The following is a 57,671-nucleotide window of genomic DNA, read 5'->3' as shown; positions in this document are numbered from 1 at the left end:
TTTTACGGGATTATCTATCCTAGGTATTTTTGTCGGGAGTTCCTTATCCAAAAAGATCAACGAAAAAATGCTCAAAAAGGGTTTTGGATGGTTTGTGCTTATAATGGGGATTTACATTATTGCGAAGGAACTCATGTCTATGGGATAATTTAATTCAGTATATAATTTTGAATTTTAAGTGATTTTAATGTAATGTTCTGATCAAGAGTTCTTTTCAAGAATTATTTCCTAAGCTTGAAATCCAGTTGAACAGATGATGTCGTAAATGAGACATATCAACTATTCAACCAATGAAAAAAGCAAACATTTTACCCTCACTAGTTGCCAGCATGATCTTTTCTCTGGCATTTATCTCTTGCGATGACAAGGATGATGACATGGTTCCAGCAGTAGAAATGCCAGGAACTGCCCCTGAAGTTAGCTTTACTGCATTAACCTCGGATAACAAAATTTTAATGTTCGAAGCTCGCAGTCTTTCGACGCCAACGAGTTCGATCGATATCTCCGGTTTAGCCTCGGGAGAAATGATCGTTTCAATTGATTACAGACCCGCAACAGGACAGCTTTATGCACTAAGTTCTATGAGTCGTTTGTATCATATCAATGAAAATTCCGGTGCAGCTACTGCCTTAGGTACTGGTTCATTTACTCCTGCATTTCAAGGTGCTAATCCATCATTAGATTTTAACCCGACCGTAGATAGAGTGCGTTTGGTTACAGAATCTGGTCAGAACCTTAGATTACACCCTGAATTGGGGACTGTAGTAGCAACTGATGGATCAATTAATGGTGGTATGAACCCAAGAATCGGTGCTGTAGCGTATTCCAATAGTTTTTCTGGAACTACCATGACTACTCTTTTCGATATTGACTTTGAGCAGGATAAACTCTACAAGCAGGTTCCTCCGAATGATGGCGGTTTAGAAGAAGTAGGCTCTTTAGGAGTGGACTTTGAAGGGATTGGCGATATGGATTTGAATCCTGATAATTCTGTGGCTTTGGCAGTAAATAGAAAAGATGATGAATCAAGATTATATACTATTGACCTTTCCACAGGAAAAGCGATGTGGGTAGGTACTTTTACGCAGCCCGTGGTAAGTATTGCTTTCAAAACCAATCCAATTGCTTATGCTACGGATGCAGCAAACAAACTTTATAGGTTTGATCCTACTAATCCAAGTCCAATCGCAGTCGATATGATGGGATTGAAAACTGGAGAAATGATCGTAGGCCTTGATTTCCGTCCAGTTAATGGGCAATTGCTTGCTGTCTCAAACATGAGCCAATTGTATAGTGTTAACCCTTCAAGTGGAGCAGTTACTGCAATTGGAAGTCCTTTGATGCCAGCCGCAATGGGTTCATTCATAGGTTTTGATTTTAACCCAACTGTAGATAGAATCCGACTGATCACAGAGACAGGCCAAAATCTTAGGTTACACCCTGATTTGGGAACAGTAGTAGCAGTGGATGGAAGTCTTAACCCCGGCACTCCTATGGCTAGTGGGGCTGCATATACTAAAAGCTTTGCAGGAACTACTACTACAGCGCTATTCGTTGTTGATGCACAAAATGATATGCTTTATCAGGTATCTCCTCCAAATGATGGGGTGCTAGTAGCAATTGGGCCACTTGGTATTGATTTGGTCGATGATAATGGATTCGATATTGGAGGGACTTCTGATATGGCTTATGGAGTCTTTACCGTAGGATCTGCTTCTGGAGTGTATTCAGTAAACCTGATGTCAGGTGCGGCTTCAAAAGTATCTGATCTTAATTTTACGCCTACTTCAATGGCATTAGGGTTAGGTTTCTAATCTTAAAAAATCAAAAAATTATAGGGCCAGAGGTATTCTGGCCCTTTTTTGGTTTAATAGGTTAACTCCTATACACCATAATATACCACACTAACCAAATAGCTAAGGGAAGGTAATAGCTAATTAAAACTACAATACTGCACTCTCCAAAAGGCCGTCTACTAATCATGTGAAAACCGTAAAGCCAAACGATTCCGTATATGATTTCGAAGATATTGAGCGTAGCTAAAGCATAGTGGTATTGCCCGGCTACATTCTCTGGGCCAATCAATGAAAGCATAGAAAGCGCACGGAATTCATCAATTTCCATGTAGGTGACACCCGTTTGCGGAGAAATATAAACCAGGAGCCTGATCAATTCTGGGAAGATAAATACCAGCTCAGCAATCAGGGCAAACTGCCACAACTCCTTGTAAGGCACTTTGTATCCAATAAGAAAGGCTCCCAACCAAAATAGAAAGGAGATAACGGTGAATTTCCAAAGTAACGCAAATGGAGTCCAGAGGTAATTTAACGCATTGAAAATATGAAAAATCATGAAATCACCTCTAGCTTCGAGATTATCATAATCCGGGATGGCTTCAAGGATCAATGTGTTCGTAAGATACCTGATAAGCAAAAACAAGAATACCAGTACTAAAAAATAAATTCGTTTATCGAAATCAATTAGTTCCTTCAGACGTTGTGCTTCTGGAGTTAGTGTTTTAGCCATTATTGAGAGGAATATTGATCAAATCTAAAATTTTGTTTGGGAATACCTCTAATTTTGAAATCTAAAAAGTGAGAAATATATGTTAGCACGAATCGCAATGATTCTATGTGTTTGGTCCGCTGGACTTGGAATAGCTCAAGCTCAAGAGTCAGAATCTGACTCGATGATCTTTGCTCCATCAAGATACTTACTACTGGATAGAGGACTTCAATTCAGAATTACGAAGTCTATTAACAGCATGTACAATTTTGATTTCCCTACTGCTGAGCGGGACTTTGCTGTGCTAGCCTTGCAATATCCGAATCACCCTTTGCCAGAATTTCTAGTGGCGCTAGGCTATTGGTGGAGGATAGAAGTAGATGTTTCGAATAAAAAATACGATGAGACTTTCGTTAAATACTTGGATAGAGCCATCGCCAAAGCTGAGGTGATGTATGAAGCTGACGAAACAAATAAGGAAGCTGCTTTCTTTTTGGCGGCAGGATATGGATTTCAGTCACGCTTATATTCTGAGCGAAAAAGCTGGACGAAAGCAGCATGGGCTGGCCGAAATGCCTTGAAATACATGGATTTGAGTAGGGGGGAAGAGGAGTTTAACCCGGAATTACTCTTGGGTGATGCGTTATTCAATTATTTCTCTGAATGGATTCCTGAAAATTATCCTCTTTTGAAGCCAGTTATGGCACTTTTCCCGAAAGGTAACAAAGAGCTAGGCTTGCAGCAGTTGGAACAAGTAGCCAACAATGCATTTTATACTCGGGTGGAAGCGCAGTACTTTCTATTCAGGCTTTATGCATCCGAGGAGAAGGAGCCATTTAAGGCATTGCAGATTTCAGAATACTTGCACGGGAAGTTTCCAAATAATCCATATTTCCATAGGTCCTATGCGCGACATTTGTATACGGTAGGCCGATGGACAGAGTCTGTGGTGCAATCGAAGGAAATTCTAGATCGTATTGATTCCAAAATGCCCGGCTATGAATCAAACAGTGGACGCTATGCAGCATTCTACCTGGCGCAATTCAATGATCGTGTAGGAAATCGCGCTGAAGCCAAGAAATATTACTTAAAAACACTCTCCTTTGGCGAAGAATCGGAATCCCAGGAAAGCGGCTATTATTTACATGCACTCTTACAACTAGGTAAGATAGCCACCGAGGAAAAAAATAAGCCTCTCGCTAAGGAGTATTTCAAGAAAGTAAAGAAGTACGCAAAGCGAAAACACCCTGCTCACCAAGAAGCCCGAGAATTTATAAAAAAGAATAAACTTTAACTGGTTAAGCGACGTTTTAACAGGAAGTTAACAGGAGATAATTTGAATTTTTTAGAGGAGGCAAAGGATTTTGAAAGGATTGTTTGCGTTTTGACTTCTAAATATTAATAAAATTTCGATTTTACTCTCTAAAATTCTGATGAATGGTTTAAAACAATCATCAATTATATTAACTTTGCACCATATAAAATTTTGTAAATGCAAGAGATCATGGATCATAGCTTAAGAATAAAATTCGACAAAATCGATAGAAAGATTCTGGAAATCCTTCAGGCAAATGCCAAAATCACAAACGCTCAGTTGTCCAAAGATATAGGTCTTTCTCCTGCTCCTACCTTGGAGCGAGTGAAGAAACTAGAGCAGTCAGGTATAATTAAGAGTTATCATGCCAAACTGGATCCAGAGAAGATCGGCTTGGGTGTGAGTACTTTTGTTTTGGTGAGCTTGATTGGTCACAATAAGGGTAATATTGAAGCATTTATGCGTGAAATCAATATAATTCAGGAAGTGATTGAATGTCATCACATCACTGGTACTGGTGATTTTATCTTGAAGATTATCGCAAAAGATATCACGTCATACCAGAACTTGATGCTTGAAAAAGTGTCTGAAATCAAAGAAGTAGATTCCATGCAATCCATGGTTATTCTATCTACTTTTAAGGATTCTAAAGTAATGCCTATCCCGGCCTAATCAGCCTTAATAAATTTTAAAGGGTGGCATATGTCACCCTTTTTTTTTTTGAACACATGGAACAGAATCCCTGGAAAACCAAGAAGATTAATCCGATTTATGAAAATCCCTGGATTAAAGTAGAGCATCACGATATCATAAATCCTGCTGGCAACGAAGGAGTTTATGGTAAAGTGCACTTCAAAAACCGAGCGATGGGTATCATTCCTATTGATGAGGATCTGAATACTTGGTTGATTGGTCAATATCGCTATCCCCTCGATGAATATGCTTGGGAGATTCCTATGGGTGGTGGGCCATTGGATGAGGATAAATTAGAAAGCGCCAAACGTGAACTCAAAGAAGAGACAGGATTGACCGCCGCAAAATGGACGGAAATAATGAAAATTCACACGTCAAATTCAGTTACAGACGAAGTGGGTTTTGTGTATTTAGCCGAAGGACTTACGCAAGGGGAAACTGAATTTGAAGAGACGGAAGTGCTTAAAATCAGGAAATTACCATTCACAGAAGTGCTGGAAATGGTGATGAATGGAGCGATCACTGATGGGATCAGTATTGCCGGAGTTCTAAAGGCTGCAAGAATTCTAAACTTATAACATGACGATTAAAGATCATTTTAGCACCACATTTACATTAGCATTCCCTGTAGTCCTGAGCCAACTCGGCCAGGTATTGGTCGGGGTGGCCGATAGTATGATGGTGGGAAGAATGGGAGCAGTGCCATTGGCCGCCGCTTCATTGGGGAATAGTATTTTCTTCGTAATCCTCATGTTTGGCATGGGGATTTCTATGGGAATCACCCCGTTGGTGTCTGTGGCTGAAGGCAAAGGGAAGTTCAAAAGAATTGGCCATTTGTTCCAGCATGGATTGTGGATCAATATCTCTACGGCAGTGCTTCTTACAATAGTGGTGATTGGCTTGTCTCAGGGCTTACATTTTTTGGACCAGCCAGAAGAGGTGGTGAGGCTTACGATTCCTTACCTCTATATTATTACTGCCTCGCTGTTACCTTTCATGATTTTTCAGTCATTCAAGCAGCTAGCAGAGGGGATTTCGCAGACTAAGCAGGCGATGTACGTGACGATATTTTGTAACCTAGTCAACGTTTTTCTAAACTGGGTATTGATCTATGGTAACCTTGGCGCTCCAGAAATGGGATTGAATGGTGCAGGGTTAGCTACGCTGATTTCCCGAATCTTAATGCCGATTATGATGGGACTCTATGTGATGCGTTCCAAAAGATATAGCATTTTTAATCTACAACTGGGAATAGGGAAGTTGAGATTCTTACTATTGAATAGGATTTTAAAAATAGGAGTGCCCACTGGCTTTCAATACATATTCGAAGTAAGTGCATTCAGTGCAGCTGCCATCATGATGGGATGGATAGGTGTCAATGCACTTGCAGCACATCAGATTGCTATAAATCTCGCATCAGTGAGTTACATGATGGTGTCTGGGCTGAGTACAGCAGGTATGATCCGTGTGAGTAATCAGATTGGTCGTAATAATTTTAGAGGAATGCGGGAAGCAGGTATGGTGGTTTTTGGGATGGTCTTGGTATTCATGACGATTACCGGATTGATCTTTATCCTGATGAGATTCTATCTTCCGACCCTTTACATCGATAGTGAGGAGGTTGTCGCTTTATCGGCATCATTACTGATCATTGCGGGATTATTCCAACTTTCTGACGGAGTGCAAGTAGCAGGTTTAGGCGTACTCAGAGGGCTTGAAGATGTGAGATTCCCAACATTGATCACCTTAGTGGCTTATTGGGTTATTGGACTTCCATTAGGTTATTTTTTGGCGTTTGAACTAGGCTTCGCCGAAAAAGGGATCTGGTATGGCTTGTTGATAGGTCTTTCTGTGACTGCTGTGGTACTATTTTACCGTTTTCATAAACTAAGTAATCGCATGATTGCCGTAAATAAACCGGCTGTCATAGCCTAAGAGTTTTAGAACAGTGTGGATCTTCCTAATTATACATTTTGTTTTATCTTCAGGATTAATCCAATCTGATATGACCAAAAAGCTCCTCTTTGTCTTTTCTCTACTATTTATTTCTAATTGTGCTTTCTCTCAAAACCTTGCCGTCCTGACCCAGCGCGATCAAGCTGAGGTAATAGATAGCTGGTTAGAATACCGAATTGAGAATCTTCTCCCGGAATTAATGACTGAGACTGGAATAGATATGTGGGTGGTGATTTCTAGAGAATATAATGAAGATCCAGTGATCCGAACTATGCTGCCTGCTACTTGGCATGCGGCGAGGAGAAGAACTATTTTAGTGATGTATCAGCCTTCGGCCAATGCTCCAGTGGAAACTTATGCTGTAGCTAGATACGATGTAGGGAAATCATTTAAAAGAGCTTGGGATCCCGAGACACAGCCTGACCAGTGGAAAGCGTTGATGGATTTGATTTCCTCAAAGAGCCCAAAGAAAATTGGCTTGAATTACGCCAAAGATTATGGGCATGCAGACGGGTTGACTACAAATGAGCATCAGGTGTTTTTGGAATATTTGCCTCAAAACCTCCAGGCAAATGTTGTTTCTGCCCAGACGCTGGCAGTTCGCTGGTTGGAAACTAGAACTGAGCCTGAAATGGCCACTTACAAACATATTCAGGAAATCGCTCATTCCATTGTGAGTGAAGGATTGTCCGAGGCTGTAATCACTCCGGGTGTGACGACCACCGAAGATGTGGTGTGGTGGTATAGGGAAAAAATTAAAGAGATGAAGCTGGATACTTGGTTTCATCCATCTGTGGATATTCAGCGTGCGGATCCAGCAAACAATGAGCAAAATAGAAATTTTGCGACCAAGTCTCCTGAGTCAGTGATTTTACCAGGGGATTTACTGCATGTGGATTTTGGAATTACTTATCTCAGATTAAATACTGATACTCAGGAAATGGCTTATGTGCTGAAAGCTGGCGAGACTGAGGTTCCGGCATATCTTAGCAAAGCTTTTGCCCAGGGAAATAGAGTTCAGGATATTTTGACATCCAATTATGTGGCTGGTAAAACTGGGAATGAAATTCTTCGTGCTTCCCGAAAAGTATTGGATGCAGAAGGGATTCGAGGAAGCATCTATACCCACCCATTAGGTTTTTATGGGCACTCTGCTGGCCCAACTATAGGCATGTGGGATAATCAAGGTGACACTCCTGGTGCAGGTGACTTTCCGCTTCATGCAAATACCGGCTATGCTATTGAATTGAATGCCGTGGTCTTTGTGTCGGAATGGAATAAAGACGTGCGGATTATGCTGGAGGAAGGTGCTTTATTTGATGGGGAAAAAGTGACGTATTACAACGGAAGGCAGAAGGAGATTTTTGCGATTCCAAGAGCAAATAAGCATTTGGGGAATTAAGGATGCTATAATTAATCACCTCAGAAGAATCTTGTGATACATGTTGTCTTTCCCTCGACTATACTCGGGGAGCGGATTATTTAAAGCTGTATTGAAAAGGGAAAATGCGGCACAGCTGCATTCCTTCCCTTTTTCGATTTTATATCCTAATTCTTGGAAACCGAGGGTAGTTGAGGCTTAATGTATTTAACACTTTTTCAGAAATCACCTTAAGCAGGTTTAACTAGTCTTTTTTCTCTTTTAATAAAAAGAAGAAAAAGGAAAGCTAGCCCTGCAATTCCTGCACTGCTAAGAAAAACCAATTGGAAGTTGTCTGCGCTATTTGCAAAGAGAAAGCCTGATACCAAAGCGCCAATGCCAATCCCTGCCTCAAGAGCAATATACATAGTCGCTAAGGCTCTTCCCCGGAATTGATCCAATGATAAATCTACCACCCATGCAGCTGTTGTTGGGCTATACATGCCCACAGCACATCCAAAAAGCACCCCTGAACCCAATAAGGCAAACTTACTTTGTGCAAGAGCTATCATAATCATAGCACATACCAATGTCGCACTCGCCGCTCGCATGACTGGTACTCTTCCGTATCGGTCTGAGGTTTTTCCTGCCAATAACCTGATTCCCAATGAAGATAGGGTGAATACCCCAAAGAAAAGACCTTTGTTCTCTATACCTAGGTGAGTTGAGAAATCTGGGATAATTGTAAGTACTACACCAAATGAAAAGGCGCAGAGAAATAGAATTCCTGAAGGTACAAGCACTCTTTTTTCTATGATTTCATCTTTTTTCAACTGAAACAATTTCCAAGAAATCCGCTCCTTATTTGGCAGTGTTTCTTTGAGTTTGAGTAGAATCAAAATGGAAAATATAGCTGTAAATGCAGAAACATAGAAGACTGTTTCTAAAGGGAATATGGTAGCCAGCCATCCGCCGATTGCTGGTCCAGCTGCCATTCCCATAGATCCGAAAAGGGAAAACAGACCCATTGCTTCACCACGTTTTTGGTAAGGGACGATGTCTGCCACATAAGCAGAAGCACCAGTGGGAGTAAAGCCGGTAGAGAATCCATGTGCAAATCGCAGAAATAAAAATCCTCCTACAAAGCTGAGTAGGGGATAAAGCATTCCAACCACAAAGCAAACACTTGCACCGATCATCATTACTGGGATTCTTCCGATTTTATCCGCAAGCTTTCCACTGAAAGGTCTGGAAAGACCAGCTGAAAGCGTAAATAATGCAATGATAAATCCTTTGTAGTCTTCACCTCCAAGCGATGTCAAATACGCTGGCAGCTCAGGGATTATCATATTGAAGGATGAGAAAAACAAGAACGAGCTCAGGCAGAGTAGGGAGAAGTCTAGGGTAAAAAATGAAGAGCTTGTTTTCATAAAATCTATAATAGAAAAAAGGCCAGGATTAACGCCTGGCCTAAATATTACTCCTTACTCGCCTGCTCCTCGCTTTGCGCCAGCAGAAAGGCTTTCATAAACTCATTCAATCCACCATCCAGTACGTGTTGGGTGTCGGAGGTTTCGTGTCCAGTTCGGTTGTCCTTCACCAACTTGTATGGATGAAGCACGTAGTTTCGGATCTGCGAACCAAAATCCACCCGCATTTTGGAAGATTCGATCTTTGCGATTTCCGCATTTCTCTTTTCCAATTCCAATTGATACAGTCGGGATTTCAGCATTTGCATCGCTTTCTCCCGGTTGGCAAGTTGGGAACGCTCGATCTGACACACCACCACTATTCCAGTAGGCTTATGGGTCAGCTGCACTTTGGTCTCCACCTTGTTTACATTTTGACCACCAGCACCACCAGAGCGGGAGGTGTGAAGCTCAATGTCTGCCGGATTGATATCGATCTCTATGGTGTCATCCACTTCTGGATAGGCATAGACTGAGGCAAAAGAAGTGTGTCTTCGTCCTCCTGAGTCAAATGGGGAGATTCGAACGAGTCGGTGTACGCCCGTCTCAGACTTTAGAAATCCAAATGCCAGCGGGCCTTCGAACTCAAGCGTACAGGATTTGATTCCAGCTACTTCACCTTGTTGTACATCTACCTCACGGACTTTGTAGCCGTTTTTCTCACCCCACATGATATACATCCGCATGAGGATAGAGGCCCAGTCATTGCTTTCTGTTCCTCCGGCTCCCGGATTGATCTCGAGAACAGCGTTCAGCTGATCTTCCTGAGAAGAGAGCATTTTCTTGAGTTCCAGCTCTTGTACTTCAGCCTCAGCTTTGACGTACTCAGCCTTGATTTCCTCTTCAGAAACCTCCTCTGCGCTGTAGAACTCGTACAATACGTCGAGATCTTCGATGGTTTTATTAAGATGTTCGAATGAGCCTGTCCAAGCTTTTCGAGCTTGGATCTGTTTCATTGATTTTTCTGCCTCTTCTGGATTGTTCCAAAAATCAGGCTGGGCCGATACGGCCTCCAGGTCTTCTATTTCTGCTTTCTTACGATCGTAGTCAAAGATACCTCCTCAAAGCCGATGTGCGGGCTTTCAAGTCTTTCAGTTGTTCTGAAGTCATCTGTCTAGGTTAAAATTTAGGTGGCAAAAGTCCGAAAAAATATCTGTTTATGCCAGTAATCCGCAATTATTCCATGCGCATTAGGATGAGTTGGATCTTATTTCTTCCGGTATTCTTAAAAGTTTTGTAGCGCAAGGGGAGCATAGCAAGTCCCGTTCCAATCAAAATCCCTGAAGCAAGTCCAACACCACTACTGATGGAGAATTCGTTCTCGTGATAAATACTGTTGATGGATTCTGCGCCAAGTAAGATCACACCAGCACTCATAGTTAATACTGTAAGAGCTCTTAAAGTCCCATTTCTTCTGTCTTTGTCCCGAATGTCTATTTCGGTGATAGATTCTGGGGAAAGGATATTCTCACTCAAATAGATGAAATTCTGATCAATATTTTGGATAACATCGGTGACGAAGTAATCAATCTTGGTGCTCTTATAGGTAATGGTCTCACCTGGGTAGAAACGAATTTGCGATTTCTGTTTTGCTCCTCTTTTGAGAAGGATAAAATCTGTTCCTTGGGCAAAAGTGGAAAGGGATGCTGTGAAAATCAGTAAAAGGGTGAGCAGGTATTTCATCTGTTGATAAGTTGATTTATTAAGGTCAGATAGCCTGACCCTATTTTTCTTCGGGAGAATCTCGTAAGAGTATAATCATCCCAATGTGTGACTTTCTTCGTCATGCTCGATTTCATATGTTTAAAATTGACTTTTAGCAGCCCTATGGAATCTTGTTTACTTGACTCTTGGACATTCATATGACTTATTACTCTGCTGGAGTTCATTAGGCTAAATAAAAACAAATTTGAAAGTTTTCTTTCGTTCATATGTTAAATATTCGCGGGAAGTCAAAATTTCTTTGAATTTGAGGCAGGGAGAGGCTCAGTAAACGTGGTCCGCCTAAGTTCACCAACCGCGATTAGGTAAGTAACGTGAGTGGGGGATTTAAGCTTTTTGTAGCATCTACTTTCTAAAAATCACTACGGATCGTGCCTTGGCACTCTAGGCAGTTCCTGAGAATTCCCGGCATTGCACTCTGGGCTATTACAGGTCTTGCATTTGGCAAGATTCCTTTGGTTTGAGGTTTGTCAAGATTCATTTGATAAATCTTTGCTACCTGTACCCAAAAGTACGATCTGTTCTTTTTGTTAAATCGAACCAAATTCATCTGAAAAAATCTAAACCTATGTGGTATAGGAACGTTAGATTTACCCTATGTAGGTTAACTCCTCCATAGCAAACTTCCCTCTACATTGCTTATATCTCAACAACATATCCTCGAACCCACTTTTTTGGCAGCCTCAGCTGCTAAACCGGATAGTTGTGTATTCTGCCAAAACAACAAAGCCTTTATTTCTTAGCCCTCAGTATTTTCAAGTATTACGTAAGTAGGGCAATTTTTTCAGAGCTAATTACCTATTCTTACCCGGCATTTTTTTGTTCGGGATCACCATTTTACTTCAATAAATCATGAAGCCTATACTCACCAAATCAGATTATAATACCATAAAGGAGTTAATACTAAATACTCCTTCTCACCTGATCACCAAGGAAATATCCTTGCTTGCCAAAGAAATAGAACTAGCCAAGAAAGTACCCGATGCTAAAATTGATCCTCAGGTAATTCGGATTAATTCTCACTTTGAAGTGCAAGACACCGCTTCGGGGAAACTTTTGAATTTCCAGTTGACTTTGCCCAAGTTTGGCAACCTTGCGGAAAAGAAACTTTCCGTGCTTTCACCGTTGGGTGTTGCACTTATTGGTTTTCAGGAAGGGATGGAGATCGAATGGAATTTGCCTGGAGGATTGAAAAAGTTTAAGATTCTGAGCGTAAATTCACAAGTTCTTTCAGAATAAGAGAAGGCTGCCTAGATCAATTAGGCAGCCTTTTTTATTGGTTTTTTAGATCGAAATGATCCAATCATGGGTATCTGCAACGCTACCGTATTTGATGCCATCAAGTTCTGCTAAGACTCTATGTGAAAATGCATCTGCGGGTTTTGCTGGAAGCATGTAATCTACACCATTTACATTGATTCTTTCCACATGAGCGATGGTAGCTGCGGTTCCAGTTCCGAAAGCTTCATCAAGCGTACCATTCTTTAATGCAGTCTCTAATTCGCCAACCGTCAGGAACCTTTCTTCCAAAGGTTCATTCCAGTCTTTGGCCAGTTGGATCACTGAGTCTCTAGTGATTCCTTTCAAGATTGTTCCCGTATTGGTCGGAGCAGTGATCAGTTTACCATTGATCTTGAACATGATGTTCATCGTACCGCTTTCTTCGATTTTGCTGTGAGATTTTCCATCAGTCCAAAGCAGTTGGTCGTAACCTGCTTTCTGTGCCTGACGCGCTGGATAAAGAGAAGCAGCATAGTTTCCTGCAGTTTTGGCAGCACCCGTTCCACCTTCTGTAGCTCTGGTGAAGGTAGTTTCTACTTTCACACTTACTGGCTTGTTATAGTAATTTCCTACAGGACAAGTTAGGATAATGAATTTGTAAGTGTCCGAAGGTCTTACACCGATGTAATCATCCATCGCAAACATGTAAGGTCTCACGTATAGTGATGCTCCTTTTGCCGTAGGCACCCATTCTCTGTCTAAATCAATCAGCTGGCTAAGGCCTTCCATGAAAATCTCCTCAGGTAGCTCTGGCATGCACATACGCTCTGCAGACTCATTCAGTCTTCTCCAGTTTGCGTCAGCCCGAAAGACTAGGATTTTACCATCTGCATTTCGGTAAGCTTTCATTCCTTCAAAAATCGACTGTCCATAATGCAAGGTTGCATTGGCAGGATTGATGGATAGAGGACCATAAGGCTCAATTCTAAGATCAGTCCACTCACCATCTTTGTAATCTGCTACAAACATGTGATCGCTGAGAGTGCGTCCAAAAACTAAATTGGAGAAATCTGTTTCCGCTAACTTAGATTTTTGAATTTTAGTTATCGGTAGGGCAAGTTGTGTCTTCATTGGTTTTGCCTTTAGTCTGGCTATGCCAGGCGTTAATTATTTATTTCTGGGATTCCAGATTACTTCATTTACATTCAGCTCCTGAGCCATTTTTCTGCATAATACAAAAAGATAGTCTGAAAGTCTGTTAAGGTATTGGATGACTAATTCGGAAACTTCTTCCATTGCTGCAAGCTCAGTGACAATTCTTTCACATCTTCTGCATACTGTCCGAGCTACATGCCCAAAAGAAATAGAAGGATGACCGCCAGGGAGGATAAATGCGGTAAGAGGAGCAAGGGGCTTTTCCATTTCATCGATTTGCTTTTCCAGCATCTCAATATCAACAGCTAGTAAATCCGGCTTTTTCACATTTTGCTTGGCTGGATCTGTGGCCAAATCTGCTCCAATGGTGAAAAGCCTATCCTGAATTTCTTTGAGAACATCAGCTCTCATCCAATTGACTTCCTGATCACGGAGCATCCCAATGTAGGAATTAAGCTCGTCAATGGTCCCATATGCATCAATTCTAATGTCAAATTTAGGGACGCGAGTTCCTCCTAACAATGAAGTGGTTCCTTGATCTCCTGTTTTGGTGTAAATTTTCATCTCCTTGCCCCTGATTCTCTAAGGACAAAAATAAGAATCTATTTGAAATTATAAGGTGTGATTAGGCGTGCATTGCAATTCCACGGGTAGGATTCGGATTTATTGTGTCCGTTTCTACTAATCCATCCCGCAATCTAATGATTCGGTGTGCGTAGTGAGCGATGTCATCTTCGTGTGTTACCATGATAATCGTGTTGCCTTTGGAGTGCAACTCGTGAAAAAGTTCCATGATATCGTAAGATGTTTTTGAATCCAAGTTACCTGTAGGCTCATCGGCAAGGATAATACTAGGTGAGTTTACCAATGCACGGGCGATGGCAACCCGTTGTCTTTGACCACCAGAAAGCTCATTTGGGCGGTGCTTAGTTCTCTCCCCAAGTCCAACATTTGTCAATGCTTGGAAGGCAATTTCTTCGCGGTCAGATTTGCTCATGCCTGCATATACGAGCGGAAGTGCTACGTTTTCTAGGCAGCTCGCTCTAGGCAACAGGTTAAAAGTCTGGAACACGAACCCGATTTCCTTATTTCTTATTTCCGCCAATTCATTTTCCGTCATGTCAGATACGTCCTTACCGTTCAGTATGTAAGTTCCTGAAGTAGGAGTGTCTAGACAGCCGATGATATTCATCAAGGTAGATTTACCAGAACCAGAAGGTCCCATGAAGGCAACATATTCCCCTTTGTCTACTGAAATAGAAACAGACTTAAGCGCCTGAATAATTTCAGAGCCCATTCTGTATGTTTTATTGATTACGTCAGTTTCTATTATTTTCGTCATGGCTGGAGGTTTTGCTAAAGTTACTGTTTTGGGAATTGAAATATATTTCCACTTACACAAAAAACGTTAATAGGAATCAATAGTTCAAGTTTTGGAGGCGTTGAAGTTCCTCTTCACCAACCCATTGTTTTAAGAACTCCAATGATTCATCTGCGTAATTGTCAAGACCGCTTTCCCTTGCAGCCTTGATTTTTTTAATCCATAGCATTGGGTCGCGGTTGAATTCTGTGGCTCCGTTAAGAATTTCATATTGGCTAAGTTCGTCATGATTTGCTTCTACTGCGCTAATTATCAGTGGACTAAGGTAAGGGTTTGCTGTGAGCTCATTGCTTGCGTTGATCCAAGAGATATAGGAATTTACTGATTCGCTATTCTTCAAATCGGGATTGCTTACAAAGGCTTTTAAATCTTCCTTCGGGCCTATTTTATCGGAAATAAATTTTTCCAATTCTTTCAAATTCTCAACGGTAAGCCCATGTGCCTTGTAGGCTATCAAGCGAATTGCTATGTCCGTTTTCAACTCACTTTCAGGAAGTGCCCGCCATTGAGACAGTAGCATTATGGATGTTGATTGGTGAAATTGCCCGATAATCGTCAAGTATTCTTGAATCCCTGAATCTGAAGTCTCTAAGTAGGAAGGAAGGTTTACCTGATACAATTCTCGTATTTCTACTGCTTTTTCAGGCATACCTGCCAAGCCAAATATGCTCCAATGATGCGTATCAAATCCCTGAAACCCTTTTTCTTCAGCAGCGATAAATTCGTTTGCTGCTTTTTGAAAATCTAAGTTTTGAGCTAAAATATTTCCAGAAAGTTGCAGGTAATATCCCGCGTCATTTGGGTTGCGGAATGCCAAACCATTCAGGTTTTTCACAGCTTCAGTGACTCTTCCTGCCGCTAAACTCCGAATCACGCCGGTTTCTTGAAGTGACATTAAATTCTCTAACATTTCAGGCTTTTGCCCCAAGCTATCCAGCAATTCCAAATCTTCACCTGGATTAGACCTATTTAGTTGGGAGAAGAGATTTCTCCAGCCCGCATTTATCAGCATCGGAGAATCTTCCTGCTCTAGGCTTTTCTCCAAAGATTGTAACAGATCTTCAGTGGGCACATTGGCCAGCGCATTTGAGGCGGCGAGTTCATTGATCTGTGAAATTAAATCCAGCTGTGAATTTGGATTGGCTTCTGGCTGTCCAAGTTTAGTCTTTAAAGCGCTTAGGTTGGAATTCAAAACGGGATCAGATTCTCCCGCACTGTGCATCAATTCCAGTGCTTGTAAAGATTTGTTGACTTTAGTGTAGAGTAGACTTAAGTTATTGAGTAAATGTGGGTTATTTGGAAATAAAGTAAGCCCACGTTCCAAGTAATAGATGGCTTCAAAAACCTTGTTTTCCTGGTGCAATCGATCACTCAAAAGCAAAATATTGTCCACCTGAGGAGCTTCGGCAAAACTTTCTTCCAAATGCTGCTTGGCTAGCGAAGGTTGTTTTAAGTCTATCAGCAGTTGTGCTGTCGCAAACTTAGCCTTAGGATTTTTGCGATAGCGCATCCAAGCATTTTCATACAAGATGCTCGCCTCCAGTTTCTTGTCGATTTGGTAATAATAGTCTGCAAGAATATTACTGGTCATCGCACTGGCCTGCACCCCGACTATCCCACCAGTATAAGTGGTCAGTACTAGAATTACAATTAATCCACCTATTCTAATATGGTAGTAAACAAGTGAGTATGGTTTGTAAAGGATTTTTTCAATTGCCTTACCAGAGTTCATGACAGACATAAAGTTTGCCATGAGGTAAATGAAAAAGAAGAACGAAAATCCAAGCTGGGAGTAAATAAGAAGGTGTTTGAAAAGCTCTTCGGCAGGTTGATTTCCTGATAGTTTGAGCTTCCAAACTAACCAAAGTGATAGACCCAAGCCAATTAAATGTAGTGCTTTAATGACTTTGGGATAGGATACTAATTGATCACTTTGATCTACTTTTTCCCCGATAGATATCCAGCCAAAGAGGCCGAGAGGCAGGAGTAAGAATAGAGGAGAGAAGGTGGGGAATGGTAAGGTCAACTCTCCTTGAAGTTCTAGTAGCAAACAGAAAAGTGTGCCTATATAAAGTAAGGCAATGATACTGATCTGGACTGTGATGTTCAGATTGAGGTTTTTATTTACTCTAGCCAGCAAAATGTAAATACCAGAAAGGATCCCGTGTCCATTCCAGATCACCCATGCCAATGCAAGGCAAAAACCTATAGTCAGAGAGTGCTCAGCAATATGAATCTCAGGGCTCGTGATTGGACTCAAATAGCTAAGCAGTGCCAAAGCGATTGAAGTTGCACTAAAGAAAACCAGCCATTTGATCGAAAAATGTACTTTTTGACCCCAAAGATGAAAGTATATAAAAGGTGCCAAGGTCGCACTCAGCAAGATGATCAAAGGATAATTGGAGCTTTGGCCGCCAATGTTCAGACTGTTGAAATCGCTGAATGTGAGCAAAACTATCCAAAGTATGCCTCCAACGATAAAATAAGCCTTTTTGAACTCTGTGAGTAAGGTCAAAACAGTGGCCGCTCCAAGCCAAACAATCCCTGCATAAATTAAGGATTCTGTCACATGGAACGCTGGTGCCAAGGTCTTGAATTCTTGGAAAACCAAGTAATTATCAACCTGAATTGGAAAGGAAATCGGTCCAATTTGAACCCAATCAAAGGGGATAGGAATGGAGTCCAAAAATGAAGCAGCCTGAATATTGAGATAAGGCTGCGGATCGAATATGAGGTAATACAGTGCAAAAAGCCCTCCTGAAATTATAAATAGGAGGGCTAAGATTTTATAAATTGTTGAGGTGTTCAATGTGGTTGTCAAGTATGTTACTCCATTACTTTCGGTACTCGGAAGTAGTCAGCATCTCTTTTTGGTGCGTTTTTCAGGCCAGCTTCATGATCCAGCTGATGACCAATTTTATCTTCACGCATATCATTCACTTCAGAAGACATCGTGGTCAGCGGCTCTACATTTTCCGTATCAATTTCATTCAATTGTTCTACCCAATCGAGGATTTGACTCATGTCCTGAGACATTTTTTCAGCACTTCCTTCATCAAATTCCAATCGAGCAAGGTGAGCGATTTTCTTAATTGAGTTGGTATCGATCTTCATGATTTTGAGTTATCAAAGTTGAGTTGACTTTGAATCACATAAAAGCATTTTTCTTTCAACGCTTTTTCAGATTCAAAAGTATCAGGAAATAATGGCTCGTGAAGGACCATTTTTGCAGGGCTCCAGTGCACCAACAATTTCCCATTATCGGGTAAAATTAGATGATTATAGGATAAAGTGACAGGGATGATCGGGATTTGTTTCTCCATGGCCATCCGGAAAGCTCCATTTTTGAATGTAATCATCTGTGGGGGATTCTTGGTGTAAATTCCACCTTCGGGAAAAATGATCACGGAGCTGCCTGATTCAAGGGCTTGATCAGTACGTTTCATTGTTTCCGCACGGCTTTTTAGTCTTTCTCTATCCACTGCGATATGGAGGTTTTTGAAATAATATCCGAAAAGAGGTGCCTTGCGAATGGAGGCTTTTCCTACGAAAAGAACATCACCGGGAATAAAGCCCATCATGGCTATATCTAAGTAGCTGAAATGATTTGCGAGATATATGTAGGCTTTGTCCTTTTGGATTTTCTCACTTTTCTCAATCTTGACTGGAAGGAAAATGCAAATGAAATAAGCCCTTGCCCAGTAGCGATTGATTTTTCGACCATATTTTTTCCAGCCTGGAACCCAGATGCAAATCAGAATGAATGGAAAGATCAGTAGAAAACTTAGCGCAAAGATTATCCCAGCGTATATAGAATACAGCCTTGCGAAAAGATCACGCATGATTGATCATGTGGTTTGCTGCATTTACAAAATAACTCAACATGGCTTCTTTGATATTCTGTTCCAAGCTGAGCTTATCCAAGGCACTTAGCATAGCAGTCATCCAATGGTCTCTCATGGTTGCATCGATTTTCCATTTGGCATGACGCATTCTCAACCGGGGATGACCTCTCTGCTCAGAATAGGTTTCAGGTCCGCCAAAGACTTGAAGTAAAAACAGAAATAAGCGATTCTCTGCAGGTAGTAAATCCTCAGGATAAAGTCTCTTCAAATCCTTGTTTTTGGCAACTTCCTGATAAAAATAGTGTGTAAGCAAGCGGATTTGCTCTTCACCGATCAGGTCATATATCGTCTGAGAAGTATTCATGGCGCAAACTTACCAATTTCTCTTAAGCCTCCCATTTTTTCACCTTCAGCGAAGTGCCTTCAGTGGAAATCACGATTATTTTTTCTCCTTGATCAATAAACTCTCCACGGGAATAGGCGTCATAAACATCACCGTCTATTTCTATTCTCCCACTTGGTCGCAGTCTGGAGTGCACTGTGCCAGTCTTGCCATTTAAAGTTTCAGCATAAGAAGAAGAGGTATAGCCCTCACTTCTTTGCTGAGTTGATGCTAGCGTGATGGTTTTGAATGCTCCCCATTCATTGACTTTGGGAGTAAGCCAAAATACCAGTCCCACGGAAACTATGGCCGCTAAAATTACGGTGAGTAAGGCTCCAAAAAGGTCCGCAGCTGGGACAAAATCAAAATTGAAGTTCTGGTTTGGAATCATGCCTAGAACAAGTCCAGTCAAAATACCAATAATCCCAAGTACGCCAAAAATCCCAAATCCAGGAATCACAAATAGTTCCACTGCCAATAAAATAACCCCGATAAAAAAGACTAAGATTTCCCAGTTTTCAGCAAGTCCATTGAGATAATAAGGGATAAAATATAGAAATACTGCCACCACAGAAGCCAAGATCGGGAATCCAACTCCAGGAGTCTGCAATTCAAAGTAGAGCCCACCAATTATTATTAAGATTAGAAATCCGCTGACAGCAGGATTCAGAAAAAAAGCTATTATCTGCTCAGAAAGCCCTATTTCATAGGCTATAATTTCAGCATCACCGAGATTTTGGGAAGCCAGTATATCTTCTATAGAATCATATTGTCCTTCACAAAAACCATATTTTTCAGCCTCGGAAACAGAAAAGGTAATCACCGAACCTTCTTCTGAGACCCCTTCGATTTCAATCTTCTCATCGACCATTGCTTCAGCGATTTTTGGATCGCGACCTTTCGCTTCAGCGGTACTTCTCATCATTGAGCGCATGTAGGATTGATATTTGTCGGGCGCAGCTGCTCCGTCTGCTCCGTTCACTACAGTGGCAGCACCTATACTCGCACCTGGAGCCATATAAATGCTATCTGTGGCGATGGAAATTAAAGCCCCTGCGGAAGCTGCATCTTTATTAATGAAGACATAAATAGGTGTCGTGGAATTTAGAATCAACGTTCTGATCTCATCAGCGTCATTCACAGCTCCTCCGTAAGTGTCCATGTCAATTACAATCAGGTCAGCATTCACTTCTTTAGCCTTTTCCAAAGCCAACTTTACTCTTCGCGTCATCGCTGGATCGATATCAGTGTCGATCTTGAAAGTGAAAACTTTCTTATCAGCACCACTATCAGTTTGGGCCAGAACGAGTTGGGATGCTAGAATAAGAAATAGGAATAGTGCGCTGAAATAGATTTTCATTATTGGAATTCTTGTTCGAATGAGAAAAGATACGAAATACGTGTAAAAACTGATTCTTTTCTTTTTATGGCCGGGATTTGTTGCTGTATTTTATGGTTGTAAATTCTGATTATAAAGCTATTCTCCGATCTTTGTGACGAATACAAGGTCAGGCCCGCCACATTTCTTTTCTAGCATAATTCTTGCGCCAACTGACTTTGGAAATTAATCTTGTATTTCTAATTCGTTTACCCCCAATTCAGTATATCCCTATGAATAATAGATCACAGTTTTTCTGGTCCTTTCTTCTTCTATTCTCACTTTCTGCTTCATTATCAAAGGCTTCCGAACTTATTGCCGTTGATTCGGTTGGAGTTCAGCGTATAGGAGATCAGTCATTTATTTTACATGAAGTAGATCCAAAAGAGACTTTGTTCGGGATTTCACGCAGGTATAACTCACCTGTGAGTGATATAGTAAACGCTAATCCAGTGTTGAAGCAAGGGTTGAAAATCGGTCAGACGATCAAAGTTCCTTTTGTATCGATGGCCGAAATTCCCGCAGGTTCTGTTTTGCATAATGTAGTGCCAGGTGAGACGCTTTTCTCTATTTCTAAAAAATATGGCGTATCAGTAGAAAGCGTAATGAAAGATAATGGGCTGAAAGGTAATGACCTTAGTGTCGGCCAGTCGTTAATCATAGAACCTGCTGTACCAGTCGCAGTGGAGAAGGAGCCAGCTCCCGTAGTGGCGGTTGCCACTTCAACTGAAGTAGTGAAAACTGAGCCAAAGCCAAAAGAAAAGTCAGTTAAAAAGGAGGAGGAAACTCCTAAAGTAAAAGAAAAATCAGAACCGGCTCCAAAACCTGAGGCAGCAGTGGAAACCAGCAAGCCAATGGTTCCGGGAGAATGGAGATCACATACTGTTCAAAGTGGAGAGACACTTTTTTCAATTGCAAGTCAATATTCAGCTAGAGTAGAAGATCTAATCACTTGGAACGCCTTGACTTCGAATAATTTACAACAAGGTCAAGTTCTCAAAGTAGGTCGTGGTGCAATGCAGGAATCCACTGTTCCGGTAATTGGTACACCAAGAGTTGTTTCCAGTGCAGAGGAAATGATGGTAGAGCCAGCAGATGCAACTACTTCCGGTGGATTTAAAAACATCAAGGAAACCGGTCAGGCTGAGCTAATTGAAGGAACTGGAGGGCATAAAAAATACTTGGTTCTACATAGAACTGCGCCAGTGGGTACGATCATGCGGGTGAAAAATGAAGAGAATGACGTAACCATTTTTGCTAGGGTAGTGGGAACGCTTCCGGAAACAGGCGATAATGCCAAATTGGTAATCAAACTTTCCCAGGCTGCTTTTGACCAATTGAAAGCTGTAAATGGAAGATTCCCTGTGGAGGTGATGTATTGAGGAGTCGGGTGTTTGATGTTGGATGACCGATGTTGAATTCCCTGAGAACGAAGATTGAGAGATTTGAGAATAGCGACTTAGTAAGTTTTATAAGTAGTAATAAATAAAAGATGTCAAATAAAATTATGATTTAGCATCACAAATCTCTTGATTTTGATTTTATGAACACTGATTAACTACAGCACAAATAATAAAGAAAGTCCGTTAGAATTGGCGGTCTTTTTTCGTTTTGAACCTATCTTTTCGGGCGGAGGTTTTAAGTGTGAATTTTGGTTTCCGCAATGCCACTGTTAATTTTGTGTTTGAGCTATGAATAAAGTCCAACTCGTATTCCACCACATTTTCAGATTCATCTGGAATCTTATTTTTATTATTTCCTATCCAATCTTGGCGAGTTTTGGCTTGTTGTTTATCGGTGTTACTTACGTTTTTTCTTTACTCTCAAGATTTCTGAACAGACTACGGCCTGAAGGTAAGAAGGTGGTTTTGAAAGAATCGGAGTGGGAAGATTTGCCGTATTCTGGAGAATTGTTGGAAGCTAAATTGATCAAGCAAATCGTTTTTGGACCTTCTGGGTTTAAGTTTAGAAGGAAAGATGGGGTTCCGTCTGTTCTTTCAGATTATGTTTTTGGGAAAAAGGTCAGGGTACTTGAAGAAGGATTTATTCTAGAAAAATGGAATAGTACCGAGTCTAAAGATTTACCAGATTTCGACATCTGCCTGTACGATCCTGATGAGGATTCCTTGCGTTCGCTTACGAATATCAAATGCTTTGACTGGCATGTATCCGAGAAAGTGGAGAATGAGCTTTCCTTCAAATGGTTTGATGGGACACAAGGTGGTGAAGTGAAAGTTGCTCTTTGATGCAGGATTTACAGGGATTTTTAGACGGCAAAGTTGAGCAATACAATAGTCCGGGGTTTATTACGCTGGACCCAATTTCTATTCCTCATCGTTTTTCGAAGAAACAAGACATAGAAATCTCAGGATTCTTCGCTTCGATTTTGGCTTGGGGACAGCGAAAAACCATTATTAACAAGTGCATAGAATTGTTTGAAATGATGGATAATTCACCTCATGACTTTTTGCTGAATCATCAGGAAGATGATTTGAAACCCTTTCTGAATTTCAAGCACAGAACCTTCAATGACGTGGATACGCTTTATTTCATCCATTTTTTGAGTTGGTTTTATAAAAAACATACTTCCCTGGAAGAAGCTTTTCTTCTTGGACAAACTGGCGGAGTGGATGCTATGCAATCTATGTTGACCAAGTTTCAGGAGTTCTTCTTTTCTCTACCAGATTCTCCACAACGCACGCGAAAGCATATCGCGACTCCAAGCCGCAGAGCAGCCTGCAAGCGAATTAATATGTATCTACGCTGGATGGTGCGTGATGATGATAAGGGAGTAGATTTTGGACTTTGGAAAAGAATCTCACCAGCTCAATTGATCTGTCCATGCGACCTGCATGTGGATCGGGTAGGTCGAAAGCTTGGGTTGATTACCCGAAAGCAAACCGATTGGTTGACAGCTTTGGAGTTAACAGCGAAACTTCGGGAGTTTGACGCGGCTGATCCTGTTAAATATGACTTTGCGCTTTTTGGGCTAGGGGTGGAAGAGAAGTTTTAACCTAATGAAACTTCTTTATCTCAGGTGCATCTGCAATAGTAGAAAACTCTCGCGCAATTCGCTCAGCATAATCATCTAAAAGCTGCATCACCCGATCCTGATTTTTTGACTTTACGATCAAACCTGCATGGTATTCCAGTGGGACTCTAAAGTACACCTCCGGATCGTCAAAACTGCTCAAATCTGGATGCTGGAATTTGGATAGGGTAAGCAAAATCCCAGCGTAGTTTTTAGACACTTTTGGAAGCTGGTATTTATATCCTTTAGCCAAGGCATCTTCAATTTTCGCCCATTCAGCCCAAAGATTGATATCAGTCGCAGCTTCCACCATTTCAGCCAAATGTGCTCCGCCGACACGGGATGAAGTTTCCAAAAAGTAAATTTCCCCATCTTCATGAGAGTTGATGAATTCTGTATGAGTCGCTCCAGATTTCATTCCAAATGCCTTCATAACGGCAGCATTTGCTTTTTTGATAGCCTTTTCGTCAGTCGATCCAAAAGTTAAATTAGCAGATCGAAAGATCCCACCGCCTTGGGAGATTTCCATTGGAGTGGACAGATACTTGGAAACTGAGCAAAACAAGTTTTTACCATCCAGCATCAATCCATCCGCATGATAGACATCGCCTGGTTTGAATTGCTCCACTAAGTAGTATAGTCTATTGTCTCCTAATTGATGAATGTTTTCCCAAAGAGATTCCTTGTCGTGAACTTTAATTATTCCATTTGCAGAGGCTTCAGATCTTGGCTTTAGTACCCAAGGAGCAGGAATATGATCCGCAAACTGGTTGATATCATCGTCATTGAAAAGCGGTGCAAAGGCAGGGACTTTTATATCAGAATCATGTGCTTTGATCCTCATCGCAAGTTTGTCCCGGAAAAAGCGACCGGTAGTCTGACCCATTCCAGGGATTCTCAGGCTTTCACGTAGAAAAGTTGCCTTCTCTACATCGTAATCATCCAATGCAACTATGCTCTCGATTTTATGAGTTTTCATCAAACCTCCCACACCTTTCATCAGCAGTTCTAGGTCCCAATCCAAATCCTGACCAGGCATGTAGAAAATCTCATCTATGTATTCAAATGCCCAAGGCTTGTCTTTCAGCTTTTCTGAAGTGATCAGAAACACTCGGTTTCCCTGTTTTTTCAGCTGAGTCAAAAAAGCATTTCCCTTGAAAAAATTAGAAATGCATAGAAAAGTCTTGCCTTGATCATCCATAATTACAATTGATTTTCGATGAATTTAAGTAATAATTGAACTCCAAAAGCAGTCCCTGACTTGGTTTTTGCAAATTCACTATCTCCAAATGCCACACCGGCAATATCTAAATGCGCCCAGTTCGGATGCTCGTGAATAAATGCTTCCAAGAATTTGGCTGCAGTAATTGCTCCTGCAATAGGTTTACCGTGATAGTTTTTGATGTCTGCTATCTCCGAATCCATTTCGGATCTATAGCTTTCCCACATAGGTAGAGGCCATACTTTCTCCCCTGATTGCATTCCAGCTTCACGAAGTAAATCTGAGATTGTGTCTGAATTGGAAAAAAGAGCTCCACACTCATATCCGAAAGTCCCCACACTACTTCCTGTCAATGTTGCTAAATCGATAAGCTGATCTACTTGATAATTCTTCACTAAATAAGACAAGCCATCAGCCAAAATCAATCGTCCCTCAGCGTCCGTATCGATCACTTCTATACTCAGTCCAGCATGCGAACCAATAACTTCCGAAGGTAAATAGGCATCCTTGTCCACCGAATTTTCTACAGCGGGAACAATTGCTGTTAGGTTTATTGGAAGTTTTAGTGAGGAAATAAGCTGAGTTGCAGCCAAAACTGCAGCTGCTCCACCCATGTCGGATTTCATATAAACCATCCCTTGAGTTTTGATATTCAAGCCGCCAGTGTCGAAAGTGACTCCTTTTCCAACTAATCCTAAATGGAATTTGGCCGCTGGGTTTCTATACTCCATGATGATGAATTTGGGGGTTTTTGCGCTGCCACGAGCAACAGCCAAAAATGCATCCAACCCTTCTAATTTGGCTTTTTCTTCATCAAAGATTTTTACAGCAAAACCATTTTCAGCACCGGACTTTTCTGCCCAATCTGCCAAATATTCCGGTGTGATTACATTTGGAGGAAGGTCAACTAGTTTGAATCCTTCGATTTTTGCTGCGGCAATCTTTGCTGCTCGATCAAGAGTTTTCTCTAATCCCGACTCTTGCGATATAACTGAGACTTCCAGCTCTGCAAAGTCTTTTTGGTCTTCTTTTTTCTGCTTAAAAAAACCAATGTTATAAGCACCAAGTTGAAAACCAACCAAGGCACTTTCAATTAATTCGGATGAGAATTCGGCTGGAAAATCTATGGTGACGGATTTTTCTACCAAATCCTTATTCTTACTTAGAATTCTTCGAAATGACTTTTCTATGCTTGAAACATCTGTTTTTTCTCCCAATCCTATCAATAAAAATAATTCCCCATTGATTTCTAATTGATAAGAAGAGTCTTTTTTGCCGGAGAAAAGTGAGTTGCTGACAGCGTAACCTCCCAGTTTTTCTTTGAGTAATTCCGACCAGTTTAAACCGACTATCGGGATGACCAGAAGTCCTGAATTAGTGCTGGAATTTGAATGTATGTTGAATTTCATAAGGTGGCGCTTTCGCATTTAATCTTCTTTATCACTGAAAAATAGCCATTCTATGGCTTTGGGGAACTCATCGCTCCAATAAGTCTCGTTGTGTTTTCCATCTTCATTGATGCTAAGATGGACTTTCATTTTGCCTTTTAAGCTTTCGCGTTTGAGTAAGCGTTTTCGGAATTTGAGCACGTGTTTTACCATCGTCTCGCTTTCATCCCCACCGGCATAGAGGTAAAGTCTGGTTTCCTGAGGTTCAAAAATATCCAGAAAGCCAAGTTTGATTTTGGGGATCACCCAAAGCGAGGGTGAAAACACCATTAATTTACCAAAGACTTCTGGGTATATCAGGCCAGAGAAAATACTCACCAAGCCTCCCATGGAGCTTCCTCCAATTCCTGTGAATTCCCGCTCAGTTTTAGTTCTATACGTTTTATCCACAAATGGCTTTAAGGTGTCAGTGATGAAACGGATGTATTTCTTGCCACTACCGATTCCTAGCACAGTTTTACCTACGTTGTATTCCTGTAAACGCTCAGATTCTCCGTGCTCTACTGCGATGACTATAATTTTGCCAATGTTATAATCGGACATAACAGCGAGCTTTTTATCTATCTGCCAGTTTCCAAATTCAGCATTTTCATTGAAAAGGTTTTGGGCATCATGAAGGTAAAGCACTGGATACTTTTCTTCGCTGCTATTGTAATCATGCGGCAAAAGTGCCCAAACTTTACGGGTTTTGTTAAGCTGAGGGATTTCGAATTCCTCTGAGATTAAACGTATTATTGGAAGTTGGCTAGGGCGATAGGGGAGCCAATTTTTACGCCATTTTGCTACTTTTTCGGTCTTGGTTACTTTATCGTTTTTCCAGTGCCGATTTGGCGTACGATTTCCATAGCGATCAATCTCTACCTCAGACCAGTCGCCTTTGGTGAATTTGTAGATAAGCTCAGATTCAAATTCCTCACCTTCAGGAAAAGTAAATTCATACTTTCCATGGGAGATTTTCTTCATCAAAAAACGACGATCCTGTGTAGTCCAATTATTGAAGTTTCCCGAGATGTAGACTGGTCTGTCGTCATCATCTGAAGTGTTCAGAAATATAGTTTTTCGCTTTTTGACGGGTTGGTTGGAATCTAATTGTGGGGAGTCAGAATTCATTCAGTGGGTGATTATGGGCATAACCCAGCCTGCAAAAATAACTGTTGCAGGCATACCAATGAAATAAACTTCTGATCTTAAATCATTTCATTGGGTCGAAAGCGGATTTCATCAGGGTAGGGGAAGGCATGGATTAATTCTCCTGCATTGATTCTTTGCTGGACTTCCTGCCAATATAACGGGTCAAAAAGGTCTTTATGATATGTCAGAAAGTGTTCTTTGAGATCCTTTCTTCCTATCATCCATCTTTTGAAATCTTCTGGGAAAACGTCGTTTTTGGCAATGGAGTACCAAGGTTCCGGAGCATAAATTTGCTCGTAAGTTTCAGCCTTTGGCTTTATGCGGAAATTCATATCGGTCAAAAATTCGATCTCATCGTAATCGTAAAATATCACACGCTTTTGACGGGTAAGCCCAAAGTTTTTGGTCATCATATCTCCTGGAAAAATATTCGCCTGTGCCAATTGCAGGATAGATCTACCATAATCTTCTACCGCTCTTATACCTTCTTCGGTACTGCAATGTTCCAAGAAGAGATTTAAAGGCTCCATTCTTCTCTCTGTATATAAATGTTTGATTATTAAATGAGTATCTGTAATTTTCAAAAGGGAGTTAACTGTTTTTCGAAGCTCAATCATCAGGTCTTGGCTGATTCGCTCTATAGGGATTTTGAAGTATTCAAATTCATGGGTGTCAGCCATTCTTCCCACGCGGTCATGCAAAGAAACAAGTTTGTACTTCTCTCTCACTTCTTGGCGAGTCATAGTTTTTGGAGGTTCAAAATGGTCCTTGATCATCTTGAATACGATATTCAAAGAGGGAAGTGTGAACACTGTCATTACCATTCCTTTGATACCTGCCGCCACTTCGAATTTATCTTCGCTTTGCCGCATATGATGAAGAAAATCCCTATAGAAAAGTGTTTTTCCATGCTTATTGAACCCGATGGCATTATAGAGCTCATGAACTTTTTTATGCGGAATCACTGAGCTTAAAAAGCTTACGATTTGAGACGGAACTTCAGCTTCTACCATAAAATAGGATCGTGTAAAGCTGAACATGCTACTCATCAGATTAGGATCAAAAATGAGTGTGTCCACGAAAACTCCATTTTTGCCATGAACCACAGGGATAATAAATGGCATCCACTTATGTCCCAAAAATGTCCTTCCTATCAAATAAGCTGCCTTGTTTCTGTAGAATACAGACTTCAAAATTTGGGTTTGAGTGTCTGGCCCCACGCGGTACCGGGTCAAGATCACTTTACGGACTCCAGCAATTAGGAATTTGATGTCTTGCTCCTTGTCCATGAATGGGGCTCCGAAGTCATAATCATCCAGGATTTGGCGTATGTTTTTTTCCAAGCCAAAAAAGGAAGGATAGATTCTCAGAAGTTTTTCTGATTCTCGAACTACACAAGAATCAAATCCTTCCATCACAAACATCAACTTGTCATCGATAGTCAATTTTGGAAAGCTTTTTCTGATTACCGAATTGAAGAATGTCTCTGCAAGCTCAATATCCGGCCTGTCAGCAATCAGCAATTGGTATTCAGCTTTTACCTCCATCCAAATAGAGGAATCGGTCGCTTTTTCTCCAAGCATTTCTGTGCATTCTGCCGCCAGCGGAAAAAGTAAATCTTTGTATAGTCGAAGGCGTTGTTTATTGTTCAGGTGGGTCGCATGCCAAGCTTTTTCACTAAAATATTTTGGAGCCAAACGAGTGTAAGTATTGAAAAGCTCCATGTAGGTCATGAAGCCAATCTGAATTTTCTTAGCGACTTGTTGAAATGGTGTAATGAGCATAGAAGGTTACTGGTTCAAACTTTCTGCAAAAGCACAAAAAAAATGAAAATATTTTATTGTTCAGCTAAGATATAATTTCATTGATTTTTAAGGGTTTATAAAAGAAAATGTTTGGGAAAATAAAATTTTGAAAATCTTTCGCAATCGATTGTTTGGAGTATATGAAAACATTTTCTAATTTTCGCAGGTATTCATAAAACGAATATCTACAATAGGTTTAATAGGTTTGAGAGCAGGAAAAGGTTGGGACAATGTTCCAACCTTTTTTGATTTTTAGTCGTCCTGACTTAGCTTAACCTTCTCAAATAAAACTTCCATGAGGAGCCCGAAAATTACTTCTACATATTTTACTGCCATTTGTGTTGGACTCCTCTTGCTTTTTGCTTGTGAAAGCAAGGATAAAGAAGCCGGTGAAAAGGTAGAAGATATCTCTGTTGACGAGGAAGAACTAGCCAGAAATAGGGCACAGATCGATTTGGCTTTGTCCCAAAAATCAAGCTGGCATTCGCACTGGAGTAATGAGCTTGGAATGTTTGATTCCTCTCAGTTTGAATTGGTAATGACAGATTCCATAGATCCTATGGAAATGCCCGAGAGAAATCCTATTTTGAAAGATGATCCACTTTATCCATATCAAATGCCTCATCCTTCTGGCAATGGTACCATGGATATTTATAGTTACAAAATAGAAGCTCAAGATGCTATCGATGAACCTTTTCTCAATCCTGATTCAGAGGTTGTATGGTATAGAGAAGATGGAATGAAGGAGCGTTTACTTTTTATGGGACCTTCCGGGATGTTTGAAGAAGGACAATGGCTAAATGATCAGGAGTTTTTAGTGTTTGGCTTTTTTCAGGAAGAGGCGGGATATCGACCAATGGCCTGGTTGATCAATATTGAAACACATTTGCTGAAGCAATTTAGACTACCTAATGTTTCACAGACGTATGAACCTCAATCTTACATCAATTCTAAAATCAAGCAGGTAGATCTAAGTTAATATGGATTTCAAAAGCGTTTTGAATTTGCTAGAAAATGGAATGAAACATCCACTTCCAGGCAAAGAAGCGCAACTATCCATGTCACCTAATCCGGTTGACTTAAGAAGATTTGACCCGAAGCTCCCAGACAATCATCGAAAGGGGGCCGTTTTAATTCTGCTTTATCCTTATGAAGGCAAGGCATTTTTTCCTCTCATTAAAAGGCCAGAATACCCCGGAGTACATAGTGGTCAGATTGCTTTTCCAGGAGGAAAAATGGAGAAAGAAGATGCCGATGAAATAGAAACAGCACTGAGGGAAGCATGGGAAGAAGTAGGAATACTGCCAGAGCGAGTAGAATTAATTGGTAGGATGAGTGACTTGTTTATTCCAACCAGTAATTTTTTGGTAACGCCGGTATTGGGGTTTTCGGAGCTGGTTCCAGATTTCGTTCCTGAAGAAAGAGAAGTGGCTAGGATCATTCAAACATCTGTCAGAACGCTCTTCGAGCCAAGTTTTCGAAAGCAAAAGATTTTAGAATTCAGTAATAATTTCCGTCTTGACACGCCATATTTTGAAATTGATAAAGAAATGGTTTGGGGGGCAACAGCAATGATTCTAAGTGAATTGCTTCAAATTCTTGAAAACGGTAGAAGGTAGGTTTTGGGCTTTTTGGCTAATAGTTGGTATTGTTGCATTGAATTAGCCCAGAAATAATGGAAGAGAACACCCCTTTACTTACAAATGACGCTGTAGTTTTCGGCTTGCTCATGGCGATTCTTGCTGCGATTTTTGCCACCTCAGCAAGTGATAAGCCATTTTGGAAGAAGTTCTATGGGATAGTTCCTACAGTTTTACTTTGCTATTTCATTCCTGCCCTTGCCAACTCATTTGGCTTGATATCGGGAGAAAACTCCGGACTGTATAAAGTCGCCAGTAGATATTTACTTCCTGCATCTCTTGTTCTATTCACCATCAGTATAGATATCAAAGGAATTTTGAAATTAGGCCCAAAGGCATTAACCATGTTTTTAGCCGGAACTTTAGGGATTATGCTGGGTGGTCCTCTCGCATTGATGACTGTAGGTTTTCTATTCCCGGAATTATTGGGAGGAAGCGGACCTGATGAGGTATGGAGAGGTCTTTCGACTATTGCCGGTTCCTGGATAGGAGGGGGTGCAAATCAAACTGCTATGTTGGAAGTGTTTGGTCCTAGTCCAGCGCTTTTCAGTCAAATGATTGCAGTGGATGTTTTAGTTGCAAATCTTTGGATGGCAGTTCTACTTTATTGGGCAGCAAAGCCAGACAAGATTGATAAAATTTTCAATGCTGACAGTACCAAAATCTACCAGTTACGTGATAAAATAGAAGAATTCAGGAAGGGGATAATGAAGATTCCCACGCTTTCTGACACGATGATCATCTTGGGAGTTGGTTTTGGAGTGACAGGAATAGCGCACATAGTTGCGGATTTTGTAGCTCCATATATAGGAGAAAATTATCCCAATTTGAAGCAATACTCTTTGGACTCCGCATTTTTCTGGATAGTAGTAATCGCCACAACAGCGGGTTTATTACTTTCGTTTACTAAAGCTCGGAAGCTAGAAGGAGCAGGAGCGTCTAGAATGGGAAGCGTGTTGCTTTATGTTTTGGTAGCTACTATTGGAATGCAGATGGATTTGGGTGCCGTATTGGATAATCCACTTTTATTCGTAGTCGGGATAGTATGGATGCTCTTCCATATTATAATTATGCTTATCGTAGCGTATATTATCAAAGCACCATTCTTCTATGTCGCTGTAGGTTCGCAGGCAAATGTAGGAGGAGCTGCATCTGCACCCATTGTAGCAGCAGCATTTGATGCTTCCTTGGCTCCAGTAGGCGTGCTTTTGGCGGTTCTTGGCTATGCTGCGGGTACCTATGGAGCGTATTTATGCGGATTGATGATGCAGGCTATATCAGGAGGGTAATCATGAAACATTCCAGGCAATTATTATTCGTATGTCATGGTTCCGATTGTAAAAAAGCTGGAGCTAAAAAACTACATAAAGAGCTAAAGTTCAATACTGATGAAGCACCTCTCAAAGGGAGCTGTAAATTCATCAAAACCAAATGCATGGATATGTGCAAAACCGCTCCAAATGTAATTGTAGGAGATCATTTTTGTAAAAAGACAACCCCTCAAAAAGTATTGGAGCAACTAAAAAAGTCCTGATTTCTCAGGACTTTTTTTAATGTTTTAGCACTTTTACTGCTGTGCCACTTGCTGTGACCATTAGCATACCGTCACGGATAGTTTCGTAGTCCAGGTCAATTCCAATTATTGCATTTGCACCGAATGTTCTTGCTTGCATTTCCATTTCGGCCATTGCGGTTGCTTTTGCTTCTCTCAAAACCCGCTCATAAGCCGAAGATCGCCCGCCCACTATATCTGTTATACTTGCGAAAAAATCCTTAAATACGTTGGCTCCAATTATGGTTTCGCCGGAAACAATTCCTAGGTATTGCTCCACGCTATAGCCATCGAGCGTGTTGGTGGTTGTTACAATCATTGTGTTTAGTTAAATAGTTTAAAATGTATATTACAAGGAAATTTCACGGAGTTGGCAGCCAAAAGGTTTGAAGTAGTAGCCTGAAATGACTGCTTTTTTCTGTAAATCCTTACAGGACTGGACTGAATGACATGATTTGCACACTTAGTTTTTGTGTTTAGCAGCGTTGTTACCCGTAAGGGGCACAAATAATAGTAGGATAGGTAAATCTTAGAATTGAGGCCACTTCGATATTCCGAGGAGATAAACAAAGAGTTTTAGGGGACAGGCAGCATTGCGAATATTCTTAGCATTTTATATTTCAATCAGTTATTTTAATGATATTGGTTTTCATATTCCATTTAAACACAATTCAGAGACCTCCATTTTTTATAAATTAATCTATGGATCAATTTAAGCAATTTGACATTTCTGATGTTTTCAATGAGATTAATGATCCATTATTTATCATTGAATCTGATGAAATTATCTTTTTCAACAATTATTTCATAGAAAATTTCATGAAGACATCCCATCTATGGAGGGAGGTCATTCTTGAAGAGAAGGTCGTTCAGGAATTGGATGCTTTTTTCAAAACCGGTAAAATTCCCTCCAATGCATTCTTAACATCCATTGAGCAAAAAGCGAAAGGTGATAAGAGATATGGCTGGTCATTTACAAACCTTCCTTCAAGTTATTCTGACCGTTTTCTGATCGTAAGGGGGCATGACATGAGGTCTCTACTTGATCAACAAAGGTTAGAAGAGATAAATGAAGAGTTATTGAAATCAGAGGAGAAGTATAGAACTCTTGTAGAAGAGTCAACTGAAATCATTTTCTCACTTTCCGAAACCTTCGAGCTTGCCTATATTTCGCCCAATGTCAGGCAGTTTTTGGGGTATGAAGCGCAAGAGGTGATTGGGAAAAGTATTTTTGACTATCTGAACCCCGGCGATATTGATGTTTTCCAATCTTTACTAGAAGAGACCCATGATTTCCTTGCAGAAAACCAACACCTCGAATTCCGAATAAAGCATAAAAATGGGGATTTTAGAGTGGTTAGTTCCAATGGCCGAATGATCCAAGATCGTGAAGGCAAGGACCGGCTCTATACAGGTGTGGCTAGAGATATTACCGAGCTGAAGCAAACACAGCGGGAATTATTTCATGCTAAGGAAAAAGCAGAGCAAGCATCTCGTGCTAAGTCACAATTTCTTTCGGTAGTCAGTCATGAGATTAGAACTCCTATGAACGCAGTGATAGGATTAGCTCATTTTCTAATGGAAGAAAACCCTAGGCCTGATCAATTGGAAAATTTAAAGACGCTAAAGTTTTCAGCAGAGAGTCTTATGGAGTTGATAAATGATATTTTAGACTTCAATAAAATTGATTCAGGGAAAGTAGAATTAGAACATGTCTCCTTTGATCTGAGAGTATTGATTAATAGGATTGTGCATTCCTGCAGTTTCCAGGCGAAAGAAAAAGGGCTAAAAATAAGTGCTGAAATTGATGGGGAGATCCCTCAAAGTCTGGTTGGGGATTCTGTTCGGATTAGTCAAATCCTAATTAATTTGATATCCAATGCAGTTAAATTTACAGAAAAGGGCGAGGTGAAAATTGTGGTAAGACATGTTCAGACCATAGAGAATAAGTGTCAAATTAAATTCAAAATCAAGGATACGGGAATTGGAATTCCTGAAGATAAAATGGCGTCTATTTTTGAAGCATTTACTCAAGCTTCTTCTGCCACCACTCGGAAATTTGGAGGTTCTGGGCTTGGATTAGCTATTGTAAAACGGCTACTGGAACTACATGAGTCTGAAATAAAAGTGTCCTCAAAAGTTGATGTCGGGACTGTTTTTGAGTTTGAATTAAGCTTTCCTAGTGTGGAAGAGAATTCTATAGAAAATTCAGGGCATCTAGTATACAGCAATAAATCCTTAGCCGGCGTATCAGTGTTAGTTGCAGAGGATAATTTGATCAATCAGATATTGATTAAAAAATTCCTCAAGAAATGGAATGTAGGAAACCTAGTCATTGCCTCTGATGGGCAAGAGGCAATAGATGAATTTGATCAAGGTGAATTTGATATCGTACTTTTAGATATTCAGATGCCCGTACTAGATGGGTTTTCGGTTGCTAAAATGATTCGAGAGAATGGTAACAAGAGCAAGTGCAACACACCAATTTTAATTCTTTCAGCAACTTCCTTCCATGAGAATAGGGATGAAATTGTAAAGTTGGGAATTAATGATTTTGTCGAAAAACCATTTACACCCGAAGGTTTATATGAGAAATTAACGGAGCATCTCAAATCAAAAGATCGGGGTTGATTAAGGTTTAGCATCAATTTTGCCTATGAGCAAGAGGTCCGCCCAGCTAAATACAAATCGATATTTCAATGCCCCTTTTTTATAGAGTTATAGTCCTTTTAGTGCTTTTTTTTAGTGTTGTTGAGTCTCATTCTCAGCAGTTAGTAAGTAAGCGATCATCGCTTTATGCCATAGTGGGGACATCTGGAGGCAAACTCAACCAATTTGATAAAATGCTGGCGGATCGAGGTTTGTCAGGACTTCGAAACAGGTATCAGACTATAGGATTGGGGTATCAGACTAGAATTAATGACTTTGTTCTAGGTATGGATATTCTTCATAATAGAGGAGGAGTGAGCCATTTTGATGATTTCTCGATGAATTATAGAACTTCCAGAGCACTTTTGAATATTGGCTATGCTTTTACCGAAGAGTCGAGATTTCAGCTCATCCATTACATGTCTTTAGGTGTTGGATTTCTTAATTTCCAGATGTTGCCAACCGATCGCCCGGACAAATTGAATGATTTTTTGACTAACCCGGAACGGGGATTTGTCCTGAGAGAAAAGGATATTCAAAAAGGGACCTTTCATTATGGTAATTTCCTGACGGAAATTGGATTCCAATTAAGTTATGATTTTGATCTTCCTGGCAGACCTGAAGCCGTACAGCTTATTACTAAGCTGGGGTATTCATTTAGTCCGCTTGAGGGGAAATGGGATATGAATGGAATTAACTTTGATAATACACAAAGCGGAGCATTTGTTAGAATTGGAGCTGGAATTTCCCTACCTGATCGGAATTTCTTCTACAAAGATGCTAGCATTGGGATTTCACTGATTCGAGGAATTCACTTTACCAATGCTAAAGAATTCAATGCGGAATTAGAAGATGCTGGTCTGAATCCATTGAATGGAATGCCTTCCAATTGGGGATTGAGAATTTTGGGAAATACCGAAAGGGTGCTCTATGGTGCAGAGCTGTATAATCTAGCCATGAAGGGTGATGCTTCAGAAGATAAGTCTCATTCTTTGAATAGCCTTAGGATCTACGGCAATTTTGGTTACAATCTTATTGAATTTAGGAATTTTGGAATCGGCTCATTAGTTGGTTTAGGCTACGGGAATATTCGCTATACGCTTGTGACTAATGAAAAACCTGATTTTCCTGAGCTTTTCGAGCAGCGAGAATTTGATGGTTATATAAAAAATAGTGGATTGATGCTAAAACCAGAAGTTTTCGCGGAATACGGAATCCCAATGACCAAGCGTAAACTTTTTGACTTAGTATTCACTGCGGCGGCTGGCTATGAGGTGCCTCTGGCAAATTACAAGCTTGGAGATTTCAATATGTCAAGTTTTATGGCAGGGCCATATTTGAGTTTTGGAATTGGCGTACGACCTTAATTTACACATTTGATAATTTGATTCGGTTTTTAGTAAGTCCTTTTAAGTGATTCTACTGTTTTATTATCAAAATGCTATTACCTTTGGGTTGCTTATCGAGAAAGACCGAGGGAAGGGCCCTACGACGTCTTAGCAACCTGAAAATAAGGTGCTAACTCCCATCCCGATTGATCGGGAACAGATGAGCGGACTAGTACTTTGTACTTCTCTCCGTGTTTTGCTCGATTCGCTTTTTGATTAACGAAACAACAGTATGCAAAACAGAACGGAATCCCTACTTCAGCAACTTTCTCAGCGAATTTTGATACTCGATGGAGCCATGGGAACCATGATTCAACGATATACGCTGACCGAAGAAGATTTTAGAACTCCTGAATTGGCTGATCATCCCAAATCGTTGAAGGGAAATAATGATTTGCTGTCTCTGAGCAAACCTCAGATCATCAAGGATATTCATGCAGAATATTTCAAGGCTGGAGCCGATATTATTGAAACAAATACCTTTTCCGCCACCACGATTGCTCAGGCTGATTATGACCTTTCTCATTTGGCTTATCAGATCAATTTTGAGTCGGCAAAACTGGCTCGGGAAGTTGCAGATGAATTCACCACAAAGAATCCAGCTAAACCTCGCTTCGTAGCCGGTGCAATCGGACCGACAAATAGAACGGCTTCGCTTTCTCCGGACGTAAATGATCCTGGTTACCGAGCGATCACTTTTGATCAACTTGCGGAGGCATATTCTGAGCAAGTAAGAGGATTATTAGATGGGGGAGCAGATATCATATTGGTGGAGACAATTTTTGACACCTTGAATGCTAAAGCAGCGTTGTATGCGATTCAGGATGTCTACGAGGAAAGAAATATTCCTTTGGATCCAAAGGACGGAGGTATTCCAATTATGATTTCGGGAACAATCACCGATGCTTCCGGACGAACACTTTCAGGTCAAACGACTGAAGCATTTTTGATTTCTATTTCCCATGTGCCTTTACTTTCGGTAGGATTGAATTGCGCTTTGGGTGCAAAAGAATTGAGACCTTATTTGAAAGTGTTGGCAAATAAGGCACCGTTCTTTGTGAGTGCCTATCCAAATGCCGGTTTACCAAATGAATTTGGGCAGTACGATCAAGGAGCCAATGAAATGGCTGATCAGGTGAGAGACTTTTTGAAAGAAGGAATGCTAAATATCCTTGGTGGATGCTGCGGTACTACGCCTGAGCATATTTCCGCATTAGCACATATGGCTGCAAATTTTCAGCCTAGAAAATTACAAGAAGAAGAATTAGAAGAAACGTTGGACTGAGAAGATGGCAAGAACTAACTACATGAAACTATCGGGCTTAGAGCCCTTGGTTTTTACACCCGAAATTAATTTTGTCAACGTAGGCGAACGAACCAATATCACCGGTTCCAAGAAGTTTGCCCGCTTGATATTGAATGGGAATTATGATGAAGCGCTGGAAGTAGCACTGGACCAAGTTCGGGGAGGTGCGCAAGTACTAGATGTCTGCATGGATGAAGGAATGCTTGACGGCGAATTTGCTATGGTCAAATTCCTTAACCTGATTGCTTCAGAGCCTGAGATTTCCCGAATTCCGATCATGATCGATAGTTCGAAATGGAAGATTATCGTCGCGGGATTGAAATGTGTGCAGGGAAAAGGAATTGTAAATTCTATTTCCCTAAAAAATGGTGAAGCTGAATTCATCGAACAGGCCAAAACAGTGAAGAAATTCGGTGCGGCGGTGGTCGTAATGGCCTTTGATGAAGCGGGGCAAGCTGATACTTACGAAAGGCGAATCGAGATTTGTGAGAGGAGTTATAGAGTACTTGTGGACCAAGTGAAATTCAATCCTCAGGATATCATTTTCGATCCGAATATTTTCCCGGTGGCTACTGGGATGGATGAGCATCGCAAAAATGCCCTAGACTTTTTCAATGCTACCAAATGGATAAAAGCTAATCTTCCAGGAGCCAAAATAAGTGGTGGAGTCAGTAATGTGAGTTTCTCTTTCCGTGGAAATAACCCAGTGAGAGAAGCGATGCATGCTGCATTTCTATACCATGCAATTAAAAGTGGGATGGACATGGGGATCGTGAATCCAACCATGTTGGAGATTTACGATGATATCCCTAAAGACTTGCTTGAGCGTGTCGAAGATGTGCTTTTCGATCGAAGAGAGGATGCCACAGAGCGATTACTTGATTTTGCTGAAACTGTAAAGTCTGCGGATAAAAAAGAAGTTGTCAATGAGGCTTGGCGCTCAGATCCTGTGGCCAAGCGAATGGAGCACGCCTTGGTGAAAGGGATTTTGGATTTTATTGTAGAGGATACAGAGGAAGCGAGACTTGAGCTGAAAAATCCACTGAAAGTCATCGAAGGGCCATTGATGGATGGAATGAATGTGGTGGGTGACCTATTCGGCGAAGGGAAAATGTTCCTTCCGCAAGTGGTGAAATCTGCTCGTGTGATGAAAAAGGCGGTTGCTTATCTAGAGCCATTTATGCCTTTACCAGAGGAAGGAGCTGAGGAATCATCCTTGAAAAAAATCCTTTTGGCAACTGTCAAAGGCGATGTTCACGATATTGGTAAGAATATCGTGGGAGTAGTCTTAGCTTGTAACAGTTACCAAATCATTGATTTGGGAGTGATGGTTGACGCACAGAAAATAATAGATGAAGCGGTAAAGAATAAGGTAGATATTATCGGGCTCAGTGGTTTGATTACCCCATCTTTGGATGAAATGGTGAATGTGGCTTCAGAAATGGAGCGCCAGGGGATCAAGATTCCTTTGCTTATCGGTGGTGCGACGACTTCGAGAATTCATACTGCTGTGAAAATAGATCCAGTTTACAGCGGAACGGTAATCCATGTGATGGATGCTAGTAAGTCTGTTCCTATCGCCGGAGAAGCTATTTCTGAGGAGACTAAAGAAGCTTATCGATTGAAGTATAAAGAGATCTATGCTCAACTTCGCGTGGAGCATGAAGCTAAGCAATCTGTGAAGCAGCTTGTTTCTTATGAAGAAGCCAAAGCTAATCCAGTAGAAATTGACTGGGATTCATATTCTCCTGTTGTGCCGAAGAAATTGGGGCGCACAGTATTGAAGAATCTGGATTTGAATCAAATACGAAAGTACATTGACTGGACTCCGTTCTTCAGTACCTGGATGCTGAGTGGCAAATTCCCAAAGATTTTCTCTGATCCAGTAGTGGGTGCAGAAGCCAAGAAAGTCTATGATGAAGCCAACGAAATGCTCGACAAAGTAATTTCGGAAAAGTGGCTTTCTGCGAATGCTGTTTTTGGACTTTATCCAGTTCAAAGAGCTGCGGATGATGCGGTCGTTTTTGATGAAAATGGAATTCAAGCAGCATCCTTTCACTTTTTGCGCCAGCAAGGTAAAAAGGGGAAAGGCGTTCCAAATCGTTCGCTAGCGGATTATTTGCATCCTTCCAAACAGGACTATTTGGGTTGCTTTGCTGTGACTTCAGGGATTGGTATGGAGTCAAAATTAGCTGAGTTTCAAAAAGCTGGGGACGACTACAACGATATCTTGTTCAAATCTGTGGCAGATCGACTAGCAGAGGCAGCAGCTGAATATATTCACGAGTTGGTCAGAAAGGAATATTGGGGCTATTCTCCGGATGAAAATTTGGAAAATGATTCCCTTGTCCGGGAAGAATACCTTGGTATCAGACCAGCACCAGGCTATCCGGCTTGTCCTGAACACTCCGAAAAGGAGACGATTTCACAGCTTTTGGATATGAAAAATGAGATAGGAATCGAGCTTACTTCCAGCTATGCGATGTATCCTACCTCTTCCGTTTCCGGTTATTTCTTTGGAAATCCTGAAAGTAAATACTTTGGCCTCGGCAAAATAGGAGAAGATCAAGTGGCCAGCTACGCAGACCGTAAAGGTATTTCCCTTCGTGATGCAGAGCGATTGCTGTCTCCAAACCTTGCTTATCAACCTAATTTAACCCTAGTAGAACCAACCTGATGAAAATTACCGAACACCTAGGTAACGCGAAGAAAACGCTGTTTTCCTTTGAAATTTTACCTCCTTTAAAAGGCCAAAGTCTGAATGAATTACTTGAGGGAATCGCACCTTTGATGGATTTCAAACCTCCTTTTGTGGATGTGACTTATCATCGAGAGGAGTACATTTATAAAAAGCATCCAAATGGTTTGCTGGAAAAAATCAGTACCAAAAAACGTCCTGGGACGGTAGGGATTTGCGCAGCAATCATGAATCGCTTTCACGTCGATGCTGTTCCACATATTCTTTGTGGAGGTTTTTCTAAGGAAGAAACCGAAAATGCACTGATCGATTTAAACTTTATTGGAGTTGAAAATGTGCTTGCACTTCGTGGGGATGCGCCTAAAACTGAAGGGAAATTTATTCGTGAACCTGAAGGGCATGGGTATGCTAGTGAGTTAGTGGAGCAAATCAAGCGAATGAATGAAGGAAGATATCTTCATGAAGAGACTGAAATTGGGTTCCAAACTGATTTCTGCGTGGGGGTAGCAGGATATCCAGAAAAACACTTTGAAGCGCCTTCGATGAAGTTTGACTTGAAGTACCTCAAGGAAAAAGTCGAGAAAGGAGCAGAATATATCGTAACTCAGATGTTTTTTGACAATGAGAAATACTTTGAATTTGTAGACCAAGTCAGAGCTGCTGGGATTACTGTACCAATCATTCCTGGAATTAAGCCAATCACTACGTTAGGACAGATCACTATGCTTCCCCGTACGTTCTTTTTGGACTTGCCTGATCCGCTGATGGATGAATTGGAAAAGTGTAAAACCAATGCTGAGGTGAAGGAAGTTGGAATAGAATGGTCTATTCAGCAATGCAAGGAATTGGTGAAAAAGAAGGTGCCATCTTTACATTTCTATACCATGAGTAAGGCCGATACTACCTATAAAATTGCGAAGGAAATATTTTAGTTTCTGTGTCCTATACATAAGAAAAGCCTTCTGAAATTAAATTCAGAAGGCTTTTTTATTGAACTGTAAGTATTAGTCTTTGTGAAGCTTCATGGTGATTTCTTCATATTTTTTCTTACTCTCGTCACCGAGTTTATCGAAGTTTTTCTCAAGCCAATCCATACTTTCTTGGGTAGCTTCTTCGATATCATCAGCCGTGTTTTTTGTTCCTTTTTCTATATCTGCCGCAGTCTTGTCCCACCAAGTTTCTACATTTTTCATATGCATGTCGGCAGTTCTCTCAAAGTTCTCTTCCTCAGCTTTACCATTTTTCACTGCGGTCTCGTAGCGTTCTTCGAGTATTTCGATGTTGTCATCTTCAACTTTCAAATCGTTGTAAATTTTTTCGGCCCTAGCGTCTAGGCTGTCGTATCTCTCATCGATCACAGACCAATTGTGAACTGGAATCATTTGCACTGCATTTTCTACACTATCCACATAATTCTCAAGGTTAGAAGTTACTTCTATGCGATCCTGTTCTGTGTAATTTTTCGTGTCACAAGAATACAAAGCTACTGTAGCTACTGCTGCTCCGATAATTAAATTTGCTTTCGTTTTCATTTTCTAGATTGGTTTGGTTGTAAAAAGGTTGTTAGTGGTTAAATTCTATTGCACTTAATACAATATTGAATCCAATCCCACAGTTGGCATGTAAGAATTAGAAAAAGTGCAATTGCGATTAATTAGCGTGCTTTTTTAACCTTGAATGAGTTATTTGTTGATTAGCTGTTTTCCCCATTTTATGAGAATTATTACCCAAGTTTTCCAAAATCTGTCCAGTTCTTAGTGGATTCTAGAGGGTTTATGTTTTACTTATAAAGCAAAATTTACTTTAGAACTTGGTATAATCTTGAGGATCTCAGCCCTACAGTAATCGATCTTTGGTAACTTTAGCTATGATTAAATTGATAGAATGTCCTCGGGACGCCATGCAGGGAATACCTGAATTTATTGACACAGCGATTAAGGCGGCCTATATTAATCAATTATTGGAGGTCGGGTTTGACACGGTGGATTTCGGGAGTTTTGTAAGTCCTAAAGCAATTCCTCAAATGCGTGATACGGCCGAGGTTTTAGAACTTCTTGATCTACATAATTCAAAAAGCAAACTCTTGGCGATTGTTGCGAATGTCAGAGGAGCAACCGATGCATTACAATTTCAAGAAATCGATTACTTAGGTTTTCCGCTGTCTGTATCAGAGACTTTCCAACAGAGAAACACGAATGCGAGTATTCAGCAAGCATTGGAGAAAGTTGAAGAAATTCAGAATCTCTGCGAAGTGAAGGGGAAAACCTTGGTGACTTACTTAAGCATGGGCTTTGGGAATCCTTATGGAGATCCCTATTCTCCAGAGTTGGTTGCAGAGTTTGTGGAGAAATTGGATCAGCTGGGTGTTAAAATTATTTCTTTATCTGATACGATTGGAGTAGCTGATCCAGCATTGATTACCAGTTTATTGAGTTTTCAGATTACTACTTTTCCTCACATTGAATTTGGTGCGCATCTGCATAGTAAGCATGAGCATATTGCAGCGAAGGTTAGGGCAGGAGTAAAGGCTGGTTGCAAAAGATTTGATGGTGCGCTGAAAGGATTTGGTGGTTGCCCTATGGCCGATGATGAGCTGGTGGGCAATATGGCTACTGAAGTGATGGTTGAGACATTGGAGTTTGAAGGTCTTGATTTAGGGCTTAATAAATTGGAATTTGGAGAGGCAATGAAATTGGCGAATTTTGTATTCAATCCATAAAATTGCTAAACCAACAACCTATATTTTTTCCCAGGCAAGGACTTTACAATCCCTTCAAACTCTAAAGCCAGAAGTTTAGAAGATAGCAATCCCAAAGGGATTTCGGTGGTTATGCTCAAAGAATCAATTTCTACTTCTCCTTTTTCCTGTAAAAGCTTCAAAATAGCCTGATCATCCACATCTCTGTTGGTCAAGTCAAGTTGAGGCTTTTGAGTTTTTATTTCACCAGGTTTGCTCCAAAACAGTGCTTCTACGACGTCACTTGGACTGGTATAAATATTTGCCTTCATTTTCTTAATTAGCAAATTGCAACCCTCGCTGTATTGGGATTGCAGGTTTCCCGGCACAGCAAAGACATCTTTGTCATAGCTGTAAGCAATTTCTGCTGTGATTAGGGCACCCCCTTTTTCTGCTGCTTCTACTACAATTAGCGCATCGGAAAGGCTAGCTATAATTCGGTTGCGTGCTGGGAAGTTTCCCGGAACCATGGTGCTGCTTGGCGAATATTCACTAATAACGGCTCCCGTCTCTAAAATCGATTCGGCCGTTTTCCGATGAACTGCAGGATAAATCCTTCCGATTGGAGAACCCATCACAGCAATAGTAGGAAGACCGGCGGCAAGTGCAGCCCGGTGAGCCTCTATATCAATACCATAAGCTAATCCTGAAATGATAGTAGGTTGGTAAATTGCCAAATCTTCAATGATCTTTCTTGTGGCTGATTTACCATAATTTGTCGCACTTCTTGTCCCGACGATTCCTATGCTTCGTTCAAAATTAAGGTCTGTTTTTCCCTGAGCGAAAATCACCACAGGTGAATCCTCTTGCATTTTAAAGCGCTGAGGAAAATCAGGATGAAGTGGAGTGAGGATATGGAAGTGCTTTTTTGCACATTCATTAATCAGGTCATCCGCTTTTCGAAGTAACTCGGATTCTTGATTTCTTAAGGTTAAAAGTTTTTCCCCGACTTTAGGAGTCTTGGCTACTTTGCCTTTTGGGAGTTTGAAAAAATTAGTGGCTGACCCTGAATAGGCTATAATAGCTTTAAATACACCAGGTCCAATTTTAGGAGCTAAGGATAATGCTAGAAAGTATCGTAAATCCTCATGAGCCTGATTTTGCATTGAATTCGTCCCGGATATTTATTAAAAAATCTTTGATCTCCTGAAGCTTCTGTACTGCTTGAACCTTATCAAATCCTTGCTCTTTTCCAGCTTTGATCACTTCTTGAGCTCCCTGAAGCGTGTATCCTTTTTCTTTAACCAGATGATAGATGTATTTGATCTTCTGGATATCGATCTTAGTGTAGCGGCGATTGCCTTTTCTGTCTTTCTTAGGACGGATAATATCAAACTCACCTTCCCAATAGCGAATTAATGAAGGCGCAACTTTGAACATTTGCGCTACTTCCCCAATGGAATGATATTTCTTTTCTATTTCTCGCTCTTTGTACGGCACGGTAAAAATTGTCTTTGACTCTAAATTAATGAAAATGCTATAAGTTCTTCAACAAGAACTTTAACTGAACAAGAAAAAAACGATTATTTTATCGATTTAGTGTTTGAAGCATCTGAACTGCTGCAAGTCCAGCAGTCTCAGTTCGTAATCTTGCTCGTCCCAAAGATACTGGCTTAAACCCTGCTCTAAAAGCTTTTTCAATTTCGATTGGGTCAAAATCACCTTCTGGGCCTATTAAAACTAAATATTTCCCATTGGCTTCTGCGCTGTCGAACAAATGGTGATCGTGATTCTCATCTACGTATGCAATGAATTTCTGATAATCTTCAAATTCTTTAGAATTCAAGATCTCATCTAGTTTGGAAATGGGATTAAGAGTAGGGATTCTATATTTTAAGCTTTGCTTGCATGCAGAAATAATCTTTTTTTCCAGTCGGTCAGTTTTAAGGTAGGTTCTTTCCGAATTCATGGTCTCCAAAAGGGTCAATTCATGGAAACCTATTTCAGTGATTTTTTCCACCATCCACTCCATACGATCTGGACTTTTGGTTGGCGCAATTGCCAAGTGAATATGAAAAGATTCTACTTCTACTTCAATGGTTTGCAGAACTTTCAAACTGGTCTTCTTAGGGTTTGCTTCTAGGATTACACATTCGAAAAGTTTGCCAGCACCATCGGTCACATTCACATGGTCTCCTTGTTTTTTACGAAGTACACGACAAAGATGCTTGGACTCGTCCGGATCTAAATGGATAAGTGGGGGACTGATGTTTTCTTGGAAAAAGAGTTGCATACGGAATTTTCTTAGACACAAAAAAAGCACATTTCCTTAGAAATGCGCCTTAGTACCATATAAACCTTATAACCTATTAACCTTTTGAAATTTCCATGTTGACAGACTTACCTTTGATGGTGTTGTTTCTCATTCCGTCGATCACCTGATTGGCATCTTTAGAAGGAACATCCACAAAAGAGAAGTTGTCATAAATATCAATTCCTCCAATGCTACGTCCTGGTACGCCAGTTTCACCCGCGATCGCACCTACGATATCATTTGGACGGATTCTGTCTTTTTTTCCAAGGTTTAAGAATAGGCGAGTCATGTTTGCTTCGCGAACTCTTTCTGGTCTTTTACCACCATCTCTAGAGCCACCGTCACGAGATCCGAATTCTCTTCTTCTCTCACCACCTCTTTCGCTTCTCTCTCCTCTTTCAAATCTTCCGCCTCTTTCTCCACCTCTTTCGAATCTTCCGCCACGTTCGCCTCTTCCGCCGTCACGTCCACCTTCTCTTCTTCTATCATTACCGTAAGTATCGATGCTGAAGTTCTGCTCGCTCATTTCTTTCACTGAGTCACCCATCGCTAACTTCATCAAACCAACAGCTACTTGATCGATGGTAAGACCTTCAGCAAGCATTTGTCCGATAGTTGCTTCGAAGATTTGATTGTCTTCTTCTTTCTGAACTTGTTCTGTTACGCTTTTCACGAACTGAGCTTTTTTCAATTCGATCAAATCAGCAGCAGAAGGAGGGGACATCTTTGTGATGGTAGCTTTGGTATATCTTTCCAAATCTCTCATCTTAAAGTTATCTCTTCTACCTGTTACGAAGTTGATTGCTTTACCATTTCTACCTGCACGGCCTGTACGACCGATACGGTGTACATAATATTCTTCGTCTAATGGAAGGTCGTAATTGAATACCGCCTCTACATTGTCAACGTCAATTCCTCTGGCAGCTACGTCAGTTGCAACAAGTACTTTGCAATGTCCTTTACGGAACTTGCCCATTACCTTATCACGCTGAGCTTGAGAAAGGTCACCGTGAAGTGCATCAGCAGCAATTCCTCTAGCGATCAAGCCTTCAGTAACTTCATCTACCATACGCTTAGTATTACAGAATACTACGCTTAGGTTGATGTTGTGAACATTCATCAAACGAGCCATCAATTCCAATTTCAATGGATTCTTAACCTCGTAATACGTTTGTTCTATGTTAGAAACAGTCAATTCCTTCTTGTCGATTTTTACAATCTCAGGATTAGTCTGATATTTTCTAGTCAAGTCCATGATAGGTCTTGCCATAGTAGCAGAGAAGAAAACAGTCTGTCTTTCTTCCGGCATCTCCTGAAGGATAGCTTCGATATCATCTCTGAAGCCCATATCTAGCATCTCATCAGCCTCATCCAATACTAGGATGCCAACTGAGTCAAGCTTCAATGTGCCACGGTTGATGTGATCTTGTACACGGCCTGGAGTACCTACTACGATCTGAACTCCTTTGCGAAGAACTCTGATCTGACGGTCGATAGATTCGCCACCGTAAATAGCTACTGAATTAATTGCTCTGTGATAACGAGCCAATTTTTGAATTTCACCTTCTACCTGAACAGCAAGTTCACGGGTAGGGCAAAGAATGATTGCTTGAGGCTTGTTTACATCCGCATCGACTAAGTCGATAATTGGAATAGCAAAAGCTGCTGTTTTACCTGTACCGGTTTGAGCCTGTCCGATGACATCTCTTCCCTGAAGTACGAAAGGTATAGCTTGTGATTGAATTGGGGAAGGTTGGGTATAGCCCATCTCTTCCACTGACTTAAGAATTTCCGCAGAAATTCCCAAGTCTGAGAACTTGAGTGTTTGATCCATGATGTTTCCTTAATTTCCCTGCCATTCGGTCCTAATAAATATCCCGACAAGCGACAGTAAGGAATTCACGGCACGAAAAATTGTTCTTTGTCTTATTGACGGTGCAAAAGTATGATTAATAATTTGGAATACCAAACTGTATTCGAAAGTATTTAGAATATTCCTTAAATATTGGCGCTTTTGGGAGAGAAATATTTGGTTGGAGTGAGATAGAATTGTTTTATTGCGAATAATAATTTGTTGAAAATTGATTTTGTAAGACTGATGGAGCCCTTGTCACTCGGAATAACATTAGCAATCAATTTAAACCAGAATTGAATTCTGGGCTTTTATTGATCTTGTCTTTGGCAAGTTTTGTTAAAATTAAATTTCGAATTATGTATATACGCTTTACTTCTAGTAAGTTGACAAAAGCAATGTAAGATTTATTAAACTTAAGAATTGAGGGTACTTCGGTTTTCGGTCATCGGTCTTCCAACCTTATAAACAAGGAATCTAGGGTGACTGGTGCCATTTCGGATAATCATATTTCGAATCTTTCAATTTTCCAATCTCGAATCCTATCACAAAAATGCTTTATTCTCACTCGCTTCCTCAATCATTTCCTCTGCGAGATCTTTACCTAGGTATTTATCAATAATACCATGAGCAACGTAAAGTAGGGGAGTGAGTACTATCGCAACGGTCATTTTGTAGAGGTAATTCATGATTCCCACCGCGATAATTTGGCTGAGATTCCAGTTTCCAAAAACGTAAAATGCTATTCCCAATACGACGAAAGAATCAATAAACTGGCTAACAAGCGTTGATCCTGTTGCTCTAAGCCAGATCTTATTTTCCCCAGTGACCGCTCTTAGTTTTTGGAAAACATACACATCGATTAACTGGCCAAGTAGGAACGCAGTCAACGAACCGATGATAATTCCCAGGCCTTGGCGAAAAATGGTGTTGAAGGCATAGCTGATATTAAAGCTATCTCCATCCGGTGTGGTTGAATTCACATCTAACCAGAAGTCTGCCGGAACCAAATGGGTAACTATCATTATCACGATAAATGCGTATGCAATCAGTCCAGCCGTAAGAAATGAGATCTTTTTTACACCTTTCTTTCCAAAATACTCATTGATTATATCAGTGGTGATAAAAACCACTGGCCAAATAATCGCTCCAGCTGTCAAATTGAAATCCAATAAATACGCTCCAAAGAAAGTCCAGTTCACCGGATCAAAACCAAGCGTTTTCTCAGCGGAGAAAATCTTCACTCCGATGATCTCAGCTAAAATCGCATTGGTCAGGAAGATGCTTCCCAGAATGATAAAAAGATTGGTTTTTTTGGACTCCTGAATGCTGTTCATATGGAATAGGATTGACCTTCCTCGCTCAAAATACTAGTTGGAAAAACACTCTTGGCTTCCTCCAATAAAGGTTCGAGATGTACATATCTGGAAGAGAAATGTCCCAAAAGCAACTTCTTCACTTTGCTCATTTTGGCAATTTCTGCAGCTTGAATTGCTGTACTATGAAAGGTCGTAGCCGCTCTTTCGATATTGTCTTCCATAAAAGTAGATTCGTGATATAGTAAATCTACATTTTTCAGATATTGTTTCAATTCAGGGTTGAAAATCGTGTCTGAGCAATAAGCATAAGATCTTAAAGGCGGAAGCGGGTGTGTATACTCCTTTACTTTATAAATCTTTCCATTTTCGTCTTTGTAATTTTCTCCTGATCGAAGTGCCTGAATTGCCGCTAATGGAACGTCAGTTTGCTGCAGTTTCTCTTTAATCATACTCCTTAATCCATGTTTTTCTCTGATCAAAAAACCAGTAGTAGGAAGTCGATGTTTTAGTGGAAAACTGTAGACTTCATAGCGCTTGTCTTCCAAAAGCAAATTCAATCCATCATCATGCGTTTCTACGAAATTCAGCGGATAGGGGAGCTTGGTGTTGCTATATCTGAAATTGGTAGTAATGATTTCATCCAAACCTCGTGGGCCGAAAATAGTAAGGGGCGTTGTGCGTTTTCCTAAACTATAACTTGAGAGCAAGCCTATCAATCCATAGTAATGATCTCCATGAAGATGTGAGATAAAGATATGGTTGATCTTGGAGACTTTGACCTTGAAAGCGCGAGCCTGCAGCTGCATGGCTTCGCCACAATCGAGCAGTAAAAAATCCTGCCCAAATCTAACGATTTGGGCAGTATGATGTCTTCCATGTACAGGTATGGAAGAGGTGTTTCCTAATATGGTGACTTCAAAGTCCGGGATCAACCTTCCTCCTCTTCTTCTTCTTCACCGCTTTCAATTGCATGCATAAAGATGGCTTCGCTTGCCTCTTCAAGAGAGCTAACCAAGTTTAGCTTTTTATCGAGCATTGAGATTTTCAACAATTTCATCACGTGATCCTGCACGCCAGAAATGATGAAAACACCACCGTTTTTACCAAACTCACGGTCTCCAACCAGCAATGCGCTAAGTCCTGAAGAATCAACATATTTCACTTCGCTCATGTCCAAAACAAGATTTTCGAAGCCTTCAGCATGAATCGTCAACAATTCAGACTTTAAAACTGGAGCAAGTAAAGAATCCAATTTTTCTTCCTGTGGAGTGAAGATGACGTACTGTTCTTTTTTATCAATTGAATATTTCATAGTATAAATTATTGGGCTTTTAGCCTAGGTGTTTAAGGATTGCTTTTTCAATTCTAGACTCAATTTCTGTTGTGTTTGCTTTTTGGAATTTCTCTCCCGTTATTTTTTCGAACAGCTCAATATAGCGATCAGAGATGCTTTCTACAATTTCGTCCGTCATTTCAGGCACAGATTGTCCTTCCTTGCCCTGAAAACCATTGGAAATCAGCCATTGCCTTACAAATTCCTTCGAAAGTTGTTTTTGGGCGATTCCCTTTGCCTGATTTTCTTCATAGCCATCTGCATAGAAATAGCGGGAAGAATCCGGCGTATGAATTTCGTCGATCAGAAAAATTTTATCCCCAACTTTTCCGAATTCATACTTCGTATCTACCAAGATCAATCCCATCTCATTGGCCATTTCCTGACCTCTTTGAAACAGTGCTCTGGTGTATTTTTCTAACTGTACGTAATCTGCTTCACTCACGATTCCCTGCTTGAGAATTTCTTCTCTGGAAATGTCCTCGTCGTGTCCTTCGTCAGCTTTAGTGGTAGGTGTGATGATAGGTTCTGGAAATGGATCATTTTCACGCAAATGCTCAGGCATGGCTACGCCACAAATTACACGCTTTCCAGCCTTATGCTCTCTTGCTGCATGACCTGACATATAGCCACGAATCACCATCTCCACTTTGAAAGGCTCGCATCTCACTCCTATAGTCACATTTGGATCTGGAATAGAAGTCACCCAGTTTGGGACAATATCTGAAGTAGCCTGAAGGAACTTTGCAGCAATCTGATTCAAGACCTGTCCTTTGTAAGGAATAGGCTTAGGAAGTACCACGTCAAAAGCAGAGATTCTATCGGATGCAACCACAACCAATTCTTTGTCAAACATATAGACATCACGAACTTTACCTTTGTAAAATCCCTGCTGTCCAGGGAATTGAAAATTGGTTTCTTTGATTGCGTTACTCATCCTTTTATCGTTTGGGCAAAAATAGAAAAAGCTTTGCCTTTCTGCTCTTTCGAGATCTATTATTTATCTGTTTTGTTACCTTTTTCGTAGAATTCGGTTTTGGTCAGATTCTCATTTTCATCAAAGAATTCTCGCTTTCCGTGCATTTTTCCTTCTTGGAAGCGTCTGATTTCTTCCAAAGAACCATCTGCTCGGAATATTCTAACCTCGCCCTGTGCTTTATTATTCAGGTAATTTATCGCAAAATAAACTTGGCCGTTTTCATAGTAATTGATTTCTAAAATTCGATTTCCATCTTTATCAAAGGTCTTCTTCTGTTCAACTTTCCCAGACGGATAATATTTTTCGGTAGGCTGAATTGGGATTCCTTTCTTGAAAACACCCCTTTCTAGCACTTTTCCATTTGGATGATAGGAGATTAATTCCCCTTCTTCATAGCCCTTTTTGTAATTTCCCCGTCTTTCGGGAGATCCATCTGGATAATTCAGTTCATAAACTCCATCCAATACGCCCTTTGAATAATCTATGACAGAAAGAATCTGTCCGTCTTCAAAGTATTGTGTCTCTCTACCATTCAGTTCGCCATCTTCATAGTTTGCCGAGACAAGAATTTGTCCATTGTCTGCAAATTCCTCAAAACTTCCATTGTACCTGCCTTCTGAGAAATTGACTTTGGAAGCTTGATTTCCAGATTCGTAGAAAGTTTCGCTAAGTCCATTTGGTTTGTTTTTCAGGAATAATGTTTTGTCTTGTATTTGACCAGACTCATAATATGTAATCACCTCACCATTTATCTGATTGTCCGAGTAGGTAGAAGTTTGCTTGATCTTTCCTCTGGGGAAAAAACTTTTGGATTCTCCAGACCTGATATTGTCAACAAATGGAATTGTCCTGACTGTATCTCCTGTCTCTGGATCTAAATCTGCAAAAATGCCATTTCTTAGATCGTTTTGTAAATATCCGATTTGGACAAGGTTCCCTTCTTCATCATAGCGCTTAATTACCCCGTTTGCTTTGCCGTTAATTCTGACGTACTCTTCCTTGACCAGTGTTTCTTCCATGTCGTAATAAGTACGAATAGTATCCTGCCCAAAGGAAATATTTGTAAGTAGGAGGAAAGCGACTAGTAGGAATAATTTGTTCATAGGTAAAAAGAAACCGCAGGAGAATTTTTCCTGCGGTAAGTGAACGTGTACTAAGATTACATTTTTTCAATGACGAGAGCAGATGCTCCACCGCCACCGTTGCAAATGCCTGCAACTCCAATTTTTCCGTTTTTCTGATGTAATACCGAGTTTAATGTGCTGATGATTCTAGCACCAGAGGCTCCTAGTGGATGTCCTAAAGATACAGCACCACCAAATACGTTTACTTTATCATTGTCAAGGTTTAATTCTTTCTGATTTGCTAAAGCTACTGCAGAGAAGGCTTCATTGATTTCATAGAAATCTATGTCCTCAGCAGTTAACCCAGCGTGCTTGATAGCTTTTGGAATAGCTAGGGCAGGAGCAGTGGTAAACCACAGTGGATCAGTAGCAGCATCTGCAAATCCTCTGATTTTCGCCAGTGGTTTCAACACTAGCTCCTCTGCTTTTTCCTTACTCACCAATACTAATGCTGAAGCACCATCATTCATCGTGGAAGCGTTGGCAGCGGTAACTGTTCCCTCTTTGTCGAATACAGGTCTAAGGGAAGGGATTTTATCAAAAATCACATTCTTATATTCCTCATCTTCGTCGATTACGATTGTCTCGCCTTTTCTGCCTTTGATCTCCACAGGAACGACTTCATCTTTGAAGTAACCTTTTGCCCAGGAATCAGCTGATCTTTGATAGGATTGAATAGCATATGCATCCTGAGCTTCACGGGAAATGTTCATTTCCTTGGCCGTATTGTCTGCGCAATTTCCCATCGGGAATTTATAATAGACTTCGAAGAGGCCGTCTTTCACGAGGCCATCCACAAATTCTGCATTACCATATTTGTAGCCAAATCGTGCTTTTGGAACATAGAATGGCACATTGGACATACTTTCCATTCCACCTGCGACAACTACGTCATTGATACCAAGCATAATGGACTGAGCGCCAAACATCACTGCTTTCATGCCAGAAGCACAAACTTTATTGACGGTGGTACAAGGGACATTATAAGGAATACCAGCTGCTATAGAGGCTTGACGTGCAGGAGCTTGTCCAAGATTAGCGGAAATTACATTTCCCATAAAAACTTCCTGAACTGATTCTGCTTTAACACCGGCTTTTTCCAAAGCTCCTTTAATGGCTGTGCTGCCAAGTTCTATTGCTGTTAGTCCGGCTAGTTTTCCTCCAAAACTTCCCAAAGGTGTTCTCACAGCCGAAACGATATATACTTCTTTGATCATAGTTATTTGGGTTTTATAAGGTTAGATGCCCGATGTCGGGTGTCAGGTGTAGGAAACATCGGACATCCGACATCCAACACCCGGCTTTCTTACCAATCAGGAATCCCTCTCTTAGGTCTCTCTGTGGCTTTTTTCTTGTTTTGCTGAATGTATCGTAATTCTGCAGCATTCATGCTTTCCAATATTTGTGCAGCTTGCTCAGGAGTCAGATTCATAGCTTTTAGCTTCTCCTTAAACTCTTCCATTGCTTTCTGTTTGTCCGCTAGATTGGCATCCTTCTGGTCATTGGCATTTTCCCCAGGCTTATCCTCACTTTGCTCAGAAGGGTCACCCGCTTGGGATTCTTTGGCTTTATCCTCGTCGGTTTTTTCGCCATCCTCTTTTTGCTCTTGCTGCTCCCCATCCTCACCTTGTTGAGAATTGTCTTTTTGCTCCTGCTTTTCTTCTTGGTTCTGTTGGTCTTGATTCTCTTGGTTTTGCTGATCTTGCTTTTCTTGTTCTTCCTTATCTTTTTCCAGCTTTTCTTTCAAAGCCTGAAGTTTAGCATCTCCTGGATATTTTGTCAAACCATCGTTAACTGTAGCTAATGCCTGATCTTTTTCAGTCTTAACATAAGATCTGGCTGCACGGTTAAAGTATTCGCCGGAAGTTTGGGCGATACTTGTGGCGATGCTTAGGGTGAAAGCTAAACCTAGAAGTATTCCAATTTTATTTTTCATCGATCTCTGTGATTTCTTGTAGACTCGTCATGAAATCTTGATATGCATCAACTGTTTCATCTTGGAGTCTGGCTTCATTCATTAGGTTCAACGCATCTTTGAAGCGGAATTGTTCCACCAATCGATCTGCCTCAGCTTTTTTCCGCTTAGCAAATTCAGATGGTTCCGGCTTGTCTTGGTCTTCATTTTTGCGTTCCTCATCACGTTGCAACCATCTTGCCAGTAACTCATAATTGTACCTGGCTACTTCGTTATTCGGGTCTTGAATCAGTGCAGATTTAAACTTGCTCAGTGCAGGTTCATATTCTTTTTTATCTCCTAAAAGCACTCCCCCTTGGTTGAAAGCGAATGAGGCTAACATTTTATTGGGGGCGATGGAGGCTTTGTCATAATATCCTGTCGCTTCTTCCAATTTCTCCGCATACTGACTACTCAGTCCGAGGTTATAGTCCAACTCTGGCGACGCATAGCCAAATTCATCAATCAAGACCAAGTGATTGGTGATTGATTGCTCGTATTCAGCTTTGGCATAGGTGTCTGATGCCAAATCAATGGCGGAATTCAACCTGGAAACGCGTGTCCAGGAAGCAGGAATCAGAAGAAAAACAGCTAACGTTAGCTTACTCCAGCTCATTTATAGTTTGATAGTTTTGATTGGTAACATCATGTCCAGCAAAGAAAGTACTAAGCCAGCCAATAGAAAATAAAAGTACTTATTTGCCGAAGCTTCAACAACTCTCGATCCAGTCACTCCACCTTCTACTCGCTCAAGCGCAGCAGTAAGCTCCCCGATTTCCTGAACTTCATCCGAAATTTCAAAATACTGTCCATTAGTTTCTGCAGCGATTTGCTGCAGCGGTGCACGGTCAAGTACAGTTTGAGCAGGTTTCCCAGTTTGGGGATCAATTACCAATCCATTTCCTCTAGGAATGCTGCTTCCGCCCGTGGTGCCTATTCCAAGTGAGAATACTTTAATTCCCTCACTATTCAATCGTGAACCTATATCCTCCAGATCATCACCGAAGTTTTCTCCATCCGAAATCAAAATGATTGACTTGGACTTAATCTCTTGACTTTCGTCGTTCAAAAACCTCTCTTCTGCCATGCGCAATGGTCCATTAAGATCAGTACCAAAGTTCGGCACCAAACCCGTATTCAATCCATCGATATATAATTGAAGTACGCTTTGATCGAAGGTAAGGGGGCATTGCATAAATGCTTCCGAACTGAAAATAATCAGCCCTATTCTATCCGAAGGGAAGCTTTTGGTTAAGTTTTTCAATTCAAATTTTATTCTCTGAAGACGGCTAGGTCCTATGTCACCCGCATTCATGGACTGCGAAAGATCCACAGCAATGAAGATGTCTTTGCCTTCTTCCTGGATTTCCTTGAGGGATGTACCGATTGATGGTCCAGCAAATGCAATTAGGAATAGCACAAAGTAGGTAGTTCTAATCACCACTTTGGTAAAAAGCCTACGCTTCTCTACCACCAACTTACGGTTGATTTTCCAAAAGCGAAACAGATAAATAAAGTATAGCAAGCCGAAAATGCCGGCTAGCAAGAGGGTGAGTTTTACGTCCGGATATGCCCAAATCATGACCTGAAATTATAAAATAAAGCTTACTTTAAAAGGATGAATGCTATAAGTGGTTACGCTAAATTCAAATGTTCTTAATAATTAACAAACATTAATTTTTTTGAATCGTCTAGCTTTGAGAATTCAATTCTAATAAATCAAGCATGAGAGTAACTGCTTCGCTGAGCATTTTCCTATTTCTTTTCCTTTTGATTTCTCCTTTTTCTAGGCTTATCGCTCAGGAAAGCAATGTTTTTACAGCTCAGGTACTCGATGTGAACAACTCTTCCCCGCTCCCTGGAGCAAGTGTTTACTGGGAAGGAGATATTTCTAGCGGGGTAGTTTCTGACCTCAAGGGAAATTTTCAAATAAAAATAAAATCCTTGCCAGCTAGACTGGTAGTTTCTTTTGTTGGTTTTGAAACTTCATCTCGTGTGATCACTGTAAAAGACCTTGAGAAATCCCAGCGATTTTTCCTCAAGCCTGATGAAATGTCCTTAGATGAGATCATCATCCAAGAGAGAAGACCAGATGAGCAAGTCAGAAATATGGAAACTGGGAAGGCAACTATTCCTATAGCTACCATCAAAAATATACCTGCGCTTTTCGGAGAAGTGGACTTGCTCAGAAGTTTGCAATTACTTCCTGGGGTTCAAACAGCAGGAGAGGGAACCACTGGCTTGTTTGTGCGAGGTGGATCTGCCGATCAGAATTTGGTGCAGTTAGATGGTGCTCCTATCTATAATGCATCTCACTTTTTTGGCTTTTTTTCGGTGTTTAATCCAGATGCGCTGGATCAGGTAGAACTCTACAAAGGAAATATGCCGGCTTCTTTCGGAGGACGATTATCATCTCTAATCGATGTGACGCTGCGAGAGGGTAATAATGAGCAGATTCACGGAGAAGGAGGGATTGGAAGTATTTCTTCAAGATTGACACTGGATGGACCGCTTTTTTCAGACAAATCTACCTTTGTAATCTCAGGAAGGAGAACTTACGCAGATCTGTTTTTGAAACTTTCAAGTGATGAAGATCTCAAAAATAACAAACTGAATTTCCACGATTTGAGCGGCAAACTCACATTTAATCTCAGTGAAAAAGATAAGCTGACAGTCTCTAGCTATGAAGGGAGTGATTTTTTGGGCTTGGATGAGCAGTTTGGCTTAGGGTGGAGAAATTGGGTTTCATCCGCCCAGTGGAGCAGAAACGTTTCAGAGAAGCTGTTTTTTGATTTGCAAGGTTATCACTCCAGATATAATTACCGTGTGGAGTTTGATGATCCGGATACAGGTTTTGAATGGAAAAATAAACTCTCCGAAACTGGGGTAAAAGGTCAATGGACTTTGCTCCAAAATGACAGGCTTCAGAGCTTTTGGGGTTTCCAAAGTCAGCTCTACCATTTTGCTCCCATAGCATTAAATCCAGCGGTGAATAGCAGTATAGATCCTATTGTTACCAATCCAAAAAATGGTTTGTTGAATAGTGCTTTTGCTGGAATTACCTATGAAATCACTCCTAGATTAAGCACTGAAGCGGGTCTGCGCTGGGGCTTTTTCAACCAGATTGGACGGGGAGTAGATTACATTTATGAAAACAATGTAGTTGGGCCGGATAGTCCTGTTGTTGATACCGTAAATTATAAGGCACTCGAAAACATCAAGTTTTACCAAGGATTGGAGCCGAGAATAGCATTTAGGTATTTGATCAATGAGGAGTTTTCTGTTAAAGCAGCTTACAACCGCAATTTCCAATACGTGCAAATCGCATCAAATAGCTCCGCAGGTTTGCCTATTGATCGCTGGATCTTAGCGGGTACTTACATTCCTCCGATTCGGTCGGATCAGGTGTCGCTTGGGTTATTTCGCAATTTTGATGAAAACCGTTGGGAATTTTCTGTAGAGGGATACTATAAGGATTTCAGAAACGTGATTGATCTCCGAAATGGAGCTCAGGTGCTTTTTACAGATAATGTGGAGACTGAACTGCTTACCGGTAATGGCTATGCGTATGGTGCTGAATTTTTGCTACGAAAAAATGTCGGTAAAACCACTGGCTGGCTCGCTTACACTTACTCGAGGACCTATCGAAAGATTCCAGGAATCTCCTTGGGTGAAAAGTACAATCCTCGATACGATAGACCACATGATATTACGCTGGTGTTGAATCATGAATTCTCGCCTTCATGGTCTGCAGGGTTGACATTTATTTATACCACTGGGCAGGCAGTTTCCTTCCCAATCGGCGTATATGATGTGGATAATCAATCCGTTCCTCTGTATTCGGATTACAGAAATGCAGATCGTTTT

53 protein-coding genes and 1 riboswitch (2 of these 54 cut by a window edge) are annotated in these 57,671 nt (G+C 40.8%); of the genes, 22 read left to right on the top strand and 31 right to left on the bottom strand.

Annotation, left to right across the window (positions count from 1 at the left end; genetic code table 11):
* Both AACZ87_RS19225 and AACZ87_RS19220 read left to right on the top strand, forming a co-directional pair.
* Positions 1-148, top strand: partial view of a sulfite exporter TauE/SafE family protein gene (locus AACZ87_RS19225; protein ID WP_339869586.1) — the final stretch only. Its footprint begins 662 nt before the window's first position; the window shows 148 of its 810 coding nt (coding positions 663-810); its start codon lies off the left edge, out of view; it ends in the stop codon at positions 146-148.
* Between the two features lie 142 nt (positions 149-290).
* Positions 291-1,814, top strand: a complete 1,524-nt coding sequence (locus AACZ87_RS19220) for a DUF4394 domain-containing protein (protein WP_339869584.1) — start codon at positions 291-293, stop codon at positions 1,812-1,814.
* A gap of 61 nt (positions 1,815-1,875) precedes the next feature.
* Here AACZ87_RS19220 and AACZ87_RS19215 read toward each other — a convergent pair whose 3' ends face one another.
* A complete protein-coding gene (locus tag AACZ87_RS19215; protein ID WP_339869582.1) occupies positions 1,876-2,526 on the bottom strand; it encodes a sulfate ABC transporter permease in 651 nt (216 codons plus the stop codon).
* Positions 2,527-2,605: 79 nt separating this feature from the next.
* On the opposite strand from AACZ87_RS19215, the gene AACZ87_RS19210 reads away from it, so the two are divergent.
* The 5 genes from AACZ87_RS19210 to AACZ87_RS19190 all read left to right on the top strand — a co-directional run bounded on the left by AACZ87_RS19210 (position 2,606) and on the right by AACZ87_RS19190 (position 7,871).
* Positions 2,606-3,799 carry a tol-pal system protein YbgF gene (locus tag AACZ87_RS19210; protein WP_339869580.1) on the top strand — a complete coding sequence of 398 codons (1,194 nt, stop codon included), beginning with the start codon at positions 2,606-2,608 and terminating at the stop codon, positions 3,797-3,799.
* Positions 3,800-4,009: 210 nt separating this feature from the next.
* A complete protein-coding gene (locus AACZ87_RS19205; RefSeq protein ID WP_339869603.1) occupies positions 4,010-4,492 on the top strand; it encodes an Lrp/AsnC family transcriptional regulator in 483 nt (160 codons plus the stop codon).
* A 56-nt stretch (positions 4,493-4,548) separates the two neighbouring features.
* Positions 4,549-5,091 (top strand): NUDIX hydrolase, encoded by a 543-nt coding sequence (locus AACZ87_RS19200; RefSeq protein ID WP_339869579.1) that lies wholly within the window; start codon positions 4,549-4,551, stop codon positions 5,089-5,091.
* 1 nt (position 5,092) lies between these two features.
* Positions 5,093-6,448: an MATE family efflux transporter gene (locus AACZ87_RS19195; RefSeq protein WP_339869577.1), complete on the top strand. Its 1,356-nt coding sequence runs from the start codon at positions 5,093-5,095 to the stop codon at positions 6,446-6,448.
* Between the two features lie 70 nt (positions 6,449-6,518).
* Positions 6,519-7,871, top strand: a complete 1,353-nt coding sequence (locus tag AACZ87_RS19190) for a M24 family metallopeptidase (RefSeq protein WP_339869576.1) — start codon at positions 6,519-6,521, stop codon at positions 7,869-7,871.
* 209 nt (positions 7,872-8,080) lie between these two features.
* On the opposite strand, the gene AACZ87_RS19185 is transcribed toward AACZ87_RS19190, so the two are convergent.
* From AACZ87_RS19185 to AACZ87_RS19175, 3 genes are all read right to left on the bottom strand, one after another.
* Complete coding sequence (locus AACZ87_RS19185; protein WP_339869575.1) at positions 8,081-9,259, bottom strand: MFS transporter; 1,179 nt, start codon at positions 9,257-9,259, stop codon at positions 8,081-8,083.
* Between the two features lie 47 nt (positions 9,260-9,306).
* A protein-coding gene (prfB, locus tag AACZ87_RS19180; RefSeq protein WP_339869574.1) for a peptide chain release factor 2 occupies positions 9,307-10,408 on the bottom strand; the annotation gives its coding sequence in 2 pieces (ribosomal slippage) (positions 9,307-10,347 and positions 10,349-10,408; 1,101 coding nt in all).
* 66 nt (positions 10,409-10,474) lie between these two features.
* Positions 10,475-10,981, bottom strand: a complete 507-nt coding sequence (locus AACZ87_RS19175; RefSeq protein ID WP_339869572.1) for a hypothetical protein — start codon at positions 10,979-10,981, stop codon at positions 10,475-10,477.
* 891 nt (positions 10,982-11,872) lie between these two features.
* On the opposite strand from AACZ87_RS19175, the gene AACZ87_RS19170 reads away from it, so the two are divergent.
* Positions 11,873-12,259 carry a GreA/GreB family elongation factor gene (locus AACZ87_RS19170; protein WP_339869571.1) on the top strand — a complete coding sequence of 129 codons (387 nt, stop codon included), beginning with the start codon at positions 11,873-11,875 and terminating at the stop codon, positions 12,257-12,259.
* 45 nt (positions 12,260-12,304) lie between these two features.
* Here the strand turns inward: AACZ87_RS19170 and AACZ87_RS19165 are convergent, their stop codons facing one another.
* From AACZ87_RS19165 to AACZ87_RS19130, 8 genes are all read right to left on the bottom strand, one after another.
* Positions 12,305-13,372 carry a branched-chain amino acid aminotransferase gene (locus AACZ87_RS19165; RefSeq protein ID WP_339869570.1) on the bottom strand — a complete coding sequence of 356 codons (1,068 nt, stop codon included), beginning with the start codon at positions 13,370-13,372 and terminating at the stop codon, positions 12,305-12,307.
* Positions 13,373-13,408: 36 nt separating this feature from the next.
* Positions 13,409-13,960, bottom strand: a complete 552-nt coding sequence (locus AACZ87_RS19160; RefSeq protein ID WP_339869568.1) for a cob(I)yrinic acid a,c-diamide adenosyltransferase — start codon at positions 13,958-13,960, stop codon at positions 13,409-13,411.
* Between the two features lie 61 nt (positions 13,961-14,021).
* On the bottom strand, positions 14,022-14,738 hold the full coding sequence (locus tag AACZ87_RS19155; protein ID WP_339869566.1) for an ABC transporter ATP-binding protein: 717 nt from the start codon (positions 14,736-14,738) through the stop codon (positions 14,022-14,024).
* A 76-nt stretch (positions 14,739-14,814) separates the two neighbouring features.
* Complete coding sequence (locus AACZ87_RS19150; RefSeq protein WP_339869564.1) at positions 14,815-17,586, bottom strand: hypothetical protein; 2,772 nt, start codon at positions 17,584-17,586, stop codon at positions 14,815-14,817.
* Between the two features lie 17 nt (positions 17,587-17,603).
* Positions 17,604-17,891, bottom strand: coding sequence for an Asp-tRNA(Asn)/Glu-tRNA(Gln) amidotransferase subunit GatC (gene gatC, locus AACZ87_RS19145; RefSeq protein WP_339869563.1), 288 nt, complete (start codon positions 17,889-17,891; stop codon positions 17,604-17,606).
* Positions 17,888-18,619: a lysophospholipid acyltransferase family protein gene (locus AACZ87_RS19140; RefSeq protein WP_339869561.1), complete on the bottom strand. Its 732-nt coding sequence runs from the start codon at positions 18,617-18,619 to the stop codon at positions 17,888-17,890. The genes gatC and AACZ87_RS19140 overlap by 4 nt, the downstream gene beginning before the upstream one ends.
* Positions 18,612-18,986, bottom strand: a complete 375-nt coding sequence (locus AACZ87_RS19135) for a cyanoglobin (RefSeq protein ID WP_339869560.1) — start codon at positions 18,984-18,986, stop codon at positions 18,612-18,614. The genes AACZ87_RS19140 and AACZ87_RS19135 overlap by 8 nt, the downstream gene beginning before the upstream one ends.
* A 22-nt stretch (positions 18,987-19,008) precedes the next feature.
* Positions 19,009-20,364: an NfeD family protein gene (locus tag AACZ87_RS19130; protein WP_339869559.1), complete on the bottom strand. Its 1,356-nt coding sequence runs from the start codon at positions 20,362-20,364 to the stop codon at positions 19,009-19,011.
* A 251-nt stretch (positions 20,365-20,615) separates the two neighbouring features.
* Between AACZ87_RS19130 and AACZ87_RS19125 the strand changes: the two genes are divergently transcribed.
* The 3 genes from AACZ87_RS19125 to AACZ87_RS19115 all read left to right on the top strand — a co-directional run bounded on the left by AACZ87_RS19125 (position 20,616) and on the right by AACZ87_RS19115 (position 23,395).
* Positions 20,616-21,764: a LysM peptidoglycan-binding domain-containing protein gene (locus AACZ87_RS19125; RefSeq protein WP_339869557.1), complete on the top strand. Its 1,149-nt coding sequence runs from the start codon at positions 20,616-20,618 to the stop codon at positions 21,762-21,764.
* Between the two features lie 309 nt (positions 21,765-22,073).
* Positions 22,074-22,628 carry a hypothetical protein gene (locus AACZ87_RS19120; protein ID WP_283414343.1) on the top strand — a complete coding sequence of 185 codons (555 nt, stop codon included), beginning with the start codon at positions 22,074-22,076 and terminating at the stop codon, positions 22,626-22,628.
* A complete protein-coding gene (locus tag AACZ87_RS19115; RefSeq protein ID WP_339869555.1) occupies positions 22,628-23,395 on the top strand; it encodes a TIGR02757 family protein in 768 nt (255 codons plus the stop codon). Before AACZ87_RS19120 ends, AACZ87_RS19115 begins: the two co-directional genes overlap by 1 nt.
* Before the next feature lies 1 nt (position 23,396).
* On the opposite strand, the gene AACZ87_RS19110 is transcribed toward AACZ87_RS19115, so the two are convergent.
* The 4 genes from AACZ87_RS19110 to aceK all read right to left on the bottom strand — a co-directional run bounded on the left by AACZ87_RS19110 (position 23,397) and on the right by aceK (position 28,998).
* Positions 23,397-24,614: an ATP-grasp domain-containing protein gene (locus AACZ87_RS19110; protein ID WP_339869553.1), complete on the bottom strand. Its 1,218-nt coding sequence runs from the start codon at positions 24,612-24,614 to the stop codon at positions 23,397-23,399.
* Positions 24,615-24,616: 2 nt separating this feature from the next.
* Positions 24,617-26,044 (bottom strand): leucyl aminopeptidase family protein, encoded by a 1,428-nt coding sequence (locus AACZ87_RS19105; protein ID WP_339869552.1) that lies wholly within the window; start codon positions 26,042-26,044, stop codon positions 24,617-24,619.
* A gap of 18 nt (positions 26,045-26,062) precedes the next feature.
* On the bottom strand, positions 26,063-27,193 hold the full coding sequence (locus tag AACZ87_RS19100; RefSeq protein WP_283414347.1) for an alpha/beta hydrolase-fold protein: 1,131 nt from the start codon (positions 27,191-27,193) through the stop codon (positions 26,063-26,065).
* 77 nt (positions 27,194-27,270) lie between these two features.
* Entirely contained in the window at positions 27,271-28,998 is a 1,728-nt protein-coding gene (gene aceK / locus AACZ87_RS19095) for a bifunctional isocitrate dehydrogenase kinase/phosphatase (protein WP_339869548.1), read from the bottom strand.
* 316 nt (positions 28,999-29,314) lie between these two features.
* Here aceK and AACZ87_RS19090 point away from each other — a divergent pair, with 316 nt between their 5' ends.
* From AACZ87_RS19090 to AACZ87_RS19075, 4 genes are read left to right on the top strand one after another with little or no spacing between them, the layout of a single operon-like run.
* Entirely contained in the window at positions 29,315-29,998 is a 684-nt protein-coding gene (locus AACZ87_RS19090) for a hypothetical protein (protein WP_339869547.1), read from the top strand.
* Position 29,999: 1 nt separating this feature from the next.
* On the top strand, positions 30,000-30,638 hold the full coding sequence (locus AACZ87_RS19085) for a CoA pyrophosphatase (protein WP_339869545.1): 639 nt from the start codon (positions 30,000-30,002) through the stop codon (positions 30,636-30,638).
* A 56-nt stretch (positions 30,639-30,694) separates the two neighbouring features.
* The gene (locus AACZ87_RS19080) at positions 30,695-31,948 is read left to right on the top strand and encodes a DUF819 family protein (protein WP_339869544.1); all 1,254 of its coding nucleotides are present in this window, start codon (positions 30,695-30,697) and stop codon (positions 31,946-31,948) included.
* Positions 31,912-32,193, top strand: coding sequence for a (2Fe-2S) ferredoxin domain-containing protein (locus AACZ87_RS19075; RefSeq protein ID WP_339869543.1), 282 nt, complete (start codon positions 31,912-31,914; stop codon positions 32,191-32,193). The genes AACZ87_RS19080 and AACZ87_RS19075 overlap by 37 nt, the downstream gene beginning before the upstream one ends.
* A gap of 16 nt (positions 32,194-32,209) precedes the next feature.
* Here the strand turns inward: AACZ87_RS19075 and AACZ87_RS19070 are convergent, their stop codons facing one another.
* Positions 32,210-32,530 (bottom strand): YbjQ family protein, encoded by a 321-nt coding sequence (locus tag AACZ87_RS19070; RefSeq protein ID WP_339869541.1) that lies wholly within the window; start codon positions 32,528-32,530, stop codon positions 32,210-32,212.
* Between the two features lie 383 nt (positions 32,531-32,913).
* Here AACZ87_RS19070 and AACZ87_RS19065 point away from each other — a divergent pair, with 383 nt between their 5' ends.
* The 5 genes from AACZ87_RS19065 (at position 32,914) to metF (ending at position 41,184) form a co-directional block, all read left to right on the top strand.
* Complete coding sequence (locus AACZ87_RS19065; protein WP_339869540.1) at positions 32,914-34,842, top strand: ATP-binding protein; 1,929 nt, start codon at positions 32,914-32,916, stop codon at positions 34,840-34,842.
* Positions 34,843-34,910: 68 nt separating this feature from the next.
* Positions 34,911-36,227, top strand: coding sequence for a hypothetical protein (locus AACZ87_RS19060; protein ID WP_339869538.1), 1,317 nt, complete (start codon positions 34,911-34,913; stop codon positions 36,225-36,227).
* Positions 36,228-36,316: 89 nt separating this feature from the next.
* Positions 36,317-36,415, top strand: a riboswitch (SAM riboswitch).
* Positions 36,416-36,480: 65 nt separating this feature from the next.
* Positions 36,481-37,533 carry a homocysteine S-methyltransferase family protein gene (locus tag AACZ87_RS19055; RefSeq protein WP_339869537.1) on the top strand — a complete coding sequence of 351 codons (1,053 nt, stop codon included), beginning with the start codon at positions 36,481-36,483 and terminating at the stop codon, positions 37,531-37,533.
* Positions 37,534-37,537: 4 nt separating this feature from the next.
* On the top strand, positions 37,538-40,231 hold the full coding sequence (gene metH / locus AACZ87_RS19050) for a methionine synthase (protein WP_339869536.1): 2,694 nt from the start codon (positions 37,538-37,540) through the stop codon (positions 40,229-40,231).
* Positions 40,231-41,184, top strand: coding sequence for a methylenetetrahydrofolate reductase [NAD(P)H] (gene metF, locus AACZ87_RS19045; protein WP_339869534.1), 954 nt, complete (start codon positions 40,231-40,233; stop codon positions 41,182-41,184). Before metH ends, metF begins: the two co-directional genes overlap by 1 nt.
* A gap of 72 nt (positions 41,185-41,256) precedes the next feature.
* Here metF and AACZ87_RS19040 read toward each other — a convergent pair whose 3' ends face one another.
* The gene (locus tag AACZ87_RS19040; protein ID WP_339869533.1) at positions 41,257-41,784 is read right to left on the bottom strand and encodes a hypothetical protein; all 528 of its coding nucleotides are present in this window, start codon (positions 41,782-41,784) and stop codon (positions 41,257-41,259) included.
* Positions 41,785-42,119: 335 nt separating this feature from the next.
* Between AACZ87_RS19040 and AACZ87_RS19035 the strand changes: the two genes are divergently transcribed.
* Positions 42,120-42,971, top strand: a complete 852-nt coding sequence (locus AACZ87_RS19035) for a hydroxymethylglutaryl-CoA lyase (RefSeq protein ID WP_339869532.1) — start codon at positions 42,120-42,122, stop codon at positions 42,969-42,971.
* 5 nt (positions 42,972-42,976) lie between these two features.
* Here the strand turns inward: AACZ87_RS19035 and dprA are convergent, their stop codons facing one another.
* From dprA to AACZ87_RS18970, 13 genes are all read right to left on the bottom strand, one after another.
* Positions 42,977-44,095, bottom strand: a complete 1,119-nt coding sequence (dprA, locus tag AACZ87_RS19030) for a DNA-processing protein DprA (protein WP_339869530.1) — start codon at positions 44,093-44,095, stop codon at positions 42,977-42,979.
* A complete protein-coding gene (locus AACZ87_RS19025) occupies positions 44,076-44,429 on the bottom strand; it encodes a MerR family transcriptional regulator (protein WP_339869528.1) in 354 nt (117 codons plus the stop codon). Before AACZ87_RS19025 ends, dprA begins: the two co-directional genes overlap by 20 nt.
* A gap of 88 nt (positions 44,430-44,517) precedes the next feature.
* On the bottom strand, positions 44,518-45,222 hold the full coding sequence (locus AACZ87_RS19020) for an RsmE family RNA methyltransferase (RefSeq protein ID WP_339869526.1): 705 nt from the start codon (positions 45,220-45,222) through the stop codon (positions 44,518-44,520).
* Between the two features lie 76 nt (positions 45,223-45,298).
* Positions 45,299-47,077, bottom strand: coding sequence for a DEAD/DEAH box helicase (locus AACZ87_RS19015; protein WP_339869525.1), 1,779 nt, complete (start codon positions 47,075-47,077; stop codon positions 45,299-45,301).
* A 563-nt stretch (positions 47,078-47,640) separates the two neighbouring features.
* Entirely contained in the window at positions 47,641-48,432 is a 792-nt protein-coding gene (locus AACZ87_RS19010; protein ID WP_339869524.1) for a queuosine precursor transporter, read from the bottom strand.
* Positions 48,429-49,346 (bottom strand): ribonuclease Z, encoded by a 918-nt coding sequence (locus tag AACZ87_RS19005; RefSeq protein WP_339869522.1) that lies wholly within the window; start codon positions 49,344-49,346, stop codon positions 48,429-48,431. The genes AACZ87_RS19010 and AACZ87_RS19005 overlap by 4 nt, the downstream gene beginning before the upstream one ends.
* Positions 49,343-49,726 carry an STAS domain-containing protein gene (locus AACZ87_RS19000; RefSeq protein WP_339869521.1) on the bottom strand — a complete coding sequence of 128 codons (384 nt, stop codon included), beginning with the start codon at positions 49,724-49,726 and terminating at the stop codon, positions 49,343-49,345. The genes AACZ87_RS19005 and AACZ87_RS19000 overlap by 4 nt, the downstream gene beginning before the upstream one ends.
* A gap of 19 nt (positions 49,727-49,745) precedes the next feature.
* Positions 49,746-50,684, bottom strand: a complete 939-nt coding sequence (locus AACZ87_RS18995) for a phosphoribosylaminoimidazolesuccinocarboxamide synthase (protein WP_339869520.1) — start codon at positions 50,682-50,684, stop codon at positions 49,746-49,748.
* Between the two features lie 59 nt (positions 50,685-50,743).
* On the bottom strand, positions 50,744-51,829 hold the full coding sequence (locus tag AACZ87_RS18990) for a hypothetical protein (RefSeq protein ID WP_339869519.1): 1,086 nt from the start codon (positions 51,827-51,829) through the stop codon (positions 50,744-50,746).
* 56 nt (positions 51,830-51,885) lie between these two features.
* Positions 51,886-53,064, bottom strand: coding sequence for an acetyl-CoA C-acyltransferase (locus tag AACZ87_RS18985; protein ID WP_339869602.1), 1,179 nt, complete (start codon positions 53,062-53,064; stop codon positions 51,886-51,888).
* Positions 53,065-53,156: 92 nt separating this feature from the next.
* Entirely contained in the window at positions 53,157-53,786 is a 630-nt protein-coding gene (locus tag AACZ87_RS18980) for a hypothetical protein (RefSeq protein WP_339869517.1), read from the bottom strand.
* On the bottom strand, positions 53,776-54,420 hold the full coding sequence (locus AACZ87_RS18975) for a hypothetical protein (RefSeq protein ID WP_339869515.1): 645 nt from the start codon (positions 54,418-54,420) through the stop codon (positions 53,776-53,778). The genes AACZ87_RS18980 and AACZ87_RS18975 overlap by 11 nt, the downstream gene beginning before the upstream one ends.
* Positions 54,421-55,386: a VWA domain-containing protein gene (locus AACZ87_RS18970; RefSeq protein ID WP_339869513.1), complete on the bottom strand. Its 966-nt coding sequence runs from the start codon at positions 55,384-55,386 to the stop codon at positions 54,421-54,423.
* A 143-nt stretch (positions 55,387-55,529) separates the two neighbouring features.
* Here AACZ87_RS18970 and AACZ87_RS18965 point away from each other — a divergent pair, with 143 nt between their 5' ends.
* On the top strand, positions 55,530-57,671 hold the 5' portion of the coding sequence (locus AACZ87_RS18965) for a TonB-dependent receptor (protein WP_339869512.1). It continues 261 nt past the right edge of the window; 2,142 of the gene's 2,403 nt are visible here — the first part of the coding sequence; the start codon lies at positions 55,530-55,532; the stop codon falls past the right edge of the window.

Origin of the sequence: uncultured Algoriphagus sp., from assembly GCF_963974365.1 — a bacterium.
GTDB lineage: Bacteria > Bacteroidota > Bacteroidia > Cytophagales > Cyclobacteriaceae > Algoriphagus.
Note: the sequence above shows the minus strand (reverse complement) of the source record. Positions and strands in the feature narration are given on the sequence as shown.

Bases quoted from the DNA above. Each gene is read 5' to 3' on its own strand.
- AACZ87_RS19220 (WP_339869584.1), top strand. From the start codon at position 291: ATGAAAAAAGCAAACATTTTACCCTCACTAGTTGCCAGCATGATCTTT.
- AACZ87_RS19215 (WP_339869582.1), bottom strand. From the start codon at position 2,526: ATGGCTAAAACACTAACTCCAGAAGCACAACGTCTGAAGGAACTAATT.
- AACZ87_RS19210 (WP_339869580.1), top strand. From the start codon at position 2,606: ATGTTAGCACGAATCGCAATGATTCTATGTGTTTGGTCCGCTGGACTT.
- AACZ87_RS19205 (WP_339869603.1), top strand. From the start codon at position 4,010: ATGGATCATAGCTTAAGAATAAAATTCGACAAAATCGATAGAAAGATT.
- AACZ87_RS19200 (WP_339869579.1), top strand. From the start codon at position 4,549: ATGGAACAGAATCCCTGGAAAACCAAGAAGATTAATCCGATTTATGAA.
- AACZ87_RS19195 (WP_339869577.1), top strand. From the start codon at position 5,093: ATGACGATTAAAGATCATTTTAGCACCACATTTACATTAGCATTCCCT.
- AACZ87_RS19190 (WP_339869576.1), top strand. From the start codon at position 6,519: ATGACCAAAAAGCTCCTCTTTGTCTTTTCTCTACTATTTATTTCTAAT.
- AACZ87_RS19185 (WP_339869575.1), bottom strand. From the start codon at position 9,259: ATGAAAACAAGCTCTTCATTTTTTACCCTAGACTTCTCCCTACTCTGC.
- AACZ87_RS19175 (WP_339869572.1), bottom strand. From the start codon at position 10,981: ATGAAATACCTGCTCACCCTTTTACTGATTTTCACAGCATCCCTTTCC.
- AACZ87_RS19170 (WP_339869571.1), top strand. From the start codon at position 11,873: ATGAAGCCTATACTCACCAAATCAGATTATAATACCATAAAGGAGTTA.
- AACZ87_RS19165 (WP_339869570.1), bottom strand. From the start codon at position 13,372: ATGAAGACACAACTTGCCCTACCGATAACTAAAATTCAAAAATCTAAG.
- AACZ87_RS19160 (WP_339869568.1), bottom strand. From the start codon at position 13,960: ATGAAAATTTACACCAAAACAGGAGATCAAGGAACCACTTCATTGTTA.
- AACZ87_RS19155 (WP_339869566.1), bottom strand. From the start codon at position 14,738: ATGACGAAAATAATAGAAACTGACGTAATCAATAAAACATACAGAATG.
- gatC (WP_339869563.1), bottom strand. From the start codon at position 17,891: ATGAAGATCGATACCAACTCAATTAAGAAAATCGCTCACCTTGCTCGA.
- AACZ87_RS19140 (WP_339869561.1), bottom strand. From the start codon at position 18,619: ATGCGTGATCTTTTCGCAAGGCTGTATTCTATATACGCTGGGATAATC.
- AACZ87_RS19135 (WP_339869560.1), bottom strand. From the start codon at position 18,986: ATGAATACTTCTCAGACGATATATGACCTGATCGGTGAAGAGCAAATC.
- AACZ87_RS19130 (WP_339869559.1), bottom strand. From the start codon at position 20,364: ATGAAAATCTATTTCAGCGCACTATTCCTATTTCTTATTCTAGCATCC.
- AACZ87_RS19125 (WP_339869557.1), top strand. From the start codon at position 20,616: ATGAATAATAGATCACAGTTTTTCTGGTCCTTTCTTCTTCTATTCTCA.
- AACZ87_RS19120 (WP_283414343.1), top strand. From the start codon at position 22,074: ATGAATAAAGTCCAACTCGTATTCCACCACATTTTCAGATTCATCTGG.
- AACZ87_RS19115 (WP_339869555.1), top strand. From the start codon at position 22,628: ATGCAGGATTTACAGGGATTTTTAGACGGCAAAGTTGAGCAATACAAT.
- AACZ87_RS19110 (WP_339869553.1), bottom strand. From the start codon at position 24,614: ATGGATGATCAAGGCAAGACTTTTCTATGCATTTCTAATTTTTTCAAG.
- AACZ87_RS19105 (WP_339869552.1), bottom strand. From the start codon at position 26,044: ATGAAATTCAACATACATTCAAATTCCAGCACTAATTCAGGACTTCTG.
- AACZ87_RS19100 (WP_283414347.1), bottom strand. From the start codon at position 27,193: ATGAATTCTGACTCCCCACAATTAGATTCCAACCAACCCGTCAAAAAG.
- aceK (WP_339869548.1), bottom strand. From the start codon at position 28,998: ATGCTCATTACACCATTTCAACAAGTCGCTAAGAAAATTCAGATTGGC.
- AACZ87_RS19090 (WP_339869547.1), top strand. From the start codon at position 29,315: ATGAGGAGCCCGAAAATTACTTCTACATATTTTACTGCCATTTGTGTT.
- AACZ87_RS19085 (WP_339869545.1), top strand. From the start codon at position 30,000: ATGGATTTCAAAAGCGTTTTGAATTTGCTAGAAAATGGAATGAAACAT.
- AACZ87_RS19080 (WP_339869544.1), top strand. From the start codon at position 30,695: ATGGAAGAGAACACCCCTTTACTTACAAATGACGCTGTAGTTTTCGGC.
- AACZ87_RS19075 (WP_339869543.1), top strand. From the start codon at position 31,912: ATGCGGATTGATGATGCAGGCTATATCAGGAGGGTAATCATGAAACAT.
- AACZ87_RS19070 (WP_339869541.1), bottom strand. From the start codon at position 32,530: ATGATTGTAACAACCACCAACACGCTCGATGGCTATAGCGTGGAGCAA.
- AACZ87_RS19065 (WP_339869540.1), top strand. From the start codon at position 32,914: ATGGATCAATTTAAGCAATTTGACATTTCTGATGTTTTCAATGAGATT.
- AACZ87_RS19060 (WP_339869538.1), top strand. From the start codon at position 34,911: ATGCCCCTTTTTTATAGAGTTATAGTCCTTTTAGTGCTTTTTTTTAGT.
- AACZ87_RS19055 (WP_339869537.1), top strand. From the start codon at position 36,481: ATGCAAAACAGAACGGAATCCCTACTTCAGCAACTTTCTCAGCGAATT.
- metH (WP_339869536.1), top strand. From the start codon at position 37,538: ATGGCAAGAACTAACTACATGAAACTATCGGGCTTAGAGCCCTTGGTT.
- metF (WP_339869534.1), top strand. From the start codon at position 40,231: ATGAAAATTACCGAACACCTAGGTAACGCGAAGAAAACGCTGTTTTCC.
- AACZ87_RS19040 (WP_339869533.1), bottom strand. From the start codon at position 41,784: ATGAAAACGAAAGCAAATTTAATTATCGGAGCAGCAGTAGCTACAGTA.
- AACZ87_RS19035 (WP_339869532.1), top strand. From the start codon at position 42,120: ATGATTAAATTGATAGAATGTCCTCGGGACGCCATGCAGGGAATACCT.
- dprA (WP_339869530.1), bottom strand. From the start codon at position 44,095: ATGCAAAATCAGGCTCATGAGGATTTACGATACTTTCTAGCATTATCC.
- AACZ87_RS19020 (WP_339869526.1), bottom strand. From the start codon at position 45,222: ATGCAACTCTTTTTCCAAGAAAACATCAGTCCCCCACTTATCCATTTA.
- AACZ87_RS19015 (WP_339869525.1), bottom strand. From the start codon at position 47,077: ATGGATCAAACACTCAAGTTCTCAGACTTGGGAATTTCTGCGGAAATT.
- AACZ87_RS19010 (WP_339869524.1), bottom strand. From the start codon at position 48,432: ATGAACAGCATTCAGGAGTCCAAAAAAACCAATCTTTTTATCATTCTG.
- AACZ87_RS19000 (WP_339869521.1), bottom strand. From the start codon at position 49,726: ATGAAATATTCAATTGATAAAAAAGAACAGTACGTCATCTTCACTCCA.
- AACZ87_RS18995 (WP_339869520.1), bottom strand. From the start codon at position 50,684: ATGAGTAACGCAATCAAAGAAACCAATTTTCAATTCCCTGGACAGCAG.
- AACZ87_RS18990 (WP_339869519.1), bottom strand. From the start codon at position 51,829: ATGAACAAATTATTCCTACTAGTCGCTTTCCTCCTACTTACAAATATT.
- AACZ87_RS18980 (WP_339869517.1), bottom strand. From the start codon at position 53,786: ATGAAAAATAAAATTGGAATACTTCTAGGTTTAGCTTTCACCCTAAGC.
- AACZ87_RS18975 (WP_339869515.1), bottom strand. From the start codon at position 54,420: ATGAGCTGGAGTAAGCTAACGTTAGCTGTTTTTCTTCTGATTCCTGCT.
- AACZ87_RS18970 (WP_339869513.1), bottom strand. From the start codon at position 55,386: ATGATTTGGGCATATCCGGACGTAAAACTCACCCTCTTGCTAGCCGGC.